We start from the raw sequence: 51861 nt of genomic DNA, 5'->3' as shown, positions 1-51861 counted from the left end.
CTTGCAGGCGTATAACCAAAGATATCAGCCAACTGCTGTCTAGTGGCCTGTTTTGCCAGGTAAGCCTTCACGACGATAGTACGAATATTTTCAGGAGCGAACTTCATAGAACAAGTTTAGATTTTTTATGTGAAAAATTAAAGTTAAAATACTCTAGAGCGGTTGCTGTTTTCAACAGCAAACCGCTCTGGCAAAACGCTCTAGGGAAGCAGCTTCACTTCATAGGCATTGGCCGGTTCCAGGTACTTGCGGGCCACGGCCTGCAAGGCCTCGGGCGTCACAGTCGCGGCTTTTTGCAAAAGCTTCTTCTGAAAATCCTGGGGATGATGCAGCACAGCGTCCGTAGCCGCCTCGCCGGCGCGATCCCCCAGGCTCTGACGCGCGCGGAGGTATTGGCCCCAAAGGCGGTTGGCGCCGCTTTGCAGCAAGGCCGCGGGCAAAGGTTTGGCTTTGATCTGCGCAATGATCCTGGCAAAGCCCTGCCGGGCCTGCTCCACTTTATCCGGCGTGGTGCCGATATAGAAGGCTACAAAGCCCGCCTCGGGCATGCCGCGGTAAAAGGAAGTCACCGTATATCCGAGCCCCTGTTCGTCGCGCAGGCTGCTGAACAGCAGACCGCTCTGGCCCGAAAGCACGGATTCCAGAAGCGTCAGGGCAGGCGCGTCCGGGTGGGTCGGCGGCACGGCCTTGAAAAGCAGGAGCAGATGCGCCTGGTTGCGGCCGGGCAGATTCAGATCCAACTCCCTGTCGCTCCCCCAGGCAGGGGGCGCGAGAGTCAGGCCCGCGCTTTTCGGCGCAGGCAGGGAGCGGGCAAAGGCCAGAACGGCCTCGCGCTCGTAATCCCCGGCCACGGAAAGAACCCAGGGCTGGCCTGACTGCAATTTCCAGAAGGCCAGCACATCCTTGCGGTCGAAGCGATCCAGGTTCTGCGCCGTGCCCAGGCTGTCATAGCCGTAAGGCTGGCCGCCCGGATACAAAAAGGGATTGAGTTTGGCGAACATATAGGCCAGAGGCCTGTCCGCGCGCTGGCGGATGGCGGATTTCATGGTGTCCGCTTCGCGCCGTACTTCCCTGGCCTCAAAGCGCGGCTTGCCCAATATTTCACCGAACATACGGAAATAATCGGCATTGAAGCGCGAGGGGCCGGTGAGCGACACGCCAAAGGTTTGCAGGCCCGCCGTGGCCGAAACAGCGGTCGCGCGTTCCGAGAAATAGCGCTCCATCGCCTGGGCGTCCAGTTGGCCGCTGCCGTCGGTAAGCGCTCGCGCCGCAAGATCTGCCAGCCCCTGCTGATCCGGCTTGAGCAGGGCATTGCCGCCGGGCATCATGAAATCCAGGGAAACATAGGGCACTGTGGCGTCAGGGATCAAAATCAGGGTGCGGCCCGGACCCAGTTGCAGCACCTCCCGCTCTTTGGCGGCCGGGCGCGTTGCTGCGGCCGCGGCAGCATTGCCGGAAGACGGCCAGTTGGCGCGCAGCACGGCTTCCAGGTCGGGCAGGGCCGCATTTTGCGGCGCGAGCACCCGCACCCGCGCCTGCCGGGGCTCAAGCCACTGGCTGATGGCGCGCTGCAATTGGGGCTCATCCACATTGCGCTGGGCAAAACGCAGATTGCGCTCCGCCTGCGCACCGCCCAGATCGAACTGAACCGCCCCCAGCCAGGAGGCCAGGCCGTTCAGGGTTTCCCCTGCCCGGTCCATGCTGTCCTCCAGATTCAGCTTGGCTCTGCCCAGCGCCTCGGCAGTAAAGTCCCCGGCCTTGAGAGCGGCCAGATCCCTGGTCAGTTCCTGCCAGAAGGCTTCCAGCTTGTCGGCGTCCAACTGGGCGGTGAGGAGCAGCAGGCCCGCGCGCGCCAGGCTCATATTGTCCACGCTGATCCTGTCCACCAGTTGCTTTTCGTATTTGTACTTGCGGTAGAAACGCGATGTGCCGTCCCCGCCCAACAAATAACTCAGCACGTCCAGATCCACGGAGCGCAGATCCCGCAGGCCCGGCACCGGAAAGGAAATGCCCAGGTAGACTTTGTTCCAGGGGCCCCTGCTGACTTCAACGGCCGGGCCTCCGGCCGCGTCGCCGAGATTCAGCGGCTGGAAGACGGGCAGATCCCCATTGTTCTTCAGGCCGCCGAAAAGCTTCCGGGCATGCGCCAGCACGGCGTCGGGCTCAATGTCCCCGGCCACCAGAAGCATCATGTTCTGCGGCTGATACCAACGCTTGACATAGGCGCGCAAATCATCGGCGGTAATGGCCCTGATGCTGTCCACATAGCCGATGATGGGCCGCCCGTAAGGCGTGTTCTTGAGCCCGGCCACCTGCAGGTTCTCAAAGAGCTTGCTCATGGGCGAATCCTCGCCCCGCTGGAGCTCGGAAATAACCACGTTTTTCTCGGCTTCCAGCTCCCTGGGATCCAGCGTGGCCTGAAAAGCCATGTCCTTGACCACGTCCATGCCCGTGCGCCAGTGCGCGGCAGGCATATCCGTCAGATAATAGGTCTTGTCAAAGCTGGTGGCCGCGTTCAGGTAGCCGCCCAGCGCTTCCACGTCCCGGGCCACCCGGCCTTTGGGGCGGTGCTCCGTGCCCTTGAAAACCATATGCTCCAGCACATGGCTGATGCCCGCCAGGCGCGGCTCCTCATTGGCCGAGCCCGCACGCACATAAAGGCGCGTCGCCACAAGAGGAAACCGCGTGTCCTTGATAATGTATATGAGAAGCCCGTTGGGCAGGCGCGTCAGACGCTCGTCCCTGCCCGGCGTTTCGGCGTGTGCCGCTGCCTGCGAGGCCGTGGCCGCCAAAAGCAGAACCAGGGCGAATACGGAAAAAATGCGTCGCATGAAAACTCCTTGCGCAAAGAAAGATTCAAATATTCTGAAGGGAGCTGTTCGCTCCGGGGATTTTTTCGGCACAGCCTGCGACAAAAAACGCGGCCTTGCCGCTCCCCGTGTCAGATCGACAGCGAGAATGAGAGCGTTTTGCTCATGAAATGAGCTAAACGCTTTAGAGCAGATTACCTTTGACTTTTTATGAAAGTCAAAGGTAATCTGCTCTAGAGTGAAATTCCTTTCTCAACCATGAAAATGGGCCTGCCTTTTGGAGCAGGCGGGCGTCAGCCGCCGAGATACGCCTCCTTGACCCTGGGATTTTCCAGCAATTCCCGGCCCGGTCCTTCCAGCACCACCCTGCCCACTTCCAGAATATAGGCGTAATGGGCCACGGAAAGCGCCGCATAGGCGTTCTGCTCCACCAGAAGCACGGTTTTGCCGTCGGCGTTGATCCGCCTGATGATTTCAAAAATTTCATGCACCAGCAACGGCGCCAGGCCCAGTGAAGGCTCGTCGAGCATCAGCATATCCGGCCGGCTCATAAGCGCCCGGCCCACGGCCAGCATCTGCTGCTCGCCGCCGGAAAGCGTGCCGCCTTTCTGCCAGTTGCGCTCCCTGAGACGCGGAAAAAGCGTGTACACCCATTCCAGATCCGCGGCGATCTCGTCCTTTTCCTTACGCGAGTATGCGCCGAGATAGAGATTTTCCTCCACTGTCAAATGCGGCAGAATGCGCCGGCCTTCAGGCGACAGGGAAATGCCTTTGCGCACCATGTCCTCGGGTTTGAGACCCATGAGGGAAACCGGCTTCTCCCCGTCATGACGGGTAAAGAGAATCTCCCCGCTGATGGTTTTGTTCAAACCGGCAACGGAGCGGATGATGCTGCTCTTGCCGGCGCCGTTGGCGCCGATCAGCGTCACAATGCTGCCGCGCGCAATGGAAAGACTCACGCCCTGAACAGCCTGAATCCCGCCGTAGCGGACATGAAGATCGCGTATTTCAAGCATATTGCTCTGATCCGTCATACCCAAACCCGCTTCTTTGTGAACCGTGGCCGCAGGAGCCGTTCAGCGGCCTCCGGGGCCGCCGCTTTTTGCGGCAAGCATATCCTCGCCGAGATAGGCCCGGATCACCACAGGATTGCTGCGAACGGCATCGGGATCGCCCTGGGCGATCAGCGCGCCGTACTCCATGACCCAGATATATTGGCAGACGCCCATGACGACCTTCATGTCGTGTTCAATGAGCAGAATGGTCAGATCAAATTCATCGCGGATACGCCCGATAAAGTGCATAAGCTCAAGGCTTTCCTGAGGATTCATGCCCGCGGCCGGTTCATCCAGAAGCAGAAGGCGCGGCGCAGTGGCCAGCGCGCGGGCGATCTCCAGACGGCGCTGCGCTCCGTACGGCAGGCTCCCGGCTTTTTCATTGAGATGCTCGCTCAAATGCAGGCGCTCGGCCAGCAAACGGCTTTTGCGGGCAATATCCGCCTCTTCCCTGTAAAAGCGCGGCAATCCCAGGGGGGCCATCCACCAGGAAGAACGGCGGCGCACATGACAGCCCACCATGATATTTTCCAGCACGGTCATCTGCGACGAAAGGCGGATATTCTGAAAAGTGCGGGCCATGCCCAGACGGCAGATCTGGTAGGGCTTGCGCCCCCTGATGCTTTTGCCCGCAAAAATGACCGAGCCTTCCTGCGGCGTGTAAAAACCGCTGAGCACATTGAAAACCGTTGTTTTGCCCGCGCCGTTGGGGCCGATGATCCCGACGATGGAGCCCTGGGGGATGGCCAGCGAGAGATCGCTCACAGCCGTGACCCCGCCGAAACGCATGGTCACGTTTTCGGCCAGCAGCAGCGCCTCTTCCGGCCTGTTGGATGCAAAGCCGCTCATGCCGTGTGCCTCTTGCAGAAGGCGAAAATCTGTTTCCAAGTCAGCTCGCGCGTGCCCATAATGCCCTCGCGCCTGCGCAGGATAATAGCCAGAAGAATCAGCGAAAAAACCACCATGCGCATGCCCGGGATGCCGGGCAGCTCAATAAAGCCCAGATTCATGGGTTCCTCGATGGCCCGCAGCCATTCCAGCAGGATGGTGATCACCGTGGCGCCCAGCAGACTGCCGGTCAGGGAGCCCAGGCCCCCGGCCACCACAAACATCAGCACGTTGAACGTCAGCAGAAAGTTGAACATCTTGGGATCGATGGTGGAAAGATGGCTGCCCAGAAGCGCCCCGCCCACTCCGGCAAAAAAGGCGCCGATGCAAAAGGAAAGCACCTTGTAGCCGAAAACATTGATGCCCATGACGCTGGCCGCGATCTCGTTGTCGCGGATGCAGCGCAGCACATTGCCGAAATTGCTGAAGACCAGTCGCGCCATCACAATGAGCGTGAACAGCGTCCAGCCGTAACAGGCCAGCAGCGTGGCATGAGCCGGTATGCCCTTGATGCCCAGAGAACCGTTGGTCACGGCCGTGGCGTTGACGATCAGCACGCGGATGATTTCCGCGAAGCCCAGGGTTGCGATGCCCAGATAATCGTCGCCCAGCCGCAAGACAGGCACCGCGATGAGAAAGGCGAAGATCATGGCCACGAAGCCCCCGGCCAGCACCGAGGCCCAGAAGGGCGTAAAGAGTTCGGAGAACGGCCAGATGATCGGCTCCAGAATCCACATCATTTCCTTCTGCTCAGGCGGCAGGATGCAGAGCGCGGAAACATAGGCTCCCACAGCGATAAAACCCGCCTGCCCCAACGAAAACAGGCCCGTGAAGCCGTAAATCAGGTTCAGCGAAAGGGCCAGGATGGCGTTGATGAAAATCAGCTTGACAATGTAGATCTGATAGTCGCCCAGAAAGCTCTCGGCCTGCCAGAGCGCGCAGCCCACCACAAGCATCAGCAGAATATTCAGGAGAGTGAAGACGTTCAGGCGCATCAGATTTTCTCCTCCATGCGCTCGCCCAAAAGGCCGGTGGGCTTGAAAAGCAGCACCAGCACCAGCAGCACAAAGGCAAAGGCGTCGCGGTAGCCCGAAAGTTCGGGCATGAAGGCCACGGTCATGATTTCCACAAAGCCCAGGGCCACTCCGCCGATCACCGCGCCCTGAATGGAGCCTATGCCGCCGAAGACCGCGGCGATAAAGGCTTTCAGACCAGGCATGATGCCCATGTAGGGATGCACCTGCGGGTAACGCAGAGCCCACATAATGCCCGATGCGGCGGCCAGGGCCGAACCGATGGCAAAGGTGAAGGCGATGATGTTGTCCACGCGGACGCCCAGAAGGCGCGTGGTCTCAATATCCTTGGAAATGGCGCGCATGGCCAGGCCGGGTTTGGTGCGGTAGACGATGTAGAGCAGAATGCCCACCAGCACGGCAGTCATCACCGGCACAAAGGCCGTGAGCCGCAGGATGCGGAGCCCGCCCAGCTGCCATTCCGAAATCAGCCATTCCGGCTGCAGCACGGGCCGCGGCTGCCCGGTGAAGACCACCACAGCCAGACTTTCAATGAAAAAGGAAACCGCAATGGCGCTGATCAGGGCCGAGATGCGCGGGGCGTCGCGCAGGGGGCGGTACGCCACCCGCTCGACGACCACGCCCAGCAGACTGGCCCCGGCAACGGACAGGATCGCGGCCACGCCCCAGGGCCAGCCATACGCAAAGGTGCCGAAGAAGACGAAATAGGCCCCTACCATCAGGATGTCGCCGTGGGCAAAGTTGATCAACCGCAAGATGCCGTAGACCATGGTGTAGCCGATGGCGATCAGCGCGTAGAGCGAGCCCAGGGTCAGGGCGTTGAAACAGTGCTGAAAAAACATCTCAAGGCTCATGACTACCTCTGGCAGGGCTGACGCATCTGGAGCAGATTACCTTTGACTTTTTATGAAAGTCAAAGGTGGCATTCAGGCGAAAAAACGCGGTTTTCGCCTGAATGTACGCCGCGCTGCGGCGGCATCCCGCGCGGGCAAGGCCCTGCAGCGGAGCTTTGAAAAACAGCGCAGGGGCGCACAATGACACAATGGGCCCCGCAGCGGCCTGGGCCGCCACGGGGCCGCCGGCAGGTTTATTTGGGCGTCACTTCACCCACATACACACGCCGGCCGTTTTTATATTCAATGATGCCCACGGGCATTTCAGCATCGTGGTATTTGTTGATGGAAAGCGTGCCAAGAGCGGTCGGCAGGCCCCTGGTCTCGCCAAGGGCCTTGGCGATAGCCTGGGGCTCGGCCGAGCCCGCGCGTTTGATGGCGTCCACAATCAGGAAGTAGCAGTTATAGCCCAACGCGCCATTCACGTTGGTTTCTTTGTCCGGATAGGCCTTTTTCCAGGCTTCAGTAAAGCGCCTGGCCTCGGGACTCATGTTCGCCATGTTGGGATCATACGGGAAGGTGGTGTGCAAAAAGCCTTCGGCGGCCTTGCCGCCCAGCTTGACCGTATCGGGATTATCCATGGCGTCGGCGCCCATCAGGCGGAAGGTGGCGCCCAGCTCGCGGGCCTGCTTCATGATGATCGCGCCCTCGGCGAAATAGGCGGGCATGAACACGATATCGGGTTTTTTGGAGATCAGCTCGGTGAGCTGGGCTGTAAAGTCCTGATCGCCGGAGCTGTATTTCAGGTTGGCCACCACCTCGCCGCCCAGTTTTTTGAAGGAGCGCATGAAAAAGCTGGACAGGCCCACGGCGTAATCATTGGTCATGTCCATAAGCACGGCGGCCTTTTTGTAGCCGAGATTTTCAAAGGCGTAGGTGGCCGCGGCCGCGCCCTGATAGGGATCGATAAAGCAGGCCCGGAAATAGTACTTCTTGCCCTGCGTCACCAGCGGGTTGGTGCAGGATGTGCCCACGCCGGGCACTTTGGCCTTTTCAGCCACTTCAGCCCCGGCCATGGCCAGAGAGGAACCGTAGGTGCCGATCAGAGCCACGACCTTGTCGCGTTCCACCAGGCGTTTCACGGCATTGGCCGCTTCCACCTTGTCGGACTTGTTGTCCACAACCACAAGCTCCACGGGACGATCCAGAACCGTGGGCATTTCTTTGTGGGCCAGGCGCACGCCTTCCAGCTCCAGTTGGCCGCCAAAGGCGTTCTGGCCGGTCAGCGGCAGATACACGCCGATCTTGATGGGATCCTTGGCCGCAGCGGACGCCGCCTGTACGCCCAAACCCAGCGAAAGCGCCAACGCGCCCAGCACTGCAAGATGTTTGCCCAGTTTCATCCTCACCCTCCAAAGGTTGCGGGTTCACGGCGAGACAGCGGGCAGCCGCGCGACAAACCGCGCATCGGGCCACGCCGCCGGCTCCGTAACAGCGTATTTCTTCGCCCAATCCTTGCCATTGCCGCGCGTTTCCCAGGCGCCGCGACAGGCACGCGCCAGCGCGGGGCCTCACAGCATTTCTGTAACGGAATGCTTTGGCTGCCCCGAAAACGGCCCGCCGCCCCGCCAACCGGCGTTGCGGCGCGCTGATCGGCAGCAATGACAATATATGCTTTGCACTATAGACGACTTGTGCCATTGCTGCAATTGGCAAATAAACGCTGGACGGCGATCCCTCAGGCATACATGCCCAGATAGCGCGCGAACAGCCTTGGCCCGGGACGTGAAAAGCGATCCCATTCAGCAGTAAGCGCCAGTTCCGGAACCAGTGCCCGCACCACGGGCAGGCCCAGATCCGCACGGGTCAGCTCCACATAGAGCGGGGCTTTGCCGTGCGCAGCGAGCACGGCTTCCAGCAGCCGGCAATTGTCCGCGGGGGACGGCAGGCCGTAATCCGGCAGATCTTCCAGCATACGCTCCGGCAGCCCCTGAAGCCCTGGGCCGGAGGGCCTCCCGTGGGGATAGGGCCAGGGCGTCTCGGTCAGGGCGGCCAGGGCGGCGCGCGCGCCGCTCAGATGCGCGCCCGTGGCTCTGGCCACGGCGCCCTCCGGGCTCCTGACAAAACACTGGTATGCGGGCAAACCCAGCTCAGTGGTAATATCCTGAAACTGCACCCGGATTCCGCGGGCGGCATAGTCGTCCAACAGGCTCTGGAGCCGAGGATCGCGGCTTCTGAGCCTGAAGCAGCGAGAGCGGCAAAACGGGGTGGTGGCTTCGGCGTCGCGTTCAAGTATTTCAGTGAGCGCCGCAACCTTGGCTTCTTCCAGGGTATTGCCCGAAGCCAGGCCTGTGGAGCCCCCGGCCAGAAACAGGGCCGGTTCGTCCAGATTGCAGAATAAAAAAACCGCCTGGGCCGGAACGAGCATTGCCGCGCCGTCGGCGGCCCTGGCCTGGAGCCAGTGCAGAGGCGCGTCCGCGTAGGGCGCTTCCAGGGGCAGACGGTTGGGATCCAGCGCGGGCCGCCCCGCCTTTTGCAGCTCGGAATAACGGGCTTTGAGCAGGGGCAGCGGCTTCAGGCGATTCAGAATCTCGCCGTGAGGCGAAAGGCCGCCGCCCTCTCCCACACTGACATAGGCGCTGGCCCGCTCCACGATTTCCATGGCATAGGATGCGCGGGCCTGGGCCAGCGAGAGCCCCCGGCCGTAGGCCGTGGCCTCGCCGCGCAGGCTGTAGTGCAGGGAGCCGCTGCGCACCGTGAGGTCAATCTGCCAGGCCCGCAACAAGGCAATGGGCGAAAGCGAGGCCTCATGCCGCATTTCCGGCCCTGCGATCAGACCGGCCTCCATGAGGGCATCCAGAGCCCGCAAAAATGTTTCCTGCGCGGGCGGCCGCTGCCAGGCAGGCCCGGCTTCGGGCAGGAGCGCGGCATGCAGCCGGGCCAGGATTTCTGAGCGCGCTTCCAGCTCCCGCGCGGTGGCGGCCAGCTCCGCAGGATCGAACAGAAGCGGCGCTTCAACCTCTTCCGGCCGGGGCAGGGGGTGATGCTCGCAGATGTTGGCCTGAAAGAGCTCGTTCCAGGCCGCGGCGGCTGTTGCGTCCGGCAACTGTGCGGCCCGCAGGTACACGGCCGGGCTGACACAGGCCAGACGCGCGGCCGCATCAGGCGGAAACGCGGCGCAAACCTCACGGCAGTGCGGCAGCAGGATCGCGCATTCGGCCAGCAAGGCGGCCAGCGCGGGCCGCGTGAAAATATCGGCGGCCGGATCATAACAGGCGGCGGCCAGAGAGCGCAGCTCCTCAGGCTTTTTTGCGCTCAGCGCGCGCAGGCAGTGCAGATGGAGAAAATCATCCAAAGGCGCGGCCTCAAGCCGTTGGATGGCGGCCTCAAAACTCAGGGATTCCGGCGGCTCACAGGAAAAATAGCCGGTGGTCGCCTGCGTGCGGGTGTGGGTGTAGACATACTCGATCAACTGCGGTTCAGGGCGGACGGGCGACATGCTTCCTCGCGTGAATGAAATTACTGGAGCATGGTGACTCTGCAATGCTCTCACGCCGCGAAGGGGCGTGGAGTATGGGAAAAAGGACATTTTTCCCCGGAATGACAACCTTGAAATTTTACAAATTTCAAGGCTAGTCCGGTTTCAGGGCTGACGCAGCGTATGCGGCGTCAGTGCGTTGCAGAGGCACTCTGCTCCAGGAGGCGGGTTACGGCGGCAGGCGACATACCGGGGCTGACCCTAGAGCATTTTGCTTTTGAAATTATTCAATTTCAAAAGCGGCGCTGCCATCATTTCCCCGCAAGCGGGACAAGCGCCTGAAAAGCGTGGTTTTCAGGCTCATTCGGCGCGGGCGTCCGCTCCCGCGGCCGCCAGAGCGGTTGCCGTTTTCAACAGCAAACCGCTCTAGGCGCGCTGCGCGCCACTGATGCCGGCATTGCGCTCAATGAGTTCCACGGCTCTGGCGATCTGACGTCCTAAACGGGAGTCTTTGGAAAGTTCGCGTTCCACGGAGGTAATGCCCTTGATCACCGTGGAGTGACGACGATTGAATTTTTCGCCGATTTCCTCCAGGGACAAATCCGTGTGCTTACGGGCCAGAAAATAGATGGTATTGCGGCCGAGCACGCATTCCTGCCGGCGCGAACGGGAACAAAGCTGACGCTCGCTCAAGCCGTAAGTCTCGCAAACCAGACGGATAATTGCCTGAAGATCCGGCCCGCACTCCACTTCGGCGTATTGCGTGAGCACTTCCAGGGCGAGATCCAGATTAAGGCCGCAATTGAGCAGGCGAGCCTTGAAGATCAGACTGTTCAGACAGGACTCCATCTGGCGCACGTCGCCCCGCAAGCGTTGTGCCAGCAATTGGCAGACCTCGTCGGGCAAAAGCACCTGAAAGCTTTTGGCCTTGCGGGTGAGGATATGGCGGCGCATCTCCTCTGTGGGACGATCCATACTGGTCAGAATGCCCGAACAGAAATGTGAGACCAGCTGGCTGTCCACCCGCTGCAGTTCGCGCGGCGAAAAGGAGGACGTGAAAATGACCCGGCCGCCTCTGGCCTGAAGACTTTTGACCACAGCCAGGGCCATATCCTGCATCTTTTCCTTGCCCTGGAAAAAATGCACGTCTTCCAGCAGGAGAACATCCAGCTCGCGCAGGCGATTTTTGAAGGCCTCCACGTCATGGCTGCGCAACGCGGCCACAAAGCGGGAGGCAAATTCCTCCGCAGTCAGATACCCCACCCGCGCGTTGCTCCGGCTTTCACTGATGGTCCGGCCCACTGCCTGGGCCAGATGAGTCTTGCCCAGACCCGATGCGGAGTTCACGAACAGCGTCTGCACGCTGCCGCCCTTGCGGCAGACATCCTGGGCCGCGGCCACGGCCACGCTGTTGCTGGGCCCCACCACAAAATCCTCAAACGCATAACGCCAGCGGGCCTGAGCCGGTCGCGCGCATTCCGGCGCGGGCAAAGGCAGGCTGGCCTGAAGCGGGGAAGGCCGCCCAAGGCCTGGCGCGCTTTCCTGACCGGCGCAGAGCGGCGCTGCGGCAAGGGCCTGAGCGCCGCTTGCGATGCGCACTTCAACGGCTTCAGGAGCAATTCCCAGCACCGGCGCCGCGGCTTCCCGCAAGGCGGAAAGCATCCGGCTTTCCAGCCATCCGGCCACAAAAGCGTTGGGCGCGTCAAGGTGGAGAACGCTGCCTTGCACGGAAGCGTGCAAGGGGGCAATCCAAACCTTGAAAATGCCGGAATCCAGCATTTTTTTAAGATTTCTAGAAATTTCGGACCATTGATCTCGCATGGGGGCCTTGTAGCTCAAAAGGTCCGGCTCAGGCAAAGGAGGTTTAAAGGCCATATGGGGCAGACGCGGCTTTTTCTTTCCCCAAGAGTTTTTATCGCTAACATAGCAAAATATATTATTAAATTTAAAGAGCTGGCTTGGCTGCCCTGTGCCGTATCGCCTTGTGGAGCAAGGCTTTAGCATTTTCTTCCGGAAATATGCACATAGTTCGTAAAATTATTTCCACAAATAAAACTATTATTATCTCGATTTTACTCAAGCATACTCTGTTTTTTTGGTAATAACTGCTAACCTTTCGCACTCAAAGGCCGCACAGTTTGTCAAGAGGATAAAAAAAATTTCGCCGGCTCTGCCGCGTGTTTTTTCAGGGCAGCGCAGCAATAGTCAGTAATAACAGGAATTCTTATCAAAATACGCTGCCTCCTTCTGAAGTCTGAAGGCAGGGCGACACGTTGCAGCGCAACGCTACAAACAGACTGAAAAAACCCGCCTTTCGGCGGGTTTTTTCATTGCGCAATAACGCGAAAGCCTTTGTGGCGGCCTGAAGCAATTCCACTTTGAAAGTGCTTTAGCGGCTGCGGGAGCAGACTTCTTTACCACGTTGAGATTGTGTACTCTCAAAGGGAATCTGCTCCCGTGAGCAGCGTGCTGCAGCTCCTTAGAAAGTAAAGCGCAGACCCACCATAAACTCATTGTTGTAGGGCTGATTGCTGATCTCTACCCCATTGCTGGAAACTTCATTGTACCCGAGCATCATAAAGCGGTAGCCCACGTCAACGGCGAAATTCTCATTGAAGTTATAGGCCACGCCCGCGCCCACGTTCCAGGCGAAGTTGGTGAAGTTGTCGCTCTGGCTGGCATCAATATAGCCGTTAGCAGCATTCGCATTGAAGGTGTACTCGGTGTAGTTGAAAGCCAATCCTACGCCTGCGCCGATATAGGGCACAAAGGGCGTATCTGTCTGGATGTCGTAATAGAGATTCAGCAGCAGGGTGGAAGTATTCCAGAGCCCCTTGGTGCTCGCGTTAGCGCCACCGAACGTGGAATCCCAGCTCTTTTCGCTGTTGCCGCGCAGGGCGAATTCCAGTTCCGCGCGCAGCGGCAGCATCTGCTGCGGATAAAAGTCATAGCCCAGGGCCAGAGCCCCGCCCAGAGTGAACTGGCTGTAGCTTTCATCCGTCATGTCGCTGTACGGGCGGGAAATAGTGCCGGTATCCTGAATGGACATCAGGAATTTGGGCGCAATGTAAAAGCCGTTTACCTCCGCTTTGGCCATGCCCGGCAGAGCCAGAACGGCGATCAAGGCCGCGGCTGCAAATAGACGTTTCATATCGCTTCCTCCAGAGTAAAGGGTTAAGGTTACCGGAACCGTCATTTTACATGCTTGCCGCAACACGTCAATCTTATTTAGCCGCAATGGTGCTGCAATCTGTTGACGCGCCTGCTTTATTCAATGAAAAATCCCCTGTACAGGACAGGGGATAAGCAGTTCCGGAGAATGATGAAAATTTTTAGAAGGCGAAGCGCAGGCCCAGCATGAATTCGTTGTTATAGGGATCGTTGCCCACTTCATATTTCACGCCGTTGGAATGCGCGCTGACCTCATTGTAGCCCAGCCCCACAAAACGGTAAGATGCGTCGATGGCAATGTTCTCGGTAAAGTTGTAGGCCACGCCCGCGCCCACATTCCAGGCGAAATTGGTGAAGCGATCATCCGCCGAGAACTTGCTGCCGTCGGTGCCGGTGAAGTCATAGCCGGTATAATTGAAGGCCAGCCCCAGGCCCGCGCCGATATACGGCGTGAGCGACGAGTCATTGTGGAAATCCCAGAACAGATTGGCAAACAAGGTGGAATTATTCCACGTTCCTTTGGCATTCTTCACAAAGGGGCCGCTGTCACTCCAGCTTTTTTCGCTGTTGCCGCGCAGGGCGAATTCGATTTCCGCGCGCAGAGGCAGCATCTGCTGGGGCCAGAAATCATAGCCCAGAGCCAGAGCGCCGCCCAGGGTAAACTGGCTGTACTCGTCCAGCCCCGAACCGGCAAGGCCGGAAGAACGCTCCACGGTCCCGGTATCCTGAATGGACATCAGAAATTTGGGGGCCAGATACATGCCTGTGCCTTCCGCTGCGGCCAAGCCGGGCAGAATCAGGGTGAAGATAAGCGCCAAAGCGGCAACAACGCGTCTCATGACAGTCCTCCTGAGTGCTTTCCCCTTCTATCGACGGGGAATTTTAAGATTGGTCCAAATGTTAAAAATTGTCAATAAAATTTCTAACATTTGTCTTGACTTACCCTCGCGTCCGGATCTCCTTGCTTGTCCGCGCCTTCCTCTGCCTGCGGAAAGAATTTTTTTCCGGACGCAATACTTAATAGCAAGCTCTATGCCACTCCCTGAAAAAGAGGGAACGGCGGCGGATCGCCATGCTCACGATCCGCCGCCGTTCCCCGCCGTCTGAAGTCCGACGCCCTGGGTATTGCCGCTTCCGCCCGCTCTCACAGCGCGTTTCAGGCAGGCCGCGGCACTTAGAGCAGATTACCTTTGACTTTTTCTAAAAGTCAAAGGTGGCATTCAGGCGAAAAAACGCGGTTTTCGCCTGAATGTACGCCGCGTTGCGGCGGCTGCCGCTTTCGCGTCAGCAGAGCATTTTCACTTTGAAAATGCTCTACAGCATATTCACGGGATCGAGGTCAAGGAAAAGCCGTAACGGGCCGGAGGCGCAGCATTTTTCCGCAAAAAAATAGATTTGCCGCAAAACCTGCCAGTTTTCGGCTTTGAGCAGGCAGTGGAAACGCCGCCGACCGCGCAGCAGGGCCAGAGGCGCGGGCGCGGGCCCCAGCAACTGCACGCCGCAGGCGCGCGCCCGCTCCCGCAGCGCGGCGGCAAGCTCGTTGAGCGCGGCGGGGCCTTTGGGTTCAGCCACGGCAAAAGAAATCCGGATCAGGGCCAGACGCACAAAGGGCGGATAGCGCCGCAAGCGGCGACGCGCCAGTTCCGCCGCGTAAAAGCCCTCGTAATCGCCCGTCTGCACATATTGCCAGCAATAATGGCCCACATCGCGGGTCTGAATCAGCACGCGGCCGGGCTTTTCGCCCCGCCCTGCTCTCCCGGCGGACTGCACCAGAAGCTGAAAGGTGCGCTCCGCAGCCCGGTAGTCCGGCAGGTTCAGGCCCAGATCCCCGTCAGCCACCACGACCAGCGTCACCTGCGGGAAATGATGGCCCTTGGAAAGCATCTGGGTACCCACCAGAATGGGCGCTTCCAGGCGGGCAAAGGCCGCCAGAATTTCCTCCATGCGGCCGGGGCGGCGGGTGCTGTCGCGATCAAGTCGCAGCACGGGCCTGCCCGCCAGCACTTCCAGACGTTCGGCCAAACGCTCGGTGCCCTCGCCCAGCGGCAGAAAATTCATGCCCTTGCATTGCGGACAGGGCGAAGGAAAGGGGCGGCTGTAGCCGCAATAGTGACAGACCAGCTTTTCCCGGCCCTTGTGATACGTCAGACCGATTTCGCATTGCGGGCAACGCTGGGTGCTGTTGCAGTCCAGGCAGTACATCAGCGGCGCGTAGCCGCGGCGGTTGAGCAGCACCACGGCCTGCTCGCCCCTGGCCAGAGTTTCGCGCAGGGCTGACTCGCTCTGCGGTGCAAGCAGGCCGCCATCCTCAAAGGAAGAAGCCGCTTGCGGCAGCCCGCTGATATCCACCAGCTCCACCGGCGGCAGGGCGCGGCCCCCTACCCTGCGCGGCAGGCGCAGCAAGGGCAGTTGCCCGTTTTCCGCCGCGTAAAACGTCTTCAAATCCGGCGTAGCCGATCCCAGCAACAAAAGCGCCTGCGCCTGCGCCACGCGAAACCAGGCCACTTCCTTGGCCTGATATGGCATGCTTTCGTCCTGTTTGAAGGAGGCGTCATGCTCCTCGTCCAGCACTACGCAGCCCAGGCGCGGCACAGGCAAAAACAGCGCGGAACGCGTGCCCACGATCAGGCAGGCCTCCTTGCGTGCCGCAAGCGCGCGGAACGTGGCTTCGCGCCGGGCCGCAGACTGGTAGCCGTGGTAAAAAAAAAGCGGCGCGTCCGGCAGGGCGCAGGCCGCGTCACGGCGCAGCTTGTGAGCCAGTGCCACTTCCGGAGCCAGCAGGAGCAAGCTTTTGCCGCGGGCAAGGCACAGCTTTGCCAGTTCCAGATACACGGCAGTCTTGCCGCTGCCCGTGACCCCGAAAAGCAGGCGCGAGGCGGCTGATTCCCCGTCCAGCGCGGCGCGCAGGGATTCCAGGGCTTGAGCCTGATCCGCATTGAGGCTGAACGGCGCGGGAGGCGGCGGCAAAAGCCCCTGTTCCACGCCTTCTCCGGCATCCTCCCTGACAAGCGCCAGATGCCCGGCCCTGAGCAGGCTCCGGAGCGCGGCTGCCGCTGCCTGCCCAAGATTTTGCAGCAGACGGCGGCGGCTCACGGCCCCATGCTCGTGCAGATACTCCAGCACCTCAATCTGTCGCACGGCCGACGGTCGCACAGGCCAGGGCGGATCCGCGCGCAACTGGCAAAATTCCTCACTGGCGGCGTCAGCGCCCGGAGCCAGCATGCGCGCCTCACCCGTGCGCAAGGCCCGCGCCAGCTCAGAGCGTTCAGCCGCGCCGGCTTCGGCAATGCGGCGCAGGCTCAGGGAGGCCGTTTGCCCCGCGTGGATGCTGCGCAGGCAGGCGCGCGCGCTGCGCAGGCCCTGCGGCAGCAGATGCCCGAGGATATTCCCGGGCGCAAGGCCCTGGCGGCGGCCCAGATCTTCAGTGAGCGCCAGCAGTTCCGGCGGGAGCAAGGGCAGATTTTCCAAGGGCCAGCAAACGAATTTGCAGGGCACGTTCGGCGGCAGGCCTGAGGCGGCGCATGCTTCCAGCAACACGGCGGCCCGCAGCGCGCCCGGCTTGCCCCTGCCCAGGGGCACGGCCACGCGCAGGCCGGGCTGCCAGAACTCCGGGGGGAACTCCGGCGGCAGCTCATATGTCAGGCTGGCATACGGGGGACTGAGAAGGGCGACTCGGGCGTACATGAAAAAAATCGTTGCTCCCGCCCCAAAAGGAATCTCAGGGCAAAACGCCCGGCCTCATGCCGCCGTTGGGCAGCCATACGCGCGGTTTTTGAACGCAGGGAAGAAAAAAATCGCAGGCCGCAGCCTGCGCCCGTCAGCCCTTGGGGCTGACGGGCGCGGTAGCCGTAGCCCGTAAAGACGTGCAGATAGCGACAGCCACTCTGGCAACAGCAACGATGCGGCGGCGGCCGCTTTCGCGCCGGAAAAACAGTTTCAAAGTGAAACTGCGCTACTGGAATTGCACAAAATTCTTCAGGAGGCCCAGCAATTCGTAGCGCAGTTCTTCATCCTGCAAAGCAAAATAAATGTTCGCGGTCAAAAATTCCGCCCAATCGCCCGCGTCAAAACGCATGCCCGACATGCGCACGGCCATCATGCCACGTTCCTGGGCCATGGCCTGCATGGCGTCAGTGAGCTGGATCTCGCCGCCGTGGCCGGGCTTGGCCTTTTCCAGAAAGTCGAAGATTTCCGGGGTGAGCACATAACGGCCCACAATGGCCAGCCGCGAGGGCGCATCCTCACGCTTGGGCTTTTCCACCATGCTGCGCACCCTGAAGACCCCGGGGGCCACCTCCTCGCCGTCGATGATCCCGTAACGACTGACCTTTTCCCAGGGCACTTCCATGACGCCGATGACCGGCATCTTTTCGGCCATGGCCACTTCAATAAGCTGGCCGATGCCCGGCACGCCTCCGAACATCAGGTCGTCGCCCACCATGATCGCAAAGGGGTCGTCGCGCACCAGCTCGCGCGCGCAGAGCACGGCATGGCCGAGGCCCAGTTGCTTTTTCTGGCGTACGGACATGATGTTGACCATCTCAGCCACTTCCCGCACTTCCCGCAGCTTGTCCACCTTGCCTGCGCGCTCCAGCACAGCCTCCAGCTGGAGGTTGTAGTCAAAGTGATCCTCAATGACGCTCTTGTCACGGTTGGTCACAAAGATCACGTCCTGGATTTTCGCGCGCTGCGCCTCTTCCACCACATACTGAATGACGGGCTTGTTATAGATGGGCAGCATTTCCTTGGGAATGTTCTTGGTTGCGGGCAGTGAACGCGTACCCCAACCGGCCACGGGAATGACTACCTTGCGTATATCTTTCATGTGCGCCTCCACTGCGGTTGTTCCACATTGGTCGTTCCACATTTAGATAATCATCCAAAAGCCTGGCAAGCGCAAGCAAAAAACGCAATTTTGCGGCCCCAGCGCAGCAAAAGCGGAAAAAACCAGCAAAGACAGCTACGCTTGCCCAAGGACCTCGCGGGATATTTTCGAGCACTGTAATGTGACCATGCGCTCACGCCGCACACAGAGCGGCATGGGAACGTTTTCAAAAGTATGCGGCTCCGGCCCCGGCCTGGTTGCGGACATGAGACAGGCGGCCCTAACGCAGTTCGTGCGCCACCACCGCGGCCAAATCCTCGGCATAGGCCTTGACCTTGTCCGCGTCCTCGCCTTCCACCATGACCCGGCAGAGGGCCTCGGTGCCGGAGTAGCGCAAGAGCACCCGGCCGCGGCCCGCCAGTTCCTTTTCCACGCGGGCCACGGCCTCGGCAATGGCCGGGCGCTCCTCAAACGGCAGGCGTTTTTCCACCCGCACGTTGACAAGCTGCTGGGGAAAGGGCGTGAGCAAACCGGCCAGCTCGGAAAGCGGTTTCTCCTTTTCGCGCATGATCCGCAGGATTTGCAGGGCTGCCAGCAGGCCGTCGCCCGTGGTGCTGTAGCGGTGGAAAATCAAATGGCCGGACTGTTCGCCCCCGAGCATGGCCCCTTCGCGACGCATGGCTTCCACCACATAGCGATCGCCCACCTTGGTGCGCAGCAGGCTGCCGCCATGCTCGCGCATGAAGATCTCCAGAGCCAGATTGCTCATGGCTGTGGCCACCAGCAGATTGCCCGGCAGCTCGCCGCGGGCCATCATGGCCTGGGCGCAAAGCGCCATGAGCTGATCCCCGTCCAAAATGGCGCCGCGTTCATCCACCATAATCAGGCGATCCGCATCGCCGTCCAGGGCCAGCCCCACGTCGGCGCGCACTTCGCGCACTTTGGCCGCCACCACTTCGGGATAGAGCGAGCCGCAGTGCTCATTGATATTCAGGCCGTTGGGCTGCGTGCCCAGGCGAAAGACTTCGGCGCCCAACTCTTCCAGAGCCAGCGGGGCCACCTTGTAGCTGGCGCCGTTGGCGCAGTCGATGACGATGCGCAGGCCGGAAAGCGTAAGCTGGGGCGGAAAACAGCTCTTGGTGTAGACAATATAGCGACCGCCCGCGTCTTCAATCTTGGCGGCGCGGCCGACCTGATGCGCTTGCGGATAGGGCCAGGCCATATCGGGCTTTTGCACCATGGCGGCAATCTCGTCCTCGGTCTGATCCGGCAGTTTATAGCCGTCGGCGTCGAAAAATTTGATGCCGTTGTCGGAATAAGGATTATGCGAAGCCGAGATGACCACGCCCAGATCCGCACGCATGCTGCGCGTCAGAAAAGAAATGGCAGGCGTGGGCAGGGGGCCGGTCATGATCACATACATGCCCGCGGCGCACAGCCCGGCCGTGAGCGCGGACTCGAACATGTAGCCCGAAAGCCGCGTATCCTTGCCGATGACCACCTTATGCTGGTGCGGGCCGCGCCTGAAGCGCACTCCGGCGGCAAGCCCGAGCCGCAGGGCCACATCCACGGTCATGGGAGCGTTGTTCACTGTGCCGCGCAGTCCGTCGGTGCCAAAAAGACGCTCAGCCATGGGATCTCCTTCTTGCGACGTGCCCTGGGGGCTGTCGTTAGAGCAGATTGCTTTTGAAACGCCCGCTCAGGCGCTTAACGGCGCAAGTAAATTTCGCCTGCGCCTATCCCTGCTGTCGTCATCCGTAAGGCGGCACAGCCGCCAACGGCTGACGCGCGCGGCGGGCATGGCTTCGCCATGCCAGAGCGTTTAGCTAATTTCATTAGCAAAACGCTCTACAAGGCGTTTTGCCCTTGCGGCAGGAAAAGCAGTTTGAGAGTGTTAACTTTTGAATGTTTTCGCCACTTCCGAGCCGCATGGAATCTGGCTTTGACAGGAAGCAAACATTACTTTGGCAATACCCTCAGCAGTTTTTTGCCCGGGGAGCGTACTCCAGCCGCAGCCATCGCAGCAGCCCGGAAGCGCGGATTATTTTTTCTTGCGTGAGACCGTAACTTCTTCCGTGGCCGAATTCAAGAGCGTCATGCCTTCAGGCAGCCGGAAGCGCAGCTCCACTTTCGCATGCTGGCCCGGCTCCAGAGCGGGCGGCACGACGCTGACCTCCAAGCGGGAAAGATAGCGGGCACTTTTCGCCAGGGCCTCCGGCACTTCCGCCAGCACGGTGATTTCGTCCGGCGTCACGGCGTAAAGGCGGCGGTTCTCCACTGAGAGTTCCACCTTGCAGCGCCGTGAAATCACAGTACGCCCGCTGGTGATGGTATATTGCACGCGCACGGAAGCCGGCGTGGCAGTCACCAGGCTCGGCGTATCCAGTGTGACGATCTGTTGCACCGTGGTGCCCGCAGCCTTGGGATCGAGCATGATGGTCAGAGGAAGGCTGGAAATATCCGAAACCACGCTTTCCGGCCCGCGCAAAACCACGGTGGCCGGGGAAACGCTGACGTTTTCCACGGTCAGCGCGCCCCCGCGCAAGGGCGAATCCACAATGGCGCGCAAGGGCACGCTGCGTTCCAGCAGGGTGTCGGCCTTGAGCACAATGCGCGGCGGCTGCACGTCCACGAGCTCAAAGGCCCGGAAAGCGGGCCCCATACTTTCGCCGCTCAAAGGCACAATCGTGTCGCCCTTCTTGATGCCCGAAAGATCCACGGCCTGAGTCAGCTTTTGCTGCGGAATGGAACGCAGCAGGGTTTCCGGGCCGCGCAGACGCACCAGCACCTTGCTGATCAGGCCGTCAGTGACCACCAGATTGGACGGGATGCCGAAATAATCGATATTCACTTCCACCTGGGCTTCCAGGCGGTCGCGCACGCTGACCACATACCACATGCCCACGGCCGTGAGCACGGCCACCAGCAATGACGCAAGATGCGGCGCGCGCCGGGGACTGCTAGAGGATTTCATTGAGCACCTGCCTTAAGCGCGTCGCGTCCAGGGAACGGATCAAATCGCCCTTCATGGCCAGCGAAATTTCGCCGCGTTCTTCGGACACAACCACGGCCACGGCATCGCTTTCCCGGGTGATGCCCAGAGCGGCGCGGTGCCGCGTGCCGAAATTCTGCCCCTTGGCCACGGCCAGGGGCAAAATACAGGCCGCAGCCATGATCCGCCCCCGGCTGATGACCACCGCTCCGTCGTGCAGCGGGGCCTTGGGATAAAAAATATTCATCAGCAGCTGGCGGGAAAGCTGGGCGTCCACGCGCACGCCCTCGCGCTTGATCATATCCTCCAGGCGCATGCTGCGCTCAATGACTATCAGCGCGCCCACGCGCAGGCGGGCCATTTCCACGCAGGCCCTGACCACCTCCTCAACCCCGCCCTGTTTCAGTTCGGGCCGCCTGAACAGGCGGTGCGCGCCCATTTCGCCCAAAGCCTGCCGGATGTCGGCCTGGAAAATGACCACAATGAGAATGAAGAGGGAACTGAAGATATGCTGCAAAAGCCAGGTGAGGGTGTACAGCCCCATGGCCCCGGCCATGAAATACAGCAGGGTCAGCAGCCCCAGGCCCGTGAGCACGGCCAGAGCCCTGGAGCCGCGCAACAGTTGAATGACCTGATAGAGCAGCGCGCTGACCAGGGCAATGTCCAGAAAATCCCGCCAGTCAAGGGTGACATGCTCAAACACGATGCTCTTTCCTTGTACGCTGCCCGGCGAGTGGCCCGCGCTGTGCGCACGCGGCCCGGCCCATGCCCGGATCCAGTGCCGCCGCGACCCGCAAACCCTGGCGCGTGGCCGCCACGTCATGCACTCTGTGCCAGAACACGCCACGGCTCCAGAGCAGGACCGCGGCCGCCAGAGAGGCAGGACCCCGCCCACTTGCGGGCAGGCCCAGCAGGCCACCGAACACGGATTTCATGGAAAGGCCCATGAGTACCGGGCGGCCGAAAGAAAGCCAGTCCTCCGGGTGGGCCAGAAGCGCCAGATTGTGCTCCAGACTTTTGCCGAAACCGATGCCCGGATCCAGAGCAATACGGTCTTCGGGCAGGCCCGCGCTTACAAGACGGTTCAGGGCGCGCTCGAAAAAATCCCTCACCTCGCGGCGCACATCGGCGTAGCGCGGATTGTGCTGCATGGTCTCGGGGCGGCCCTGGCTGTGCATCAGCACATAACCGGGCTTGTAGTGGATCAGCACGTCCAGCAGTTCCGGCTCAAAAGCGCAGGCTGAAATATCGTTCACGATCCCCGCGCCCAGCTCCAGCGCCGCGGCCGCGGTGGCCGCATGCCAGGTGTCCACGGAAAGCGTTGCGCCCGGGGCTTTGCGCTGCAGAGCGGTCAGGACGGGCAAAAGGCGGGCCTGTTCCTCTTGCGGGGTGAGAGAGCGCGCGCCGGGCCGGGAGGATTCGGCCCCCAAATCCAGGATGTCGGCCCCCTCGTCGCGCAGGCGCAGGGCATGCGCCAGACCTGCTTCTGCCGTGGCATGCGCGCCGCCGTCATAAAAAGAGTCGGGCGTCAGGTTCACTATGCCCATGACGCCGAAAGGGGCGGGCGTCACAAGCGCCCGCCCCCCTCCGACACGCCAGGGCGGGTTCGTTGCTGCCGAACCCGGACCCGGTTTATTTTTTGTCATGATCCCCGCCGTGCGCCGCATCCTGCGGTTTCGGCAAGGCGGCATCGGAAGAGGCGTCACAAGCGGCGTCCTTGTCCCTTCCGCTGTCCTGCCCGGCAGCGGCGTCCTGCCCGGAAAGCGTTTCCACTGTCCGGCCCTCGCTCCTGCCCTGGGCATCCGGCTCCAGCAGAAAGTCTGCGGAGGCATCCGGTTCCCTGTTCTGCTTCTCCCCGCGATGCGCAGCGTTCGGGGAGGTCTTCACAGGTTTGCCGTTGACGTCCAGGGGCGGCAGTTCCTTATTCTCCATGATCAGATCCAGCTCATCGCCGGTGATGGTCTCGCGATCCAGCAGAGCCCGCGCGATGCGGTGCAGAATCTCCACATTATCTTCAAGGAGCTTGCGGCAGCGGGAATGGGCCTCATCCACGATGCGCTTGACCTCGGAGTCCACCAGGCGGGCCGTGTCTTCGCTGAAATTCTTGTTCTGCACCCATTCGCGGCCGATGAAAACCTCTTCGCCGGTTTCGCCGATGGCAAGCGTACCCACGGCCTCGCTCATGCCCCATTCGCAGACCATCTTGCGGGCCATACGGGTGACGCGCTCAATATCGTTGGACGCGCCGGTGGTGATGTCGTCGAAGATCAGCTCCTCGGCCACGCGGCCCCCAAGCAGCACCACCAGATTATTGCGCAGGAAGGTGCGCGAGTAGCCGTGGCGGTCTTCCTCCGGCAACTGCATGGTCACGCCCAGAGCGCGGCCGCGCGGGATGATCGTGATCTTGTGCACCGGGTCGGAACCGGGCAGCAGACGGGCCGCCAAAGCGTGACCGCCTTCATGGTAGGCGGTGATCCGCTTTTCCTCTTCCGAAAGGATCAGGCTGCGCCGCTCGCGGCCCATGAGCACTTTATCCTTGGCGAATTCAAAATCGCGCATGTCCAGTTTGTCCTGGTTGAGCTTGGCGGCCTGCAGGGCGGCCTCGTTGACCAGGTTTTCCAGATCCGCGCCGGAAAAGCCGGGCGTGCCGCGCGCCAGCACTTCCAGATCCACATCCGAATCCAAGGGCGTGCGCTTGGTATGCACCTCAAGGATGCGGCGGCGGCCGCGCAGATCCGGCGTGGGCACCACCACCTGGCGGTCAAAGCGGCCGGGCCGCAACAGAGCCGGGTCCAGCACATCCGGGCGGTTGGTGGCTGCAATCAGGATCACGCCTTCATTGCTCTCAAAGCCGTCCATTTCCACCAGCAATTGGTTCAAGGTCTGCTCGCGTTCGTCATGGCCGCCGCCCAGACCCGCGCCGCGCTGGCGGCCCACGGCGTCGATTTCATCAATAAAAATCAGGCAGGGCGCGTTTTTTTTGCCCTGCACGAAAAGGTCGCGCACGCGCGAAGCGCCCACGCCCACAAACATTTCCACAAAATCCGAACCGGAGATGGAAAAAAACGGCACCCCGGCCTCGCCGGCCACGGCGCGCGCCAGCAGCGTCTTGCCCGTGCCCGGAGGGCCCACCAGGAGCACGCCTTTGGGAATACGCCCGCCCAGGCGGGTGAACTTTTTGGGATTGGAAAGAAATTCCACCACTTCCGAGAGCTCTTCCTTGGCCTCGTCCACGCCCGCCACGTCGTCAAAGGTGATGCGCGCGCCTTCCTGATTGAGCATCCGTGCCCTGGAACGGCCGAAGCTCATGGCCTTGCCGCCCCCACTCTGCATCTGGCGCATAAAAAATATCCAGACCCCGATCAGCAGAAGCATGGGGAACCAGGAAACCAGCAGAGCCATGTACCAGGGCTGTTCCTCCGGCGGCTCGGCCTTGATTTCCACCTTTTTTTCCATGAGCTTGCTGACCAGCCCCGGATCTTGCGGGGCATAGGTCACCAGACTCTTGCCCTCGGCCACTTTGCCGGTAAGGGTATGCCCCTGGATGGTCACGGACAGCACCTGCCCCTTGTCCACCCGGTTCATAAATTCCGTGTAGGGCACCCGCTCCAGAGCGCTTTGCGGCTGCTGGAACATATTAAAAAGCATGACCATCGCCAGGACGATGATCGCCCAAAGCATCAGGTTGCGACTTATCTGATTCAACGCTGCCTCCGTTACGATTTCCGCGCGCAGCGGCTGCGCGCGGCCAGAGCCGGACTGGCGGCCAGCCCGCGCAAGAAAGTACTACCTGCACGCGGCCGCTGTCAAATGCACGCCCGTACAGGCAATGCCAGCCTGTGTATACCATTGCTTCCATGCCTGGCAATACGCGCGGCAGCCCTGCCACGACCCATGCTTGTGATTGACGGCTGTTTACTTCCGTGCCATGATTCTTCCTGAAAGCAGGGCGTCAACGGCCCGAATGGGCCTTCCCGGATCTTTTCGGAATGGCTGCCGCTTGGTGGAACAGCCGCGCAGCGCAGGTGCAGGTTCCAGGGCCTGGAACGGCTCTGCGCACCTTGCGACTGCGAGGATGAAAATCCGCCACGCGTCCGCAGGCAACTGAAAAATTTGCTCGCCTGTGGCTGTCATCATGCAATGCGGGGGCGTTTCGTCACCGGTGTGGCGCCCGGTCTTCAAAACCGGCGGCAGGCTTTACGGTCTGCGGTAGGTTCGACTCCTATGCGTCCCCGCCAGCTCCATTTTACCGACCCTCCAGGATCGTTCCAGAACAAAAACAGCAAAACCCCTTGAGGCTCAAAGCTTCAAGGGGTTTTTTATGACCATTTCCGTTGCTTCAAAGTGAGAGCGTTTTGCTGATTTCATGAGCAAAACGCTCTCATGGGTGGGAATTTTTTCAAAAAAATTCAGATGATTATATTCCTCCAGCCTTGCAAAGAAAAATCCAAGCCCCGCAAAACAGCCTGATATTCCGAACTGATGAAAGCATTCAGCGATTGATCGGCGGCGCGTCGCTTCCGGCTTTCAGCATGGTGCCCAGGTGGCGGCGGGCAAGAGTCAGTTCTTCTTCCGTGACGCTGGGCATGTCGCGCGGGCGAGTGCCGCTCATGTCATTGCCTTCCTCAACAATGACCAGCGCCGCGGCCATCCGGCCCATGACGCTGAAAAAGCGCAACGGATCCCAGCCCTGGGCCCTCACCCATTCCGCGGCCTGGGGCGAATAGAGAAAATCCGCCTTGCCGTTGCGCAGCACAGGGTGGGCCTCTTCCTTGTTTTTCTTGGCCCAGGCCCGGAAGCGCGGCAGAATTTCCAGAAAGTCGATCAATTCCTTGTCCGTGACCGGAGGCTGATTGTCATAGACGGTCAAAGCGGGCGCGGGCTTTTTGGGCACGGCGCGCGCAGCCTCGGCAATGGGAGCCGGCAGCACGAAAAACAGAAGGAGGAGCATCAGGCCGAGACCGGCCGGGAATGCCCATTGACGAGGAACCGGAAACAAAAAATACGCTCTTTTCATTCAATACCGAACCGCGCTGATTTTAGAGAGTCTGTCCATATTATGGTACGACTCCACATAGCGCAATGTGCCGGTTTTGCCACGCAAAACCAGGGAGTGGGTTACCGCGTGCCGCGCGCTGTAGCGCACGCCGCGCAAAAAGTCGCCGCCGGAAATGCCGGTGGCGGCGAAAAAGCAATCGTCGCTGCGCACCAGATCGTTGACCGTGAGCACTTCGCGCAGATCAATGCCCGCTTCGTTGATGGCTTCTTTTTCCACATAGGACTGCGGATCCAGTCTGGCCAGGATCTGCCCGCCCATGCCCTTGATGGCGCAGGCCGCCAGCACGCCTTCCGGGGTGCCGCCCGTTCCCAGCATCACATCCACCTCGGAGCGCGGATCAACGGCCATCAGCGCGCCTGCCACGTCGCCGTCGGTCTGAAGCTGAATGCGGGCCCCGGCCTCGCGGATCTCCGCGATCAAGCGTTGATGGCGGGGCTTGTCCAGCACGAAGACGACCAGATCCTGAATGCTTTTGCCCATGGCTTTGGCCACATGTGCCAGGTTGACCTTGACCGGCGCGTCCAAATCTATGACCTCGCGCGCCTCGCGCGGCACCACCAGCTTTTGCATATAGTAACTGGGGCCGGGATTGAACATGCTGCCGCGCGGCGCCACGCCCACCACGGAAATGGCGTTGGGGCGGCCGTAAGCCAGCAGATTGGTGCCTTCCACCGGGTCCACGGCCACATCCAGACTCGGCCCGTCGCCCATGCCCACTTTTTCGCCGTTACGCAGCATGGGGGCATGATCTTTTTCACCCTCGCCGCTGATCACAAGGCCGTCAATATGCAGCGTGGCAAAGCTGACGCGCATGGCGTCCACAGCTGCGCCGTCACCGGACTCTTTGTCGCCGCGGCCCAGCCAGCGGGCCGAGGCCAGGGACGCTGCCTCGGTAATGCGCACAATATCAAGGGCCAGATTTTTCTCCGGTGCTTCCGCCATGACTTCCTCCGGGTCAAAGTATTGTGGGCTGACATGTGACTTTACTCCAGCCCGCGCCGGGCTTCAAGGGAAAACCCGTTGCGAAGGATTCACTTTTAGCGTGAAATTCCTTTTGCAACCATGTAAAATTACAATGAATTTTTTACGGAAATCATCTCAAGGGTGCATCCCTCCCCGTTGCGCCGCGCGCCGGGGCTGTGAGCGCGCGCCCGGGCAGCCCGGCACTGTTTACGGCAGCCGGTAGCGCCCCGCTACAGGCGCCTGCCAGCCCGAACCGAAAGGCATGCGGCTCACATGCAGACACAGGGGAGCCTGGCGGCGCTTGAATTCCGCTTTGAACAGTTTGTCGCGCACCTCGCGGCACGCCTCGGGCTCAAGCCCGGCCGCCCCGTGCGCCGCGGGCGCGAGCAGTTTCTCCAGCAAGGGATCAAGCACGTCATAGGGGGGCAGGCTGTCGGCATCTTTCTGGCCGGGGCGCAGTTCGGCTGAAGGGGCCTTGTCGAAAATATTCTGCGGAATGATGGCCGCGCCCCGGCGCTCGTTGTACCAACGGGCCACGGCATAGACCTGGGTTTTGGTCAGATCCGCAATGACGCCAAGCGCGCCCACGGCGTCGCCGTACAGCGTGGTATACCCCAGGGCCCCCTCGCTCTTGTTGCCTGTATTCAGCACAAGAGCCCTGGCCCGGTTGGCCAGGGACGTGAGGAGCGTGCCGCGGATGCGGGCCTGCACGTTTTCAAAGGTCACGTCGCCGGCCTGTTCCGGAAAAAGGGCAAGTCCGGGCCTGAGCGTTTCCTCAAAGCAGCGCATCAGCGGCTCAATGGGCAGGGTGACGGTGGTCACGCCCAGATTGTCGGCCAAAGCGCGGGCGTCCGTCAGCGAGCCTTCGCTGTTGTAGGGCGAAGGCATCAGCACGCCCGTGACACGCTCCGGGCCCAATGCCTCTGCCGCAATGCAACAGACCAGGGCCGAATCCATGCCGCCGGACAGCCCCACAATAACCCGTTCGGCCCCGCACTTGCGCACGAAATCGCGCGTGCCCAGGGTCAGGGCGCGCCAGCAGGCTTCTTCCGCGCTGGTGCAGAGAGGTTCGGGCTCAGCGGGCCCCAGCGAGGTGTCAACCACCAGCACATCTTCCTCAAAAGCCTTGCCCCGGGCCAGCAACTGCCCGGTGGGATCAAAGGCCAGACTCTGCCCGTTGTAGATGCGGCTGTCATTGCCGCCCACCAGATTGACGGAAAAAAGATGCACATGATGCCGCGCCGCCACATGCGAAAGCATATGCTCCCCGGCTTCCTGCGCGCCCACGCTGAACGGCGCGGCCGCCATGTGCACAATGGCGTCCACCCCGCGCTGGACCAGTTCCATAAGCGGATTATGGCCGCTGGCATATTGGGTTTTCCAGAACGCGCCCCCCTCGGCCGCAGCGTCCTCGCAGAGCACCACGCCCAGCCGCCAGCCGGCCAGGGGCAGGATGCCGCAGGAAATGCCGCGATCAAAATAGCGCACGTCATCGACCTGGCCCGCGCCCTGGCCGAAATTCTGGCCCAGGCTTTGGTAGACCTTGCGCGAGACCACCTGCCATTGCCCCTTGTGGATGAGCACGCCCGCGTTGGAAAGCAGGCCCGCGGCATAGACGCTGACCACCGGCGCGCCCACCAGCAACGGCGGCCCGTCGCGCAGGGCCTCGGCCAGTTGCTGCAAGGCCCGGCGGCACCCTTCCGCGAAATCCTCGGCGCAGAGATAATGGCCGGGAGCCGCGCCACAGAGAGCCAGCTCCGGCGTCACGCAAAGATCCGCGCCAGCCGCCTGCCGCGCGGCGTCCAGGATGCGCTGGAGATTCCCGGCCACGTCGCCGGTCACGCTGTTGCATTGCAATAAGGCTATTTTCATCCCGCTGTCCTCCCGGGGATCGGCATTTCAGCATAGCGCCCTGGACGTTAGAGCATTTTGTGTTGAAGATATCTATTTTCAATCAAAAAATGCTCTAATAGCAGCCGTGCAAAGGCCCGCCCGGCGCGGCCAGAGCTTCCGCCCTGCGGGCAACAGCCGGATCCTCTTCCAGGGGCGGGGCATGAAAGGGTTTCAGCCGGGCGTCCAAGAGCAGCGGCGCGTCGCAGGCCCAATGCTTGGCCCGGATGCGGGCATTGGCCCCATAACTGTCCGTGGCCGGATCCGAGCGGGTGAAGACCGTCCACAAAAAATTTTCCAGGCTGGCGGCGCAGAATTCCGGCTCATCCACCACAGCCAGCAGCGGAAAAGCCTCCCGGCCCGGCCAGGAAGCAAAAACGCGGGCCAGTTCTTCCAGCTTGGGGTCAGGCTCGCCCCGGCCAAGGCTGTGCGCCGGGCCGCGCAGCACCAGCAGGCCCGGCCCGGCCACGCGCGGCCCGCAAAAGCCGTCGGGCAGATCCGGCGCGCTTGTCAGCTCCAGGCCCAGCTCGCGCCGCTTCTCCCCGGCCGAGGCCCAGATCAGCTTGGAGCCCTCGTGCAGGCCGCTGCCCGTGTAATCCAGAGTATCGCCGGTGCTGCGGGTCAGAAAATGCAGATCCCGGCTGAAATCCGCGCGCTCCAGCATATGCCGCAAGAATCCGGGCGTGTCGCGGGCGGAAAGGCCCGGAGCGTCCTCATGCGCGGCCAGCAGCACATATTTGGCCAGCGCGGTCTGGGTCGTGCCCAGCAGATGCAGGGCTGCGGTGAGCAGCTCGCGCGGCCGCCGCCGCGCCTCATACGGCGTGTAACGCTCGCTGCCAAGAACCAGCAGCAGAGGATGCACGCCGGCCGCGTCCACGGCCTGAACCTCGCGCACGCCCTCGAACATCTGCGGCACCAGCGCGGCGGTAAGCTCGTGGATGAAATCGCCGAAAACCGTGTCTTCCTGCGGCGGGCGGCCCACAGTGGTGAAAGGCCAGATCGCGTCCCTGCGGTGGTGCACGGCCTGCACCTTGAGCACCGGGAAATCATGCCGCAGGCTGTAATAGCCCAGATGATCGCCGAACGGCCCCTCGGGCTTGAGTCCGGTCAGCAGATGCCCGCTGATGCAGAAGTCCGCCTGGGCCAGCACCGGCAACGGCAGGGCCGCCTCACGCGCCACGGCTGTGCGGCGGCCGCCCAGCAGACCGGCAAAGCGCAGTTCGGAAAGGCCTTCGGGCAGAGGCATCACCGCGGCCACGCTGAGCGCGGGCGGCCCGCCCACATAGACATGCACGGGCAGAGCCTGCCCCAGGGCCAGGGCTGCGGCGTGGTGCGCGCCCATGCCCCGGTGGATCTGATAGTGCAGGCCCGCCTCGTCGGCGGCATAGGCATTGCCCGCCAGCTGCACCCGGTACATGCCCAGATTGGAGGCGTCCAGGCCCGGCTTGCGCGGGTCTTCGGTATAGACCAGGGGCAGGGTGACAAAGGGGCCGCCGTCGTGAGGCCAGCAGGTCAGACGCGGCAGATCCGCAAGCGTGCAGCGACATTCCAGCACAGGCGCGCTGCCGCCCTGCGCCATGCGCGGCAGCATGTGGAACAGGCCGGGCAGGGCCTTGAGCGAGCGCCAGGGCCGCCGCATGGCTTCCGCGGGATCGGCCTTGGCCGCCAGAACCGCATCCACGGTGGCCAGACTGTCGCGGAAAATATAATGCAAACGCTCGCGCGTGCCAAAAAGATTGGCCAGCATGGGAAAGCGCGTGCCCTTGACCCGGGTGAACAGCAGGGCCGGCGCTTTGGCCCGGAAGGCCCGCCGCTGTACGGCAGCCAGCTCCAGACAGGGGTCCAGCTCCGCGTCCACGCGCTTGAGTTGCCCCTGAGCCTCCAGATCCGCCAGGCATTCTCTCAGGCAGGCATAGCCCATCAGCGCGCCTCTTCCTGCAAGGGCTCCACCCCGGCCAGAGTGCGGCGACCGGCCAGAACATCCCTGAAATCCGCCAGGATGCGCGCGTGGTCAAAAACCAGGGGCAAAGGCAGTTTGTCAAGAGCGTAAAAAGCGGCCTGGGCCGCGTCGTCTCCGGCGCGCAAGGCCTGGGGATTGCGCGGGCGGCCGGTGAAAACCACGCTCAAGGTGTGTTGGCGGGGATCGCGATCCGGGCGGGAATAGACGCCCAAAAGGCCGGTCAGTTCGACCTCCAGACCGGTTTCCTCGCGCATTTCGCGCAGGGCCGCGGCTTCGGCCTGCTCGCCTTCCTCAATGAAGCCGCCGGGCAGGGCAAAGCCCAGAGGCGGGTTGCCGCGCGCAATGATCACCACGCCGCGTTCCGGCGTGTAGATGAGCACGTCCGTGGTGGGCGTGGGATTGGCGTATTTGCTGAACGGCTGCCCGCAATGCGGACAAATCACGGTTTTTTTCATACCATTTCGCTGCCTCAATGAGAGAGAATGCGCGCTCCTTGAACCTAGAGCTATAATTCTGCCAAATTTGGCATCTGCCGTCGAGAGCGAATATCCGGGACGGCAGGGCTGACGCATACGATGCGTCAGCCCTGATCTGCCCGCCCTCCTGGTTGCAGCGAGCCTTCTTACACGCACGCGAAGCCCGCCCGCTCCAGGGCTTGCGAGCTGATTGCCCCGGCCCGCAGCAGGCGCAGGCGTTTTTGCCCGCCCCGCTCCGCATCCTCCAGGGGTTCCACCAGGGTGGAGGGCGCGCCTCCGGCCGGTTGTTCCCCTCCCCTTCCGGCAGGCAGCAGACCGCCCAGATCGCCCAGATCCGCCAGCGCGGCCAGCAGTTCCGGATCCAGCTCCTTCCAATGGCACGCCGGAGCGCGGCCGCTCGGATTGGCGCTGCTGGCCGTCAGCGCGCCGCCCGCCAGCAGCGCCAGACGCGCGGCCAGCGAATGCGGGGTGACGCGCACGGCCACCTTGCCCTCCCCATTGAGCAAGGCGGCGGGCAAGCCGCGCGCGCCGCCCTGCGCAACGTCGGCGGCCCGCGCGGGCAAAAGGACGGTCAGCGGGCCGGGCCAGAAAGCCGCGAGCAATTCCGGCGGCGCGGCCTCCAGCCGGGCCACGGCCTTAGCCTGGGCCACGTCGGCGGCCAGCAGGGGCAAGGGCTGCTGGACGGGCCGCCGCTTGAGCTGATAGATACGGGCCACAGCCCCGCCGTCAGCGGCCAGGCAGCCCAGCCCGTAAAAGGTTTCGGTGGGAAAGATCAGCACGCCGCCGCGGCGCAGGCAGAGGGCTGCGGCCTCAGGATCCAGCACGCGGCAGGGAGAATGGGACATGATTGGCAAACCTTTGCGCTTGCTCAGCGTGGGCAGGCTGAAAACAGTGTTCTGGAAAGACGCCGCCGCCCACTATGCCACGAGGATCGCCCGCTGGCGGCGTCTGGAATGCGCGGAAGTGCGGGACGGCGACGCGGCTCTGACCCCGGAGAGACGCACTGCCCTGGAAGGGCGCCGGATTCTGGAAGCTCTGGCCCCGCAGGATCTGCCCCTGGCCCTGGACGAGCGCGGGGAGAAGCTGACTTCCCCGCAACTGGCGGCCCTGCTCCGGCAGATGGATCAGGAGGCGCGCGGCCGGGTCTGTTTTATTGTGGGCGGGGCCTACGGTCTGGACGAAGAAGTGCGCGCCCGCGCCTGCCGCCTGCTCAGCCTTTCGGCCATGACGCTCCCGCACGAGCTGGCCCGGGTGGTCCTCCTGGAGCAGCTTTACCGGGCGGAGTGCATATTGCGCAAGGTTCCCTATCATCACTGACAAAAATACCTGCCCGGCCGGACCGATCGCCGCCCCGTGCGGATCAGAGCGCCTTGGAAGGCGGGCTTTCAGAGCACTTCGTAAATCCTGGCAAAAACATTGTCGTAGACCAGCTTGAAATACGGGGAAAAACGCGGGTCCTGCGGATCGCTCAACAGGAGTTGGACCATCAGCGAATTGTACAGGCCTTCGTCCATGACCAGCTTTTCGTCCGTGACCCGGTTAAAGAGAAAATACACGTTGCGCCGTTGGGACAAAAATGCCTGCTGCTCCTCGGGCGTGGCCCTGGGGTGGGCGTCAAACCATTCCTGCACATAATTGCGGCGGGTCACGCCGGTTTCTTCAAAAACCCCGATGGACGAGGCATAAATAACAGTGGGGCTGCCTTCAAGCTGCACTTCGCCGCTGCCCAGATGGTAAGCCAGGGCCTGCGTCACAATGGACAGCGCCCCGCCCTCGCCCTGCCGGGTCTCAAAGTTCCAGTTGCCGAAATTGCTGATCCAGAATCCCAGGCGCAGCATCTCAAAACTGACCACTATAAAGAGCCGCCCGTTGGCTTCGATCAGCGGGGTTTCCGGCGAGCGCAGGCTGTTCATCAGGGCCTGGGCCGCCGCGCCGTCCAGATTTTTGAAGACATTTCCCGGCTCGTTGCCGGATTTGGCGGTATAGCGGATCAACTGCCGGGCAAAGCGCGCGTTGTCCGTGGCAAAAACAGCGGCAGGCAGGTACAGCGAGGGCCCGGCGTGCTGCGCGCCGTCGGCAATGGTGGCCCGCCGCGCGAAATAGTGCGCCGCATAGCCCCAGTCCCACCAGAGCCAGAGCACGGCATCCTCGGGCGTCATGGTCCGGGCGCGGGTCAGGGCGTCGGCGTGGCGGCGGTTGATCATGGGGCCTTGGGACATGGCCTGGATCATGTCCACAAACGGAACCACCAGCAGGCCGATCAGCACGGCCGAGGTCAGCAGCCCGGCCCCTGCCCCGCGCAGATCCGCGCGCACCAGGCGCTGCAACAGCCAGTAGAGCGGCAGAGTCAGCCCCACGGCCACCACCGGCGCGCCGAACATGACCATTCTGCCGCCGAGCCTGGTGCTCAAGAGCCCCAATGCGGCCAGCGGCAGCAGAAAAAGCGCGCCCGGCCTGCGGAAGAGCACCAGCAGGAAGCCGAGCAACCCGAGTACCGCGGCTTCCATCCAGGGATGAAAGTACGGAAACAGCGCCGCGAAGCTCAGATCCTGCACTTCAATGATCGACTGGGCCACTGAAGGATAGACCAGGGTCGCGCCCTGGCCGGTGCTCTTCACGTCGCCCGCGTGCTTGAGATAGGCGTTGGCATGGTTGATCAGGGTGGTCAGGATTTGCCCCTGCAGCAACAGCGCGAGTGTGCCCAGCCAGAGCAGAACCAGCACGGACGGGCGGCAGAGCAGGCGGCGCAGGGAACGCCCCGGCCCGCTTCCCGCAGCCAGCAGGATCAGGCTGAAGGCAAAGCCCGCCGGGCCGCCCAGGGTGGGCAGCGCATAGGCCAGAGCGCCCAGCAGCAAAAGAGCGCGCCGCCCGCGCGGGGCCATGATCAGGCTCATGACGGCCAGAAGGATCACATTGTAGCGGATCAGATAGGGAAAAACCGAATGCCATTCCTGGGTCCACCAGGAAACAATCCCCGAAGCCCCGAGCAGCAGCACCCACTGCCAGCGCAGGGGATTGCCCAGCGGCTGGCAGTGCTCCACGGCGCGGGCGCGCCACTGATCCGGGGTCGCCTTGAGGCCCGTCCCCGCCACGAGACGCCGCAGGATCATCCGGGGCAGCAGCATGTAGCGCATGGCCCAGCAGGCCGGGACCAGCGTCATGAGCAGGGGAAAGAAAAGGGTCACCAGATCCGTGTCGTAATAGCCGAGCAGGGTGCGGGCCAGAAAACCGGGCGCCAAGGAAGTCAGCAGACCGGCGGCCACGCCTGCCTCCATGCTGCCCAGGGCCCAGACCCAGGCAAAAACGATTCCGGCCACCAGACTGGCCAGCACAGCCGGAAACCAGAATGCCACGGCCGCCGGACTGGTATGCAGGGCCCCGGCAATAGCCCGCAGCATTTCAGCCATGGGATGCCCCACGGCCAGACCGAAGCCCTCGGCCCCGGCCACCCAGTGATAGGCGTCATGGGTGGCCAGCAGCCACTCCTTGCCCAGGCGGTATTCCGGATTCTGCCAGCAGGGCCACTCCACCATGCGCAGGGCAAAGGCCAGGGCCAGAGTCACGAGCCCCCAGAGCAAGCCCCGACGCCAGAGGCGCAAAGACTCCCCGCCCCGGCCCTGTTGCCCGAAAGTCGTGGGGAGAGAGGGCGGGCTGCCGCCGCCGGAACCGACAGGCCGGGCGGTTTCAGCCGAATCCGGCCGGGTTGCGGGCGGCGTCAGCTGCCGCACGGCTGCGTTTCTCCGTTACGATTCCCCGGCGCGCCCGATCCTGCCGCTTCGGCTGGCGCGGCACTGTGGGCCGTCCCTTCCGGCCCGGCGGGCCTGAGCGCCCAGAACCAGCGCCCCCTGCCCGCCACCGTGTAGGAGCGCGCGCATCCGAGCCGCCAGGGCGCGGGCAACTGATCGGGCGCGGGCGTCAGGGCAAGAATGATCAAAACCCCCTCGGACCGCAAATGCGGCAACGTAAGATCCAGCAGATTGCGCCAGGGCATGAAGGCCCGGCTGACGATGCAGTCCGCGGGGCAACACTGGCCCTGGAAAAAATGCTCCACCGAACCCCGGAAAACATGGGTGGCAGGCAAGCGCAGACGGGAAAGCACGCTGGAGAGAAAAAGGGCGCGCTTTTCGCGCACTTCAACCAGATAATACGCGCCCCTGGTCCAGACCAGGCGCAGAGGGATGCCCGGCAGGCCCGCGCCGGAGCCGAGATCCCAGCTCAGCGGCGCAGCGGGCAGATCCAGACTGTCCAGAAAAGCGGCCAGATGAAAACTGTCCACTGCCAAACGGGTCAGGGCATCCTGCCAGTTCCGCGCGCCGGTCAGGTTCATGGCCGTATTCCAGCGGCAGAGCATCTCCAGATACACTGCCAGCGGCTCCAGGGCCGTTGCAGGCAGATCCGCGCCCGAGGCCGCCGCCAGCCGCGCCAGTTCTTTGAGGTCCACCGTCTGTTGTTGCATTCTCACCTTCTCCGCCTTTTCGATCAGAAACCCGGACATACCGAAAAAATGCGCTTTCCAGCCGGACGCCGATCATTAGATCTGCGGGCCGTTCCAAGGCCCTTGCCGGACAGCGGCCAGACAGCCCGCGCAGATCCGCACAGATCCGGACAGGGCCAGTCATATCCCTCGCGGACGGGACTTGCAAGGTCCGCGCCGATAACGTAAAAAAACGATTCGCCCTGTTGTGGGCATTATTCCGGAGGTCTGTCCGCACAATGACGCAACCCGTTCTGCTCTTTCCCGGCCAGGGCTCACAAGAGCCCGGCATGGGCCGCGATCTGGCCGAAGCCTCTTCCGAGGCCATGAATCTTTGGAAACGCGCGGAAAGCATCAGCCGCCTGCCCCTGCGCGAGATCTGCTGGGAAGGCGATGCTGCGGCCATGAGCGACACCCGCGCCCTGCAACCCGCCTTGACCGTGGTCAATCTGAATTTGTGGCGCGAAACGGCCGCCCGCATCGGCAGTGCCGCGCCTCTGGGCGCGGCCGGGCACAGCCTGGGCGAGTTCAGCGCCCTGGCCGCGGCCGGGGTGCTTTCGCCAGACACGGTTCTGGAGCTCACGGCCTTGCGCGGCCGCCTGATGGCCGAGGCCGATCCGCAGGGCACGGGCGGCATGGCCGCCCTGCTCAAGCTGGACGAGGCCCAAGTCGCCCGCATCGTGGCCGAGGCGGCCACGGAGAGCGAGGCATTGCTGCTCGTGGCCAACTACAATACGCCCGCGCAATTTGTGGTCAGCGGGGCCAAAGACGCTGTGGCTCTGGCCTGCCAAAAAGCCAGGGAGCATAAGGGGCGCGGCCTGGAACTCAAAGTCAGCGGCGCATTTCACAGCCCCATGATGCGCGAGGCCAACCGGGAGCTTGCGCCGTTGCTGCGTAAGGCGGTCTGGCAAAAACCGCGTTTTCCGGTCTACTGCAACGTGAACGGCAAGGCGGCGCACGACGGCGAAAGCGCCAGGGAAAATCTGCTGGAACAAATGACCTCTCCGGTGCGCTGGATTGAAACCGTCCGCAATCAATATAAGGATGGCGCGCGCTTCTGGCTGGAGCTGGGGCCCAAGGCAGTGCTGGGCAAAATGGTGGCTCCCTGCCTGGCCGGAATCGCCGCGGAAGCGGACGAGCCGCGCATTGCGCTGGTCAACGATTTGCAAAGCGCCAGGGGTTTCGGCCTTTAGAGCGCTTAGCTAATGAAATGAGCTAAACGCTCTGGTCCCGGACATGCCCTGCCCGGCCCATGTGACCGGGCAACAAGTGATTGCCGTCTTACGCGCGCCGTGCGCATGAAGACCAAACCAGCCCTGCAAGCCGAGGATGCGAAAAAATATGCGCGCCACAGAAGTTCTGCGCACGGCCCTTGCGGCCGTTATTGAGGAAGAGGGCCTGACCTGGCCCGCCAAAACCGTCATTGAGCCCCCGCGTGATGCCAGACACGGGGATCTCTCGGTGAATGCGGCCATGCTTCTGGCCAGGCAAGCCAAAACCAGCCCCCGGGAACTGGCCCAAAAATTCGCGGCCAAATTGTTGGAACGCTGCCCGGAGCTGGAAAAAGCCGAAGCCGCGGGGCCGGGATTCTGCAATGTGACCTTCAGCCAGGCCTTCTGGCGGCGTGTGATTGCGGACATCGAGGCGGCAGGCGGGGCCTATGGCGCAAGCGACGCGGGGCGCGGCCGCAAGGTGCTTCTGGAATATGTTTCGGCCAATCCCACCGGCCCTTTGCATGTGGGCCACGGGCGGGGCGCGGCCGTGGGCGACAGCCTGGCCCGCTTGTTGCGCAAGGCCGGATACGCCGTGGACACGGAATATTATATAAATGATGCGGGCCGCCAGATGCGCCTGCTGGGCCTTTCGGTCTGGCTGCGCGTGCAGGAGCTGGCCCAACGCCCGGTGGACTGGCCCGAGGAGTATTACCGGGGCGCGTATATCATTGATATCGCGCGGGAAATGCTTGAGGCCGATCCCGGGCTGCCGGATCTGCCGCCATATCAGGGCCAGGACCGCTGCCATGAGCGGGCCAAGGAGGTAATACTGGCCGGGATCAAGGCGGATCTGCAAGCCTTTCGCGTAGAGCACGGGCACTGGTTTTCGGAAAAGACCCTCGTGACAAGCGGGGCCGTGGACGCGGCCTTTGCGGCGCTAAGCAAGGCGGGCTTCACCTACGAGAAGGACGGCGCTTTCTGGTTCGCCACCGGACAACTGGGCGACGACAAGGATCGCGTGCTGAAAAAGTCCGACGGCAGCCTGACCTACTTCGCGTCGGATATCGCCTACCATCATGACAAATTTCAGCGCGGCTACGACTGGCTCATTGATGTCTGGGGCGCGGATCATCACGGCTATCTGCCGCGGATGCGGGCCTCCGTGGCAGCCATGGGCAAAGAGCGCGAGAGCTTTGACGTGGTGCTGATCCAGCTGGTCAATCTCCTGCAGCACGGCAAGCCGGTGAGCATGTCCACCCGCGCGGGCACGTTCGAGACCCTGGCCGATGTTTTGCAGGAAGTGGGCACGGACGCGGCGCGCTTTCTTTTTCTCTCGCGCAAGAGCGACAGCCCTCTGGATTTCGATCTGGAGCTGGCCAGGCAGCGCAGCCTGGACAACCCGGTTTATTATGTGCAGTACGCCCATGCCCGGATCTGCGCGGTGCTGCGCCGCGCGGAGGAGCGCGGCATCATTCTGCCCGCAAGGTCGGACGAGGCTGCGCTCACCAGCCTGGACACGCCGGAAGACATGGCCCTGCTGCGCAAGGCCGCCTGTTTCGAGGATATGCTGGCAGCCGCGGCCAGGGCCCTGGCCGCGCATCATGTCAGCCATTATCTGACGGAGCTGGCCGGGCTTTTGCACAGCTACTACGCCAGGCATCAGGTTTTGCTGGCCGGGGATCCCGATCGCAGCCGTGCCCGTCTGGCCCTGCTGCGCGCCGTGGGGCAAGTGGTGCGCAACGGCCTTGACGTACTCGGCGTCAGCGCGCCGCAGAGCATGTAATGGCCCTGGCCTGAAGCGGCTCGCCTTCCCCTGCGCCATGACTTTTTGAACGCCCTTGCCTTTGACAAGGAACGGGCTCCGGAACAGGTACACTTTTATGGTCCAACCCCTGCGCAAAGTCCGCGTGAAAAATCCTTCCGCAAGCGGCAGGCAGCGCCGCTTCACCGTCAGTTTGTCCGGCGCGGCCCTGGCCGCGCTCGGCCTGGTGCTGATGGCGGCCGTGGGCTGGTCGTTTTTTATGGGCTTTATGGTCGGCCGCGGCCAGAATCCGGAAAAACGCGTGGGGCAGATCACCGGCATGATTGCGGAGGAGCCGGCCGCGAGCGACGCCGCCCGCGGCGCTTCGCCTGCCGCCCCGCCCGACTGGCCCTCGCCTGATCAGCCTGTTGCGCCGCATGACCCGGACGCCGCGCCGCAGTCAGCCGGGACGCAGCACGCCGAAAGCACGGCGGCCATGTCCCCAGGCACCGGGAATACGGCCGCCCGGACCGGCGCGGCCCAGGCCGCTGGCGCTCAAAACGCGGCCGCGGCCCTTCCTGCCGATTCGCAATCCGCCTCGCCCGCCTATCCCTTCAGTCGTCCCCAGGGCGAGGGGCTGGCAGCCTGGGGCATCAGTCAGCATGCGGGGGGAACAGCGCCCCCCACGCCTGCCGCGCAACCGCAAGGGGGCGCGCAAGCCCGCCCTGCCGCGTCCCGGGGGCAGGCCGCAAGTCAGGCTGCGCAATCCTCGCAAGCCCCGCAGGTTTCGCAGCCGAAAGCGCCGCTTTTTGACTGGCTTTTCCAGGCGGCGGCCTTTAAAGACAAGGCTGACGCGGACAGGTTGCGGGCCCGGCTGGAGGAGCGCGGCCTGCGCAGCCGTCAACAGAAAAGCGGCAAAGTGCTTCTGGTCATGGTCAGCCTGCGCGGCACGGAACTGGATGCCGCCAATCTGCGCGAGGAACTCCGGCGCATGAAGCTGGGCGCGCCCATTCTGGCCGCGAAAAAACCTGTTTCCGGCAAAAGCCGGAAGAGCAAATGAGGCCGGTCATGGCAAGTCGTTCCGACACTCCCGCCTTTGCGCGTTTTTTGCGCGCGCTGGGCCGCCCCTGTTTGCGGGGCATTGACGCCGTGGGCGGCACGGCGCTGTTCATGCTGGCCGGGCTTGCGCAAATTTTCAGCAGCGTCAAAATTTTTCCGCGCACCTTGCAGCAGTTGTATGTGATTGGCTACAAGTCCCTGTTCGTGATTGTGTTGATCGGCATCTTCTGCGGCATGGTCCTGGGCCTCCAGGGCTACTACACCCTGGTTCAGTTCGGCTCGGTGGGCATGTTGGGCTCGGCCGTGTCCCTGACCCTGATCCGCGAGCTCGGGCCAGTGCTCACGGCCATTATGCTCACCGGGCGGGCCGGTTCGTCCATGGCCGCGGAAATCGGGGTCATGCGGATCACGGATCAGATCGACGCCCTGGACGTCATGGATATCAACTCCCTGGGCTATCTGGTCAGCCCGCGTCTGCTGGCCGCGCTGCTCTCCTTCCCCTTGCTCACGGCCGTTTTCGACGTCATCGGGATTATCGGCGGCTATCTCACCGGGGTGCTGATGCTCGGCATCAACGAAGGCGCCTACTTTTACCGTATCGCCAGTTCCGTGACCATGAACGACGTGGCGGGCGGCTTTATCAAGGCCGTGGTTTTCGGCCTGCTGGTGGCCACGGTCTGCTGCCGCCAGGGTTATTACACCCACCGCCGCCGCGACAGCGTGGGCCCAGAGGCCGTGGGCAACGCCACGACTTCGGCGGTGGTCATTTCCTGCGTGCTGATTCTGGCCGCGGACTATGTGCTGACTTCCTTTCTGCTTTAGGCGGTATCCATGCAGGCTTGGGACATTGAATTCCGGTCGCTGACCGTGGGCTACGGCGAGCATGTGGTGCTGCGCGACATCAATGCCGTGCTGCCCGCGGGCAAGGTTTCCGTCATCCTGGGCGGTTCCGGCGGGGGCAAGTCCACCCTGCTCAGGCACATCATCGGCCTTTCGCGGCCCATTTCCGGCAGCGTGCTGATCGGCGGCCGGGATCTTTTCAGGCTCGGCACGCGAGAATTCCGCCGCGTGCGCCGTCAGATGGGCGTGCTTTTTCAGGACGGCGCGCTGCTGGGCGCGCTCTCTCTGGCCCAGAACGTGGCCCTTCCTCTGAGCGAGCATCTGCATCTGCCCAGGCCCCTGATTCGCGAGGCTGCCCTGCGCGTGCTGCGCATGGTCGGTCTTGAGGATTTTGCGGATTTTTTCCCCAACCAGTTGTCCGGCGGCATGCGCAAGCGCGCGGGCCTGGCGCGCGCGATTATCGCCGATCCGCGCATTCTGCTCTGCGACGAGCCCACTTCCGGCCTGGATCCGATCACCGCGGCCCGCATGGACGAGCTGCTGCGCTCCATGCACGAGCAATACGCTGAAATGACCCTGGTAGCAGTGAGTCATGATCTGGCCAGCCTGCGCGCCATTGCGGATCATGTGCTGGTGCTCAGGGACGGCGGCGCGATCTTTTCCGGCCCGCTGGCCGCTCTGGAAGCCAGCGACGATCCCTACTTGCGGCAATTTCTGCACCGCGAGGCCGGGGCGCAGCAGCTCGCGCTGCACCAACCCCAGGATCCGGCTGTGCGCACGGCGCTGGACGCCTGGCTGAACTCCTGAACCGCCCGGCGCTGTCGCAGCGCGCTGCCGGCCTAGAAAGGCGGCGTATGCCGGAGCGGAACAGGGCTTGAAAGTTTGCGTTTCTCAAAGTATGATGCCAAAAGTACTGCCTTTGTTACGCAGTCCGGAGTTTGCAAGCATAATGAACAACATTCGTGAAACCGCCGTGGGCGTCTTTGTGCTGCTGGGCCTTGTCTGCGTGGCCTATCTGACCATCAAGCTGGGCCGGATGGAATTGTTCACGCATCAGGGCTTCGAGCTTTCCGCCCGCTTCGATTCCGCCTCAGGTTTGCGCGTGGGCGCGGATGTTGAGCTGGCGGGCGTGCCCGTGGGCCGGGTGGTGGGCATCACCCTTGATCCCGACCCCATGCGCACGCAGGCTGTGGTCCATCTCAGGCTGGACAAGGATCTGCGCCTTTCCGACGACAGCATAGCCTCCATCAAAACCAGCGGCCTGATTGGCGACAAATACGTCAGTCTCTCCCGCGGGGGTTCGGAAAAAATTCTCACTCCGGGCAGCGTCATTCAAGAAACGGAATCAGCAGTGGATTTGGAATCCCTGATAGGAAAATACGCCTTCGGAGGTGTTTGAGATATGAATTGTATCGCCTTGCCGCGACGCATTGCGCTCGCGCTCTGCCTTGCCTTGCTTCTGGGCCTTGCGGCCCTCCCCGTGCTTGCCGCGGGCGCTTCTCCGGCCCGGCAGGCCCTGGAAACCGCCACCAACCGGATTCTGGCCTGCATCAAAAATCCCGATTACGTCAATCCTGCCACGCGCGCACCCCTGCGCCAGCAGATTGAAGACGAAGTCCTGCATATTTTTGACTTCAGGGAATTTTCATCGCGCACCGTGGGCGCGCGCTGGCGCACATTCAACCCGGATCAGCAAAAACGCTTCAGCGACGCCTTCGCGGATCTGCTGATCAGCACCTATGTGGGCAAGATCGACGGCTATAACGGCGAGCAGGTGGTGTACACGGGCGAGGTCAGTTCCCCGGCGGGCGACCGCACGGAAGTGCGTAGCGTGATCACCATGAAAGACGGCAAAAAAGTGCCCGTGGCCTATCGCATGCTGCCCAAGGAGGGTGGCTGGCGGGTCTACGACGTGCTGATTGAAAACATCAGCCTGGTCAAAAATTACCGCACGCAATTCCAGGACATTTTGAACAGCGGGAGCCCGGATCAGCTCATTGCCCGGGTGCGCGCCAAAGCCCAGGAAGTGCGCCAGTAAATGCAAGCCAACCCACTCCCCCCCAGGCCTTGCCGCGCCGCATCCCGGCTCATTGGCTGCGCGCTGCTTTGCTCCGCGCTGTTCCTGGCATCCGCCGTTCGCCCCGCAGGCGCATCGGCCGCCGCGGCAGAAGCGCCTCTGGCTCCCTCCGCCGTCTATACCAATGCCCCCAGGCTTGCACCCGGCGCAGTGACAGTGCACACTTCCGGCTATATGTCGCAATCCGGCTATATGGCGCAATCCGACGATCTGGACGATTACGACGTTACCCCGGCAGCCAGCATTTCAGACCCGCTGGAGCCCTGGAACCGTTTCTGGTTCCATTTCAACGACATTTTTTACATGTATGTGGCCAAACCCGCGTATAACGCCTGGGTTTATGTGACCCCGCACCAACTGCGCAGCGGTCTGAGCAACTTTTTTGCCAACCTGCTCTTCCCCATGCGCTTTGTGAACAACATCCTTCAGTTCCGCTTTCTGGAGGCCGGGGTGGAGTTCGGCCGCTTTATCATCAACACCACTTCCAGCCTGGGCTTCGCCAATGTGGCCAAGGACAAAAAAACCATTGTGCCCGTGGATCCCTATGGCGAGGATTTCGGGCAGACCCTGGGACGCTGGGGCGTGGGCCACGGTTTTTATGTTGTCTGGCCGTTCATCGGGCCGAGTTCCGTGCGCGACACAGTGGGGCGGGTGGGTGACTGTTTCACGGACCCCATTTTCTACGTCCACCCCTGGGAATTGGCCACCAGCTCGGAACTGGCTTTGCGTTTCAACGATTTGGGCGCGGTGCTTCCGCTGTATGACGATTTGAACAGCGCGGCAGTGGACCCCTATATTGCCATGCGCGAAGCCTATATCAATTTCCGCAATGCGCAGGTAAAGCACTGATCCGCGCACTGCCGGCCAGACTGCGGCCTGCCGTCCGATGGCAACGGCAGGCCGCGGCGGCCGTTGTGACCGTTGACCACACATTGGCCTGAAAAAAACGCTGCAAAGCTACGCCGCTCTTACGGCGGGCAAGCTCCCTGAGCTGACAACCCCGTAACGCGCTGTTTTTATACCGTATTGCAATGCAAAAACATTGTCTGGCCTGTGAGTCCGAAGCCTCGCCCCTTCTGCGCCTGGAAAATCTCTCGGTGCATTTTCGGCGTGACGGCGGCCTGCTCCCTGCGGTGCGCGATGTGAACCTCACTTTGTACCCTGGCGGCATCACCTGCCTGGTGGGTGAGTCGGGCTGCGGCAAAAGCCTTACGGCGCGCGCCATCCTGCGCCTTGTGCCGGAGACGGCCGTGATCAGCGGCCGGGTTTTGCTTCAGGATACGGATGTGCGCACCCTGCCGGAACGAGCCTTGCGCCGCATCCGTGGGCGACGAGTCGGAATGATTTTTCAAGAGCCCATGAGCTCCCTTAACCCCGTGCTGACCGCAGGCGAGCAGGCGGCCGAACCCCTGCGCCTGCATCTGGGCATGAGCCGTGCCGAAGCCCGCCGCGAAACCGAGCGCCTCTTTGCCGAAGTGGGCATTCCTTCCCCGCACAGCCGTTATGAAGACTTTCCCCACCAGCTCTCGGGCGGCATGCGCCAAAGAGTGATGATCGCCATGGCCCTGGCCTGCCGGCCGGAACTGCTCCTGGCCGACGAGCCGACAACCGCGCTGGATGCCACCATCCAAGGCCAGATCCTGCGTCTGATCGTCACCCAGAGCCGGGACAGAGGCATGGCCGTTCTGCTGATCACCCATGATCTCGGCGTGGTTGCGCAAGTGGCGGATACGGTGGGCGTCATGTATGCCGGACATCTGGTAGAGCACGCGCCGGCAGGCGAGCTGTTTGCGGCGCCGCTCCACCCCTATACCAGAGGCCTGATGCACTCCGCGCCCAGCCGCAATTCCATGCAGCTCGATCGCCTGCCCACCATACCGGGCAGTGTGCCCAGCCTGGAGAATATGCCTGCGGGTTGTCCTTTCCATCCGCGCTGCGCCGAAGCCATACCCCGCTGTGCCGAAGCCATGCCGCCGACCTTTGTCCGGGGCGCGCATGCCACGGCCTGTTGGCTGGCGGCTCAGCCTTCGCGCGACGCATTCTAGAGCGGTTTGCCAATGAAATTAGCTGAACCGCTCTGGCGGCCGCTCCCGCGGCCGCCAGAGCGGTTGCCGTATTCAACAGCAAACCGCTCTAGTCTTTCTTGTCCTTTTTCAGCCAGGACATCATGCCCCGCAGATTTTTGCCCACTTTTTCAATCTGGTGTTCGGACTCATTGCGGCGCGTGGTCAGGAACATGGGGTAGCGGGCCTTGGCCTCCAGGATGAAATCGCGGGCGAATTTGCCGCTCTGGATGTCCTTGAGCACGCCCTTCATTTCCTTTTTCACGGCTTCATTGATCAGGCGCGGGCCGGAAACATAATCGCCGTATTCGGCCGTATTGCTGATCGAGTAGCGCATGCGCGAAAGGCCGCCCTCGTACATCAGATCCACGATCAGCTTCATTTCGTGCATGCATTCGAAATAGGCCATTTCAGGCTGATAGCCGGCTTCCACCAGAGTCTCGAAACCGGCCTTGATCAAGGCTGAAACGCCGCCGCAAAGCACTGCCTGCTCGCCGAAAAGATCGGTTTCCGTCTCTTCCCGGAAGGTCGTCTCAATGACCCCGGAGCGCGTGCCGCCAATGCCCTTGGCATAGGCCAGAGCCGTTTTGAGCGCCTCGCCGGTGGCGTCCTGCTCAATGGCCACCAGGCAGGGCACGCCGCCGCCCTCGGTGAAGGTGCGGCGCACCAGATGCCCCGGCCCCTTGGGCGCGATCAAAAACACGTCCACATCCTTGGGCGGCAGGATCTGGCTGAAGTGAATGTTGAAGCCGTGCGCGAAAAGCAGGGCCTTGCCCTTGCTCAGATTGGGCTTGATATCGCTTTCATAGACCTGGGCCTGCACCTCGTCGGGCAGAAGAATCATGATCAGATCCGCCTGCCTGGCCGCCTCCGCCGCGGAAACAGGCGTGAAGCCGTGTTCCTTGGCCAGCTCATAATTGGCGCCGCCGGGACGCTGGCCGATAATCACCTTGACGCCAGAGTCACGCAGATTCTGGGCATGCGCATGGCCCTGGCTGCCGTAGCCGATGACAGCCACGGTCTTGTTTTTCAAGACATTGAGATCGGCATCCTGATCGTAATAGACTTTCATCTGAGCATCCTCTGTAATCACTCACGGTTAGACAAAAACTCCACTCCTCTGCGCCCGTGCGCAGGGGAAAAATCAGGGCAAACTCACTCCGTCGACTTCTTGGAACGACGCATGGCCACAGAGCCTGTACGGGCCACTTCCTTGATGCCGAAGCGCTGCAAAAGACTGAGAATCGCCTCCAGCTTGCCGTGATCGCCCGTGGCCTCAATGGTCATCTCATTGGAGCTGACATCCACGACCTTGCAGCGGAAAATCTCCACCGTGCGCAGGATCTCGCCGCGCATGGCGCCTTCGGCCTGCACCTTCACAAACATCATTTCCCGTTCCACGGCGACTGTTTCGGAATAATCCACCACCTTGATCACCGAGACGATCTTGTGCAGCTGCTTCATGATCTGCTCCACAATCAAGCTGTCCCCATAGGTGGTGATGGTCATGTGCGAGACGCCTTCCTCCAGGGCGGGCGCCACATTGAGCGAATCGATATTAAAGCCGCGCCCGCTGAACAGACCCGCCACGCGGGAGAGCACGCCGGGCTCGTTTTCCACCAGAACGGAAAGCACATGTCGTTGCATAGCATCCCTCAATAACATTTTCGCATCGGCTCGTCTGCCGATTCGGAGGCCGCGCTCAAGCCGCGCCGGGACTGCGATCCCGTCCTGCCATCACGCGCGGGCGTCAGCTAACGCTGTCGCCAGAGCGTTTAGCTCATTTCATGAGCAAAACGCTCTGGCCTTTTCGCGCGCCAAAACCTGCCTATACCAGCAGCATTTCATCCAGGGCCGCTCCGGCGGGGACAATGGGATAGACGTTTTCCTCGCGCTCCACAAGCACGTCGATAAAGGCCGGGTTGGGCGTGGACAAAGCCTTCCGCAGCACAGGCAGAAGATCCTCGGACTTGGCAATGCGGTAGCCTTCGGCGCCGTAGGCTTCGGCCAACTTCACAAAATCCGGCTGGGCTTCCATATTGGTGGAGCTGTAGTTGCGGTTGTAAAAAAGCTCCTGCCACTGGCGAACCATGCCCAGATGGCGGTTGTTGAGTATGACCACCTTGACGGGCAGGTTGTTGGCCACTGCCGTGGCCAGCTCCTGAATGTTCATCTGCAGGGAGCCGTCGCCAGCCAGGGCGATCACGGTCTTGTCCGGAAAGGCGAACTGCGCGCCGATGGCCGCCGGAAAGCCATAGCCCATAGTGCCCAGGCCGCCGCTGGTCAGGAGCGTGCGGGGCCTGGTAAAGGCAAAGAACTGAGCGGCCCACATCTGGTGCTGCCCCACTTCGGTGGCGACGATGGCATCCCCCCCGGTGAGCTCGAACAGCGCTTCCACCACCTGTTGCGGCTTGATGTTGCCGTTTTTCTGATAGCACAACGGCTTGCTTTCTTTCCATTCGCGCACCGCGGCGAGCCAGTCCGCGTGCTCGGCGGCCCAATCCTTGTCCGCCAGCCTGGCCTGGCAGATCTCCATAATCCCGGAAAGGGCCAGCCGGCAATCGCCCACAACCGGCACTTCCACCTCCACATTTTTGCGGATGGAGGTGGGGTCGATGTCGATATGCACAATGCGCGCCCTGGAGGCAAAGGCCGTAAGTTTGCCGGTGACCCGGTCGTCAAAGCGCGCGCCCGCGCAAACCAGCAGATCCGCGTTGTTGATGGCCAGATTGGCGGCATATGTGCCGTGCATGCCGACCATGCCGAGCCAGAGCGGGTCCGTGGCAGGATATGCCCCCAGCCCCATGAGCGTGCAGGCCACCGGAATTTGCAGCTTGCGCGCGATCTCGGCCAGGGCCTCGGCGGCATTGGACATGATCACCCCGCCGCCTGCCAGCAGCACCGGGCTTTTTGCCTTGGCCAGCTCCTCCACCGTGCGGCGCAACTGGTTCAGATTGGGCTTGTAGGTGGGATTGTAGCTGCGCATATAAATGTCTTCGGGCCAGACAAACTCGGCTTTGGCCTGAATCACATCCTTGGGCAAATCCACAAGCACCGGGCCAGGGCGGCCCGATCGGGCCAGATAAAAAGCCTGACGGATGGTCAGGGCCAGCTTGCGCACGTCCTTGACCAAAAAGTTATGCTTGGTGCACGGCCGGGTGATGCCTACAATATCCACTTCCTGAAAAGCGTCGTTGCCGATCAGTTTGGTGGGCACCTGGCCCGTGATCACCACCAGCGGGATGGAATCGGAATTAGCCGTGGCTATGCCCGTGACCGTATTGGTGGCGCCGGGCCCGGAGGTCACCAGGCAGGCCCCCACCTTGCCGGAGGCGCGGGCATAGCCGTCGGCCGCATGCACAGCCGCTTGCTCATGACGGACCAGCACATGGCGGATATCCGGATGCCGCGGTAATTCGTCGTAAATATCAATAACCGCGCCGCCCGGATAGCCGAACAGCACGTCCACGCCCTCTTTTTTCAGGGACTCAAGGAGAATCTGTGCGCCTGTGCATTCCATGAATAGCTCCTCAGCCGGCTATTTTTCCTGTTTTTTCAAGCGATCCAGGATATCCATCAACTTGGTCTTGCCTTCCAGCTTCTGCTTTTTCAACTGCTTGAGGGTCTGCTCTTCCGTGGGTGTGCGAAAACCTTTGCTTTCCAGCTTTTCCACCTGTTTTTCATAGAGCACATGGTCTTCCCAAAGGGATTTCAGCTCCGGATCAGTGGGGGCGTATTGTTCCAGCAGGTCAATTTCATGCTGATCCATAAGAAATCTCCAGTGTTAGATGTTCAAACGCGGGGCACGCGCAAAAAAACGTCAGCAGCCGCGAGCCTGAAACGCTCCGCTTGCCAGCGCCGGAAATAAATTCCGGCGCGTGTCGCGCGGGCGGCTGGCCGCTTTCGCGGCAGCAAGGGCATTGCGTCGCTACGCGCGCATGCCCTTAAGAAATCTCCAGTGTTAGATGTTCAAACGCGGGGCACGCGCAGAAAAATGTCAGCAGCCGCGAGCCTGAAACGCTCCGCTTGCCAGCGCCGGAAATAAATTCCGGCGCGTGTCGCGCGGGCGGCTGACCGCTTTCGCGGCAGCAAGGGCATTGCGTCGCTACGCGCGCATGCCCTTGAGCGCTTCCTGGCGGAAGAATCCGCGCGCGAAGCCCGGACCGCGCCAACGCGTGCGGCTCAATGCAGGGCAATGGCATACTGGGCCAGCGAGGCGATCACAATCCGGTTGACAAGCTCAATAGCCAGCAAAACCACGATCGGAGAAAAATCCAGGCCGCTCGTATAGGTAAAGGGCAGCCATTTGCGCACCCTGTAAAACACCGGCTCCGTAAGAAGCCGCAGCGTCCGCACAATGGGATTATACGGATCGGGCCTGACCCAGGTCAGCACGGCCGCAATAATGACGATCCAGAAATAAATATTCAAAAGCGAGCCCAGCACCAGAGCTATGGCGCTCAATGTATTGGCAAGAATGATCATGCACACTCCAGCGTGAGTCTTATGCGTATGTTACGCGTGCCCTGTTGCGTGCGGACACGGCCGCCGCTTTGCAGCGACGCCGAGCCGCCGGGGTTTCGCGGACAGGCAGCCCGTTCGCATTCCCGGATTCGGCAAAAAACGTTGGCTGCCGCGCCTGCCGCCTGAAAAAACAGCTCGCTGCGCGTCTAGAGCATATTGCTTTTAAAACGCTCGCTCCGGCGCTTCACGGCGAAAGTAAATTTCGCCTGCGCCTTCGCGGCGGGCATGGCTTCGCCCTGCCAGAGCGTTTAGCTCATTTCATGAGCAAAACGCTCTAACACACGCCATTGCCCAAGTCCCCCCGCGCACAGACAATAACGCCGAGCCGCCCTTCTGCCAAGGTGGTCATGCGGCAGGCCACAGGAACGCCAGGGCCGGGACGCATTGCAAACAGGCGCGGCGCGCATGTCGGCAGCGCCCTGCCCGTTGTTTCAAATCCCTTTGAGCACTTTCCCCTTGCAACTGCTCTGCTGACGCGAACGCGGCAGCCGCCGCCAGGCGGCGTGGATTCAGGAAAAACCGCGTTTTTCCCTGCATGATTCTGAGGAAAACCGGATACTTTCACTCAGAAAATGCTCCGGGCTTGCAAAAACCGGGAAGCGGCGGCAAGGCATTGCCTACTGCCCGGCGCAATTGGTCGAAATCAGCCGCCGTAATCCGGCCCCGCAGTTCGCCGCCGTTAAAGGCCGCAAATACCGTCCCGGCTCCTTGCGCCGCATCCTTGTCGTGCTTGCTGTCGCCCACAAAAAGCACGTCCGCAGGGGCAAAACCCCAGGCGGCGCAGATGCGCCGCGCGCCCTCCGGCGAAGGCTTGGGCGCGGCGTTGCTTGCCGTGATGACAGGATCAAAATAGGGGGGCAAGGCGAAAAAGTCCAGAACCGTTTGGATGCCCCTTGAGATGCGGTTGGTGGCAATAGCCATGCGCACGCCCCTGGCATGCAGATCATCGGCGAATTCGCGAAAACCGGGCTGCAGACGCAGCAGCGGCACAATGTCCCGCTGGTAGTTGACCTCATCCCTGGTCACACGCTCGATCTCACCGTGCAGACGCTCCGGCAGAATGTGCCGCAGAGCCTGCCCTGCCGTGGCCATGAAGGAATACGCCTCCTGCTCCGGCGTCATGGGCGGCAGGCCGAAATACGCCAGCACGCGGTTGAAGAAGACATTATTGGCCGCCCGGGAATCAATCATCACGCCGTCGCAATCAAAAATCACGCCCCGCAGCCCATGCGGAAAGGGAGGCGCGCTCATGCGGATTCTCTCCAGGTGAGCCAAACGCGCTCCGCGGCCCACGGGGCGCCCTCCGAGGCGGAAGGCGCGCGTCCCAGCACGCGCCAGAGGGGCGCCCTGGCTTCAAGAATGGTCACGGCCTCTCCGGCCACATCCAGGGAGCAGCCCAGAAATTCAGCCCAGTGCGGAGCCGGAGTGAATTCGAGCATTTCCAGCAATGCGACGCGCATGGGGCCTTCCACGGCCAGGGCCACGTTGTCCGGCAAAAAATAGGCGGCATTGGCGGCAGCCACGCGCCAGGGCGGCACAAGCCCCTGATCAAGCCCCTGATCCAGGGGAACGCGCGCAGCGGACGCGGGCAAAGAGCGCAACGCGTCGTCCCCTTCCACGCCCAGGGCGGCGGTAAGGTTTTTCGCTTTTTCAGCGCAACGGAGGGTCAGCTCGGCCAGCTCGGCCAGATATTCTTCCTGCAGCCAGAACCAGAGCAGGGCCTTTTGCGCCTGCTCACGCTCAAGCCGCGCGCGGCGGGCCGCTTCCGCCTGTTTCGCCTTTTGTTCCTGGCCTGGGGAAAGTCCGTCCAGATTTTTGAGTAAAGCCATTTCAGCGGCCTGGCGCGCCGCGCGGGCATTCCCCGCCGCAGTCGCGCCCACGGGCAGGCCGGAAAGGGCCGTTTGGCTCAACTGCCGCAGATCCGAAAGACAGGCCGCCGCCTCACGCGGCGTAAAAGGGTAATTCTCTGGGCAATGCCAGCCCGTGTCCGGGCAGTCCGGCAAGCCGGGCCAAAGGCGCAATGCCCCCGGCCATGCGGGGCCATTCGTATTTTCCGGGCCGGACGGCAGGTCGGGCAATGGCCCCCGCAGCAGCGGCAGCCGGATACAAAGCGTTTCATTCATGCCTACATTCCTTCCAAAGTTGTATAGCATAGCCAGAGGCGCTGCGGAGTGCAAGCCGGATCCATGCCTGAAGGATTCACTTTTTAAAAGTCACTCATATATAAATCCCTAGAGTGCCCTCACGATACATTTTCTTTAATTTCATATAGATATAGGAAAATACCGGAGCCTGCCCCTAGCGTTTTATTGTCCCACTCAGAGAGGGGTAAAACCCCCACCTTTAGGTGGCGGCTTTAGCGTTTCTTTTGTAGCATGTGGGCATGAGCAACTATCGTAAAGGCTCCCACAGGGTTTTCTCAATTCACTTGCACC

The 51861-nt window shown here is 62.1% G+C and carries 42 protein-coding genes and 1 tRNA gene; 11 read left to right on the top strand and 32 right to left on the bottom strand.

Features of this window, described 5'->3' with window-relative positions:
• Positions 1-200: 200 nt before the first annotated feature.
• The 17 genes from G7Y51_RS07575 to ftsH all read right to left on the bottom strand — a co-directional run bounded on the left by G7Y51_RS07575 (position 201) and on the right by ftsH (position 24791).
• On the bottom strand, positions 201-2831 hold the full coding sequence (locus G7Y51_RS07575; protein ID WP_165176138.1) for a pitrilysin family protein: 2631 nt from the start codon (positions 2829-2831) through the stop codon (positions 201-203).
• 272 nt (positions 2832-3103) lie between these two features.
• The gene (locus G7Y51_RS07570) at positions 3104-3826 is read right to left on the bottom strand and encodes an ABC transporter ATP-binding protein (protein ID WP_165070898.1); all 723 of its coding nucleotides are present in this window, start codon (positions 3824-3826) and stop codon (positions 3104-3106) included.
• 60 nt (positions 3827-3886) lie between these two features.
• The gene (locus tag G7Y51_RS07565) at positions 3887-4714 is read right to left on the bottom strand and encodes an ABC transporter ATP-binding protein (RefSeq protein ID WP_165176136.1); all 828 of its coding nucleotides are present in this window, start codon (positions 4712-4714) and stop codon (positions 3887-3889) included.
• Complete coding sequence (locus G7Y51_RS07560) at positions 4711-5748, bottom strand: branched-chain amino acid ABC transporter permease (protein WP_165176134.1); 1038 nt, start codon at positions 5746-5748, stop codon at positions 4711-4713. The genes G7Y51_RS07565 and G7Y51_RS07560 overlap by 4 nt, the downstream gene beginning before the upstream one ends.
• A complete protein-coding gene (locus G7Y51_RS07555; RefSeq protein WP_165176132.1) occupies positions 5748-6641 on the bottom strand; it encodes a branched-chain amino acid ABC transporter permease in 894 nt (297 codons plus the stop codon). The genes G7Y51_RS07560 and G7Y51_RS07555 overlap by 1 nt, the downstream gene beginning before the upstream one ends.
• A gap of 233 nt (positions 6642-6874) precedes the next feature.
• Positions 6875-8023 carry an ABC transporter substrate-binding protein gene (locus G7Y51_RS07550; RefSeq protein WP_165176130.1) on the bottom strand — a complete coding sequence of 383 codons (1149 nt, stop codon included), beginning with the start codon at positions 8021-8023 and terminating at the stop codon, positions 6875-6877.
• A 335-nt stretch (positions 8024-8358) separates the two neighbouring features.
• On the bottom strand, positions 8359-10119 hold the full coding sequence (locus G7Y51_RS07545; protein ID WP_165176128.1) for a YcaO-like family protein: 1761 nt from the start codon (positions 10117-10119) through the stop codon (positions 8359-8361).
• Between the two features lie 405 nt (positions 10120-10524).
• Entirely contained in the window at positions 10525-11973 is a 1449-nt protein-coding gene (locus G7Y51_RS07540) for a DnaA/Hda family protein (RefSeq protein ID WP_241160171.1), read from the bottom strand.
• Between the two features lie 604 nt (positions 11974-12577).
• The gene (locus G7Y51_RS07535; RefSeq protein WP_165176126.1) at positions 12578-13249 is read right to left on the bottom strand and encodes an outer membrane beta-barrel protein; all 672 of its coding nucleotides are present in this window, start codon (positions 13247-13249) and stop codon (positions 12578-12580) included.
• A 181-nt stretch (positions 13250-13430) separates the two neighbouring features.
• Complete coding sequence (locus G7Y51_RS07530) at positions 13431-14108, bottom strand: outer membrane beta-barrel protein (protein WP_165176124.1); 678 nt, start codon at positions 14106-14108, stop codon at positions 13431-13433.
• 475 nt (positions 14109-14583) lie between these two features.
• Entirely contained in the window at positions 14584-16953 is a 2370-nt protein-coding gene (gene priA, locus G7Y51_RS07525) for a primosomal protein N' (protein ID WP_165176122.1), read from the bottom strand.
• A gap of 268 nt (positions 16954-17221) precedes the next feature.
• Positions 17222-18094 (bottom strand): UTP--glucose-1-phosphate uridylyltransferase GalU, encoded by an 873-nt coding sequence (galU, locus tag G7Y51_RS07520; RefSeq protein ID WP_165176120.1) that lies wholly within the window; start codon positions 18092-18094, stop codon positions 17222-17224.
• Between the two features lie 280 nt (positions 18095-18374).
• Positions 18375-19727: a phosphoglucosamine mutase gene (gene glmM / locus G7Y51_RS07515; protein ID WP_165176118.1), complete on the bottom strand. Its 1353-nt coding sequence runs from the start codon at positions 19725-19727 to the stop codon at positions 18375-18377.
• 408 nt (positions 19728-20135) lie between these two features.
• A complete protein-coding gene (locus tag G7Y51_RS07510; protein ID WP_165176116.1) occupies positions 20136-21068 on the bottom strand; it encodes a CdaR family protein in 933 nt (310 codons plus the stop codon).
• Positions 21055-21789 (bottom strand): diadenylate cyclase CdaA, encoded by a 735-nt coding sequence (gene cdaA, locus G7Y51_RS07505; RefSeq protein ID WP_165176113.1) that lies wholly within the window; start codon positions 21787-21789, stop codon positions 21055-21057. The genes G7Y51_RS07510 and cdaA overlap by 14 nt, the downstream gene beginning before the upstream one ends.
• Positions 21782-22732 carry a dihydropteroate synthase gene (gene folP, locus G7Y51_RS07500; protein WP_241160170.1) on the bottom strand — a complete coding sequence of 317 codons (951 nt, stop codon included), beginning with the start codon at positions 22730-22732 and terminating at the stop codon, positions 21782-21784. The genes cdaA and folP overlap by 8 nt, the downstream gene beginning before the upstream one ends.
• The gene (gene ftsH / locus G7Y51_RS07495; RefSeq protein ID WP_277424685.1) at positions 22719-24791 is read right to left on the bottom strand and encodes an ATP-dependent zinc metalloprotease FtsH; all 2073 of its coding nucleotides are present in this window, start codon (positions 24789-24791) and stop codon (positions 22719-22721) included. Before ftsH ends, folP begins: the two co-directional genes overlap by 14 nt.
• 439 nt (positions 24792-25230) lie before the next feature.
• Here ftsH and G7Y51_RS07490 point away from each other — a divergent pair.
• Positions 25231-25324 (top strand) — tRNA-Sec (locus tag G7Y51_RS07490).
• A gap of 254 nt (positions 25325-25578) precedes the next feature.
• Here G7Y51_RS07490 and G7Y51_RS07485 read toward each other — a convergent pair.
• From G7Y51_RS07485 to G7Y51_RS07460, 6 genes are all read right to left on the bottom strand, one after another.
• Positions 25579-26037: a serine/threonine protein phosphatase gene (locus G7Y51_RS07485; protein ID WP_241160169.1), complete on the bottom strand. Its 459-nt coding sequence runs from the start codon at positions 26035-26037 to the stop codon at positions 25579-25581.
• A 66-nt stretch (positions 26038-26103) separates the two neighbouring features.
• Complete coding sequence (gene glpX / locus G7Y51_RS07480) at positions 26104-27087, bottom strand: class II fructose-bisphosphatase (protein WP_165072700.1); 984 nt, start codon at positions 27085-27087, stop codon at positions 26104-26106.
• A gap of 228 nt (positions 27088-27315) precedes the next feature.
• Positions 27316-28980 carry an NAD+ synthase gene (locus G7Y51_RS07475; protein WP_165176107.1) on the bottom strand — a complete coding sequence of 555 codons (1665 nt, stop codon included), beginning with the start codon at positions 28978-28980 and terminating at the stop codon, positions 27316-27318.
• Between the two features lie 94 nt (positions 28981-29074).
• A complete protein-coding gene (locus tag G7Y51_RS07470; RefSeq protein WP_165176105.1) occupies positions 29075-30919 on the bottom strand; it encodes a UbiD family decarboxylase in 1845 nt (614 codons plus the stop codon).
• Entirely contained in the window at positions 30919-31413 is a 495-nt protein-coding gene (locus G7Y51_RS07465) for an NUDIX hydrolase (protein ID WP_165176102.1), read from the bottom strand. The genes G7Y51_RS07470 and G7Y51_RS07465 overlap by 1 nt, the downstream gene beginning before the upstream one ends.
• 167 nt (positions 31414-31580) lie before the next feature.
• Positions 31581-32279, bottom strand: a complete 699-nt coding sequence (locus G7Y51_RS07460) for an L-threonylcarbamoyladenylate synthase (protein WP_165176100.1) — start codon at positions 32277-32279, stop codon at positions 31581-31583.
• On the opposite strand from G7Y51_RS07460, the gene G7Y51_RS07455 reads away from it, so the two are divergent.
• A complete protein-coding gene (locus G7Y51_RS07455) occupies positions 32278-32751 on the top strand; it encodes a 23S rRNA (pseudouridine(1915)-N(3))-methyltransferase RlmH (protein ID WP_165176097.1) in 474 nt (157 codons plus the stop codon). The two genes, G7Y51_RS07460 and G7Y51_RS07455, sit on opposite strands and share 2 nt — an antisense overlap.
• Positions 32752-32819: 68 nt before the next feature.
• On the opposite strand, the gene G7Y51_RS07450 is transcribed toward G7Y51_RS07455, so the two are convergent.
• Positions 32820-35162 carry a dolichyl-diphosphooligosaccharide--protein glycosyltransferase subunit STT3 gene (locus tag G7Y51_RS07450; protein ID WP_241160168.1) on the bottom strand — a complete coding sequence of 781 codons (2343 nt, stop codon included), beginning with the start codon at positions 35160-35162 and terminating at the stop codon, positions 32820-32822.
• Positions 35150-35890 (bottom strand): RsmG family class I SAM-dependent methyltransferase, encoded by a 741-nt coding sequence (locus G7Y51_RS07445; protein ID WP_165176094.1) that lies wholly within the window; start codon positions 35888-35890, stop codon positions 35150-35152. The genes G7Y51_RS07450 and G7Y51_RS07445 overlap by 13 nt, the downstream gene beginning before the upstream one ends.
• A gap of 257 nt (positions 35891-36147) precedes the next feature.
• On the opposite strand from G7Y51_RS07445, the gene G7Y51_RS07440 reads away from it, so the two are divergent.
• The 9 genes from G7Y51_RS07440 to G7Y51_RS07400 all read left to right on the top strand — a co-directional run bounded on the left by G7Y51_RS07440 (position 36148) and on the right by G7Y51_RS07400 (position 44884).
• Positions 36148-37101: an ACP S-malonyltransferase gene (locus tag G7Y51_RS07440; protein ID WP_165176090.1), complete on the top strand. Its 954-nt coding sequence runs from the start codon at positions 36148-36150 to the stop codon at positions 37099-37101.
• A gap of 148 nt (positions 37102-37249) precedes the next feature.
• Positions 37250-38905 carry an arginine--tRNA ligase gene (argS, locus tag G7Y51_RS07435; protein WP_165176088.1) on the top strand — a complete coding sequence of 552 codons (1656 nt, stop codon included), beginning with the start codon at positions 37250-37252 and terminating at the stop codon, positions 38903-38905.
• 97 nt (positions 38906-39002) lie between these two features.
• Complete coding sequence (locus tag G7Y51_RS07430) at positions 39003-39923, top strand: SPOR domain-containing protein (protein WP_206214276.1); 921 nt, start codon at positions 39003-39005, stop codon at positions 39921-39923.
• An 8-nt stretch (positions 39924-39931) separates the two neighbouring features.
• The gene (locus tag G7Y51_RS07425; protein WP_165176084.1) at positions 39932-40744 is read left to right on the top strand and encodes an ABC transporter permease; all 813 of its coding nucleotides are present in this window, start codon (positions 39932-39934) and stop codon (positions 40742-40744) included.
• Between the two features lie 9 nt (positions 40745-40753).
• On the top strand, positions 40754-41569 hold the full coding sequence (locus G7Y51_RS07420) for an ATP-binding cassette domain-containing protein (RefSeq protein ID WP_165176082.1): 816 nt from the start codon (positions 40754-40756) through the stop codon (positions 41567-41569).
• 142 nt (positions 41570-41711) lie between these two features.
• Positions 41712-42161: an outer membrane lipid asymmetry maintenance protein MlaD gene (gene mlaD / locus G7Y51_RS07415; protein WP_165176080.1), complete on the top strand. Its 450-nt coding sequence runs from the start codon at positions 41712-41714 to the stop codon at positions 42159-42161.
• A gap of 3 nt (positions 42162-42164) precedes the next feature.
• Positions 42165-42800, top strand: a complete 636-nt coding sequence (locus G7Y51_RS07410; protein ID WP_206214275.1) for an ABC transporter substrate-binding protein — start codon at positions 42165-42167, stop codon at positions 42798-42800.
• Positions 42801-43688, top strand: a complete 888-nt coding sequence (locus G7Y51_RS07405) for a VacJ family lipoprotein (protein ID WP_165176078.1) — start codon at positions 42801-42803, stop codon at positions 43686-43688. It abuts the gene before it with no gap.
• A 182-nt stretch (positions 43689-43870) separates the two neighbouring features.
• Positions 43871-44884, top strand: coding sequence for an ABC transporter ATP-binding protein (locus G7Y51_RS07400; protein ID WP_165176076.1), 1014 nt, complete (start codon positions 43871-43873; stop codon positions 44882-44884).
• Positions 44885-44972: 88 nt separating this feature from the next.
• On the opposite strand, the gene ilvC is transcribed toward G7Y51_RS07400, so the two are convergent.
• The 7 genes from ilvC to G7Y51_RS07365 form a co-directional block, all read right to left on the bottom strand.
• Positions 44973-45974 carry a ketol-acid reductoisomerase gene (gene ilvC / locus G7Y51_RS07395; RefSeq protein WP_165070755.1) on the bottom strand — a complete coding sequence of 334 codons (1002 nt, stop codon included), beginning with the start codon at positions 45972-45974 and terminating at the stop codon, positions 44973-44975.
• Between the two features lie 83 nt (positions 45975-46057).
• Positions 46058-46549 carry an acetolactate synthase small subunit gene (gene ilvN / locus G7Y51_RS07390; protein WP_165176074.1) on the bottom strand — a complete coding sequence of 164 codons (492 nt, stop codon included), beginning with the start codon at positions 46547-46549 and terminating at the stop codon, positions 46058-46060.
• Positions 46550-46730: 181 nt separating this feature from the next.
• A complete protein-coding gene (gene ilvB / locus G7Y51_RS07385) occupies positions 46731-48422 on the bottom strand; it encodes a biosynthetic-type acetolactate synthase large subunit (RefSeq protein ID WP_165176072.1) in 1692 nt (563 codons plus the stop codon).
• Positions 48423-48440: 18 nt separating this feature from the next.
• Entirely contained in the window at positions 48441-48671 is a 231-nt protein-coding gene (locus G7Y51_RS07380; RefSeq protein WP_165070774.1) for a DUF465 domain-containing protein, read from the bottom strand.
• 413 nt (positions 48672-49084) lie between these two features.
• Complete coding sequence (locus G7Y51_RS07375; protein ID WP_165176070.1) at positions 49085-49387, bottom strand: YggT family protein; 303 nt, start codon at positions 49385-49387, stop codon at positions 49085-49087.
• Between the two features lie 600 nt (positions 49388-49987).
• Positions 49988-50677 carry an HAD family hydrolase gene (locus tag G7Y51_RS07370; RefSeq protein ID WP_165176068.1) on the bottom strand — a complete coding sequence of 230 codons (690 nt, stop codon included), beginning with the start codon at positions 50675-50677 and terminating at the stop codon, positions 49988-49990.
• The gene (locus G7Y51_RS07365) at positions 50674-51549 is read right to left on the bottom strand and encodes a hypothetical protein (RefSeq protein ID WP_165176066.1); all 876 of its coding nucleotides are present in this window, start codon (positions 51547-51549) and stop codon (positions 50674-50676) included. Before G7Y51_RS07365 ends, G7Y51_RS07370 begins: the two co-directional genes overlap by 4 nt.
• Between the last annotated feature and the right edge of the window lie 312 nt (positions 51550-51861).

Source organism: Desulfovibrio sp. ZJ369 (genome assembly GCF_011039085.1).
GTDB lineage: Bacteria > Desulfobacterota > Desulfovibrionia > Desulfovibrionales > Desulfovibrionaceae > Desulfovibrio.
This window is presented reverse-complemented; position numbering and strand designations above follow the sequence as displayed.

Bases quoted from the DNA above. Each gene is read 5' to 3' on its own strand.
- G7Y51_RS07575 (WP_165176138.1), bottom strand. From the start codon at position 2,831: ATGCGACGCATTTTTTCCGTATTCGCCCTGGTTCTGCTTTTGGCGGCC.
- G7Y51_RS07570 (WP_165070898.1), bottom strand. From the start codon at position 3,826: ATGCTTGAAATACGCGATCTTCATGTCCGCTACGGCGGGATTCAGGCT.
- G7Y51_RS07565 (WP_165176136.1), bottom strand. From the start codon at position 4,714: ATGAGCGGCTTTGCATCCAACAGGCCGGAAGAGGCGCTGCTGCTGGCC.
- G7Y51_RS07560 (WP_165176134.1), bottom strand. From the start codon at position 5,748: ATGCGCCTGAACGTCTTCACTCTCCTGAATATTCTGCTGATGCTTGTG.
- G7Y51_RS07555 (WP_165176132.1), bottom strand. From the start codon at position 6,641: ATGAGCCTTGAGATGTTTTTTCAGCACTGTTTCAACGCCCTGACCCTG.
- G7Y51_RS07550 (WP_165176130.1), bottom strand. From the start codon at position 8,023: ATGAAACTGGGCAAACATCTTGCAGTGCTGGGCGCGTTGGCGCTTTCG.
- G7Y51_RS07545 (WP_165176128.1), bottom strand. From the start codon at position 10,119: ATGTCGCCCGTCCGCCCTGAACCGCAGTTGATCGAGTATGTCTACACC.
- G7Y51_RS07540 (WP_241160171.1), bottom strand. From the start codon at position 11,973: ATGGCCTTTAAACCTCCTTTGCCTGAGCCGGACCTTTTGAGCTACAAG.
- G7Y51_RS07535 (WP_165176126.1), bottom strand. From the start codon at position 13,249: ATGAAACGTCTATTTGCAGCCGCGGCCTTGATCGCCGTTCTGGCTCTG.
- G7Y51_RS07530 (WP_165176124.1), bottom strand. From the start codon at position 14,108: ATGAGACGCGTTGTTGCCGCTTTGGCGCTTATCTTCACCCTGATTCTG.
- priA (WP_165176122.1), bottom strand. From the start codon at position 16,953: ATGTACGCCCGAGTCGCCCTTCTCAGTCCCCCGTATGCCAGCCTGACA.
- galU (WP_165176120.1), bottom strand. From the start codon at position 18,094: ATGAAAGATATACGCAAGGTAGTCATTCCCGTGGCCGGTTGGGGTACG.
- glmM (WP_165176118.1), bottom strand. From the start codon at position 19,727: ATGGCTGAGCGTCTTTTTGGCACCGACGGACTGCGCGGCACAGTGAAC.
- G7Y51_RS07510 (WP_165176116.1), bottom strand. From the start codon at position 21,068: ATGAAATCCTCTAGCAGTCCCCGGCGCGCGCCGCATCTTGCGTCATTG.
- folP (WP_241160170.1), bottom strand. From the start codon at position 22,732: ATGACAAAAAATAAACCGGGTCCGGGTTCGGCAGCAACGAACCCGCCC.
- G7Y51_RS07485 (WP_241160169.1), bottom strand. From the start codon at position 26,037: ATGCTCCTCCTTCTGTTTTTCGTGCTGCCGGCTCCCATTGCCGAGGCT.
- glpX (WP_165072700.1), bottom strand. From the start codon at position 27,087: ATGGCGGAAGCACCGGAGAAAAATCTGGCCCTTGATATTGTGCGCATT.
- G7Y51_RS07475 (WP_165176107.1), bottom strand. From the start codon at position 28,980: ATGAAAATAGCCTTATTGCAATGCAACAGCGTGACCGGCGACGTGGCC.
- G7Y51_RS07470 (WP_165176105.1), bottom strand. From the start codon at position 30,919: ATGGGCTATGCCTGCCTGAGAGAATGCCTGGCGGATCTGGAGGCTCAG.
- G7Y51_RS07465 (WP_165176102.1), bottom strand. From the start codon at position 31,413: ATGAAAAAAACCGTGATTTGTCCGCATTGCGGGCAGCCGTTCAGCAAA.
- G7Y51_RS07455 (WP_165176097.1), top strand. From the start codon at position 32,278: ATGATTGGCAAACCTTTGCGCTTGCTCAGCGTGGGCAGGCTGAAAACA.
- G7Y51_RS07460 (WP_165176100.1), bottom strand. From the start codon at position 32,279: ATGTCCCATTCTCCCTGCCGCGTGCTGGATCCTGAGGCCGCAGCCCTC.
- G7Y51_RS07445 (WP_165176094.1), bottom strand. From the start codon at position 35,890: ATGCAACAACAGACGGTGGACCTCAAAGAACTGGCGCGGCTGGCGGCG.
- G7Y51_RS07440 (WP_165176090.1), top strand. From the start codon at position 36,148: ATGACGCAACCCGTTCTGCTCTTTCCCGGCCAGGGCTCACAAGAGCCC.
- argS (WP_165176088.1), top strand. From the start codon at position 37,250: ATGCGCGCCACAGAAGTTCTGCGCACGGCCCTTGCGGCCGTTATTGAG.
- G7Y51_RS07430 (WP_206214276.1), top strand. From the start codon at position 39,003: ATGGTCCAACCCCTGCGCAAAGTCCGCGTGAAAAATCCTTCCGCAAGC.
- G7Y51_RS07425 (WP_165176084.1), top strand. From the start codon at position 39,932: ATGGCAAGTCGTTCCGACACTCCCGCCTTTGCGCGTTTTTTGCGCGCG.
- G7Y51_RS07420 (WP_165176082.1), top strand. From the start codon at position 40,754: ATGCAGGCTTGGGACATTGAATTCCGGTCGCTGACCGTGGGCTACGGC.
- mlaD (WP_165176080.1), top strand. From the start codon at position 41,712: ATGAACAACATTCGTGAAACCGCCGTGGGCGTCTTTGTGCTGCTGGGC.
- G7Y51_RS07410 (WP_206214275.1), top strand. From the start codon at position 42,165: ATGAATTGTATCGCCTTGCCGCGACGCATTGCGCTCGCGCTCTGCCTT.
- G7Y51_RS07405 (WP_165176078.1), top strand. From the start codon at position 42,801: ATGCAAGCCAACCCACTCCCCCCCAGGCCTTGCCGCGCCGCATCCCGG.
- G7Y51_RS07400 (WP_165176076.1), top strand. From the start codon at position 43,871: ATGCAAAAACATTGTCTGGCCTGTGAGTCCGAAGCCTCGCCCCTTCTG.
- ilvC (WP_165070755.1), bottom strand. From the start codon at position 45,974: ATGAAAGTCTATTACGATCAGGATGCCGATCTCAATGTCTTGAAAAAC.
- ilvN (WP_165176074.1), bottom strand. From the start codon at position 46,549: ATGCAACGACATGTGCTTTCCGTTCTGGTGGAAAACGAGCCCGGCGTG.
- ilvB (WP_165176072.1), bottom strand. From the start codon at position 48,422: ATGGAATGCACAGGCGCACAGATTCTCCTTGAGTCCCTGAAAAAAGAG.
- G7Y51_RS07380 (WP_165070774.1), bottom strand. From the start codon at position 48,671: ATGGATCAGCATGAAATTGACCTGCTGGAACAATACGCCCCCACTGAT.
- G7Y51_RS07375 (WP_165176070.1), bottom strand. From the start codon at position 49,387: ATGATCATTCTTGCCAATACATTGAGCGCCATAGCTCTGGTGCTGGGC.
- G7Y51_RS07370 (WP_165176068.1), bottom strand. From the start codon at position 50,677: ATGAGCGCGCCTCCCTTTCCGCATGGGCTGCGGGGCGTGATTTTTGAT.
- G7Y51_RS07365 (WP_165176066.1), bottom strand. From the start codon at position 51,549: ATGAATGAAACGCTTTGTATCCGGCTGCCGCTGCTGCGGGGGCCATTG.